Source organism: Peribacillus alkalitolerans, assembly GCF_010882125.1.
GTDB classification, from domain to species: domain Bacteria; phylum Bacillota; class Bacilli; order Bacillales; family DSM-1321; genus Bacillus_BN; species Bacillus_BN alkalitolerans.
The window spans coordinates 1-57,671 of the sequence record NZ_JAAGVZ010000011.1; the positions used below are offsets into that span (position 1 = coordinate 1).

53 protein-coding genes and 1 riboswitch (1 of these 54 running past the window's edge) are annotated in these 57,671 nt (G+C 39.4%); of the genes, 36 read left to right on the top strand and 17 right to left on the bottom strand.

The window, feature by feature from the left end:
* Positions 1 to 119: 119 nt before the first annotated feature.
* Positions 120 to 1,085, bottom strand: coding sequence for a nuclease-related domain-containing protein (locus tag G3O09_RS13780; protein WP_163102068.1), 966 nt, complete (start codon positions 1,083 to 1,085; stop codon positions 120 to 122).
* 716 nt (positions 1,086 to 1,801) lie between these two features.
* Here G3O09_RS13780 and G3O09_RS13785 point away from each other — a divergent pair.
* The 7 genes from G3O09_RS13785 to G3O09_RS13810 all read left to right on the top strand — a co-directional run bounded on the left by G3O09_RS13785 (position 1,802) and on the right by G3O09_RS13810 (position 7,884).
* Entirely contained in the window at positions 1,802 to 2,644 is an 843-nt protein-coding gene (locus G3O09_RS13785; RefSeq protein WP_240338438.1) for a CAP domain-containing protein, read from the top strand.
* Between the two features lie 201 nt (positions 2,645 to 2,845).
* Positions 2,846 to 4,201, top strand: a complete 1,356-nt coding sequence (locus G3O09_RS13790) for a cytochrome ubiquinol oxidase subunit I (protein WP_163102069.1) — start codon at positions 2,846 to 2,848, stop codon at positions 4,199 to 4,201.
* Positions 4,202 to 4,219: 18 nt separating this feature from the next.
* Positions 4,220 to 5,263, top strand: coding sequence for a cytochrome d ubiquinol oxidase subunit II (locus G3O09_RS13795; RefSeq protein ID WP_163102070.1), 1,044 nt, complete (start codon positions 4,220 to 4,222; stop codon positions 5,261 to 5,263).
* A gap of 79 nt (positions 5,264 to 5,342) precedes the next feature.
* Positions 5,343 to 5,765 carry a DUF4064 domain-containing protein gene (locus G3O09_RS13800; protein ID WP_163102071.1) on the top strand — a complete coding sequence of 141 codons (423 nt, stop codon included), beginning with the start codon at positions 5,343 to 5,345 and terminating at the stop codon, positions 5,763 to 5,765.
* Between the two features lie 87 nt (positions 5,766 to 5,852).
* Entirely contained in the window at positions 5,853 to 6,323 is a 471-nt protein-coding gene (locus G3O09_RS13805) for a hypothetical protein (RefSeq protein WP_163102072.1), read from the top strand.
* A 71-nt stretch (positions 6,324 to 6,394) separates the two neighbouring features.
* The gene (locus G3O09_RS22205; protein WP_205439662.1) at positions 6,395 to 6,550 is read left to right on the top strand and encodes a hypothetical protein; all 156 of its coding nucleotides are present in this window, start codon (positions 6,395 to 6,397) and stop codon (positions 6,548 to 6,550) included.
* Between the two features lie 62 nt (positions 6,551 to 6,612).
* Positions 6,613 to 7,884 (top strand): molybdopterin molybdotransferase MoeA, encoded by a 1,272-nt coding sequence (locus G3O09_RS13810; RefSeq protein ID WP_163102073.1) that lies wholly within the window; start codon positions 6,613 to 6,615, stop codon positions 7,882 to 7,884.
* A gap of 41 nt (positions 7,885 to 7,925) precedes the next feature.
* Here the strand turns inward: G3O09_RS13810 and G3O09_RS13815 are convergent, their stop codons facing one another.
* A complete protein-coding gene (locus tag G3O09_RS13815) occupies positions 7,926 to 9,113 on the bottom strand; it encodes a chromate transporter (protein ID WP_420850342.1) in 1,188 nt (395 codons plus the stop codon).
* Between the two features lie 147 nt (positions 9,114 to 9,260).
* Positions 9,261 to 9,635: a nuclear transport factor 2 family protein gene (locus tag G3O09_RS13820; protein WP_163102075.1), complete on the bottom strand. Its 375-nt coding sequence runs from the start codon at positions 9,633 to 9,635 to the stop codon at positions 9,261 to 9,263.
* Positions 9,636 to 9,871: 236 nt separating this feature from the next.
* Here G3O09_RS13820 and modB point away from each other — a divergent pair, with 236 nt between their 5' ends.
* Complete coding sequence (modB, locus tag G3O09_RS13825; RefSeq protein ID WP_163102076.1) at positions 9,872 to 10,531, top strand: molybdate ABC transporter permease subunit; 660 nt, start codon at positions 9,872 to 9,874, stop codon at positions 10,529 to 10,531.
* A complete protein-coding gene (locus G3O09_RS23010; RefSeq protein ID WP_420850343.1) occupies positions 10,453 to 10,659 on the top strand; it encodes a molybdopterin-guanine dinucleotide biosynthesis protein MobB in 207 nt (68 codons plus the stop codon). Before modB ends, G3O09_RS23010 begins: the two co-directional genes overlap by 79 nt.
* Before the next feature lie 149 nt (positions 10,660 to 10,808).
* Here G3O09_RS23010 and G3O09_RS13835 read toward each other — a convergent pair whose 3' ends face one another.
* Both G3O09_RS13835 and G3O09_RS13840 read right to left on the bottom strand, forming a co-directional pair.
* Positions 10,809 to 11,753: a Gfo/Idh/MocA family protein gene (locus G3O09_RS13835; RefSeq protein WP_163102078.1), complete on the bottom strand. Its 945-nt coding sequence runs from the start codon at positions 11,751 to 11,753 to the stop codon at positions 10,809 to 10,811.
* A gap of 196 nt (positions 11,754 to 11,949) precedes the next feature.
* Positions 11,950 to 12,846 (bottom strand): helix-turn-helix domain-containing protein, encoded by an 897-nt coding sequence (locus G3O09_RS13840; RefSeq protein WP_163102079.1) that lies wholly within the window; start codon positions 12,844 to 12,846, stop codon positions 11,950 to 11,952.
* Positions 12,847 to 13,038: 192 nt separating this feature from the next.
* Here G3O09_RS13840 and G3O09_RS22765 point away from each other — a divergent pair, with 192 nt between their 5' ends.
* The 5 genes from G3O09_RS22765 (at position 13,039) to G3O09_RS13860 (ending at position 18,037) form a co-directional block, all read left to right on the top strand.
* On the top strand, positions 13,039 to 13,167 hold the full coding sequence (locus G3O09_RS22765; protein ID WP_275898316.1) for a hypothetical protein: 129 nt from the start codon (positions 13,039 to 13,041) through the stop codon (positions 13,165 to 13,167).
* Positions 13,168 to 13,587: 420 nt separating this feature from the next.
* Positions 13,588 to 13,869 carry a hypothetical protein gene (locus G3O09_RS13845; protein WP_163102080.1) on the top strand — a complete coding sequence of 94 codons (282 nt, stop codon included), beginning with the start codon at positions 13,588 to 13,590 and terminating at the stop codon, positions 13,867 to 13,869.
* A gap of 25 nt (positions 13,870 to 13,894) precedes the next feature.
* Entirely contained in the window at positions 13,895 to 14,452 is a 558-nt protein-coding gene (locus tag G3O09_RS13850) for a glycerol-3-phosphate responsive antiterminator (RefSeq protein ID WP_163102081.1), read from the top strand.
* Positions 14,453 to 14,642: 190 nt separating this feature from the next.
* Positions 14,643 to 16,133, top strand: coding sequence for a glycerol kinase GlpK (gene glpK, locus G3O09_RS13855; RefSeq protein WP_163102082.1), 1,491 nt, complete (start codon positions 14,643 to 14,645; stop codon positions 16,131 to 16,133).
* 233 nt (positions 16,134 to 16,366) lie between these two features.
* Positions 16,367 to 18,037, top strand: a complete 1,671-nt coding sequence (locus tag G3O09_RS13860; RefSeq protein WP_163102083.1) for a glycerol-3-phosphate dehydrogenase/oxidase — start codon at positions 16,367 to 16,369, stop codon at positions 18,035 to 18,037.
* A 157-nt stretch (positions 18,038 to 18,194) separates the two neighbouring features.
* Here the strand turns inward: G3O09_RS13860 and G3O09_RS13865 are convergent, their stop codons facing one another.
* The gene (locus tag G3O09_RS13865) at positions 18,195 to 20,021 is read right to left on the bottom strand and encodes an APC family permease (RefSeq protein ID WP_163102084.1); all 1,827 of its coding nucleotides are present in this window, start codon (positions 20,019 to 20,021) and stop codon (positions 18,195 to 18,197) included.
* A gap of 168 nt (positions 20,022 to 20,189) precedes the next feature.
* Positions 20,190 to 20,341, bottom strand: a riboswitch (cyclic di-AMP (ydaO/yuaA leader).
* Between the two features lie 72 nt (positions 20,342 to 20,413).
* Here G3O09_RS13865 and G3O09_RS13870 point away from each other — a divergent pair.
* Complete coding sequence (locus G3O09_RS13870) at positions 20,414 to 20,542, top strand: hypothetical protein (protein ID WP_163102085.1); 129 nt, start codon at positions 20,414 to 20,416, stop codon at positions 20,540 to 20,542.
* A 169-nt stretch (positions 20,543 to 20,711) separates the two neighbouring features.
* On the opposite strand, the gene G3O09_RS13875 is transcribed toward G3O09_RS13870, so the two are convergent.
* The gene (locus G3O09_RS13875) at positions 20,712 to 22,196 is read right to left on the bottom strand and encodes an aldehyde dehydrogenase family protein (RefSeq protein ID WP_163102086.1); all 1,485 of its coding nucleotides are present in this window, start codon (positions 22,194 to 22,196) and stop codon (positions 20,712 to 20,714) included.
* 375 nt (positions 22,197 to 22,571) lie between these two features.
* On the opposite strand from G3O09_RS13875, the gene G3O09_RS13880 reads away from it, so the two are divergent.
* From G3O09_RS13880 to G3O09_RS13920, 9 genes are all read left to right on the top strand, one after another.
* The gene (locus G3O09_RS13880) at positions 22,572 to 23,396 is read left to right on the top strand and encodes a M55 family metallopeptidase (RefSeq protein ID WP_163102087.1); all 825 of its coding nucleotides are present in this window, start codon (positions 22,572 to 22,574) and stop codon (positions 23,394 to 23,396) included.
* 45 nt (positions 23,397 to 23,441) lie between these two features.
* Positions 23,442 to 24,374, top strand: coding sequence for an ABC transporter permease (locus G3O09_RS13885; RefSeq protein WP_163102088.1), 933 nt, complete (start codon positions 23,442 to 23,444; stop codon positions 24,372 to 24,374).
* Positions 24,374 to 25,330 (top strand): ABC transporter permease, encoded by a 957-nt coding sequence (locus tag G3O09_RS13890; protein WP_163102089.1) that lies wholly within the window; start codon positions 24,374 to 24,376, stop codon positions 25,328 to 25,330. The genes G3O09_RS13885 and G3O09_RS13890 overlap by 1 nt, the downstream gene beginning before the upstream one ends.
* Before the next feature lie 4 nt (positions 25,331 to 25,334).
* Positions 25,335 to 26,330 carry an ABC transporter ATP-binding protein gene (locus tag G3O09_RS13895; protein WP_163102090.1) on the top strand — a complete coding sequence of 332 codons (996 nt, stop codon included), beginning with the start codon at positions 25,335 to 25,337 and terminating at the stop codon, positions 26,328 to 26,330.
* 59 nt (positions 26,331 to 26,389) lie between these two features.
* On the top strand, positions 26,390 to 28,015 hold the full coding sequence (locus tag G3O09_RS13900) for a peptide ABC transporter substrate-binding protein (RefSeq protein WP_163102091.1): 1,626 nt from the start codon (positions 26,390 to 26,392) through the stop codon (positions 28,013 to 28,015).
* A 154-nt stretch (positions 28,016 to 28,169) separates the two neighbouring features.
* A complete protein-coding gene (locus tag G3O09_RS13905) occupies positions 28,170 to 29,093 on the top strand; it encodes a S66 peptidase family protein (RefSeq protein ID WP_163102092.1) in 924 nt (307 codons plus the stop codon).
* A gap of 16 nt (positions 29,094 to 29,109) precedes the next feature.
* On the top strand, positions 29,110 to 30,195 hold the full coding sequence (locus G3O09_RS13910) for a mandelate racemase/muconate lactonizing enzyme family protein (RefSeq protein ID WP_163102093.1): 1,086 nt from the start codon (positions 29,110 to 29,112) through the stop codon (positions 30,193 to 30,195).
* Between the two features lie 14 nt (positions 30,196 to 30,209).
* On the top strand, positions 30,210 to 31,130 hold the full coding sequence (locus tag G3O09_RS13915; RefSeq protein ID WP_163102094.1) for a C40 family peptidase: 921 nt from the start codon (positions 30,210 to 30,212) through the stop codon (positions 31,128 to 31,130).
* A 2-nt stretch (positions 31,131 to 31,132) separates the two neighbouring features.
* The gene (locus tag G3O09_RS13920; RefSeq protein ID WP_163102095.1) at positions 31,133 to 32,143 is read left to right on the top strand and encodes an ABC transporter ATP-binding protein; all 1,011 of its coding nucleotides are present in this window, start codon (positions 31,133 to 31,135) and stop codon (positions 32,141 to 32,143) included.
* 369 nt (positions 32,144 to 32,512) lie between these two features.
* Here the strand turns inward: G3O09_RS13920 and G3O09_RS13925 are convergent, their stop codons facing one another.
* Both G3O09_RS13925 and G3O09_RS13930 read right to left on the bottom strand, forming a co-directional pair.
* Positions 32,513 to 34,000 (bottom strand): peptide MFS transporter, encoded by a 1,488-nt coding sequence (locus G3O09_RS13925; protein WP_163102096.1) that lies wholly within the window; start codon positions 33,998 to 34,000, stop codon positions 32,513 to 32,515.
* A 308-nt stretch (positions 34,001 to 34,308) separates the two neighbouring features.
* Complete coding sequence (locus G3O09_RS13930; protein WP_420850344.1) at positions 34,309 to 34,440, bottom strand: DUF4023 domain-containing protein; 132 nt, start codon at positions 34,438 to 34,440, stop codon at positions 34,309 to 34,311.
* Between the two features lie 159 nt (positions 34,441 to 34,599).
* Here G3O09_RS13930 and G3O09_RS13935 point away from each other — a divergent pair, with 159 nt between their 5' ends.
* From G3O09_RS13935 to G3O09_RS13950, 4 genes are all read left to right on the top strand, one after another.
* Positions 34,600 to 35,328: a gamma-glutamyl-gamma-aminobutyrate hydrolase family protein gene (locus tag G3O09_RS13935; RefSeq protein ID WP_163102097.1), complete on the top strand. Its 729-nt coding sequence runs from the start codon at positions 34,600 to 34,602 to the stop codon at positions 35,326 to 35,328.
* Positions 35,329 to 35,534: 206 nt separating this feature from the next.
* Positions 35,535 to 36,314 (top strand): serine hydrolase, encoded by a 780-nt coding sequence (locus tag G3O09_RS13940; protein ID WP_163102098.1) that lies wholly within the window; start codon positions 35,535 to 35,537, stop codon positions 36,312 to 36,314.
* A 254-nt stretch (positions 36,315 to 36,568) separates the two neighbouring features.
* Positions 36,569 to 37,066 (top strand): hypothetical protein, encoded by a 498-nt coding sequence (locus G3O09_RS13945; RefSeq protein ID WP_163102099.1) that lies wholly within the window; start codon positions 36,569 to 36,571, stop codon positions 37,064 to 37,066.
* 63 nt (positions 37,067 to 37,129) lie between these two features.
* Positions 37,130 to 37,525, top strand: coding sequence for a DUF2500 domain-containing protein (locus G3O09_RS13950; RefSeq protein WP_163102100.1), 396 nt, complete (start codon positions 37,130 to 37,132; stop codon positions 37,523 to 37,525).
* 271 nt (positions 37,526 to 37,796) lie between these two features.
* Here G3O09_RS13950 and G3O09_RS13955 read toward each other — a convergent pair whose 3' ends face one another.
* Complete coding sequence (locus G3O09_RS13955) at positions 37,797 to 38,993, bottom strand: HupE/UreJ family protein (RefSeq protein WP_240338439.1); 1,197 nt, start codon at positions 38,991 to 38,993, stop codon at positions 37,797 to 37,799.
* 300 nt (positions 38,994 to 39,293) lie between these two features.
* Between G3O09_RS13955 and G3O09_RS13960 the strand changes: the two genes are divergently transcribed.
* The 7 genes from G3O09_RS13960 to G3O09_RS13990 all read left to right on the top strand — a co-directional run bounded on the left by G3O09_RS13960 (position 39,294) and on the right by G3O09_RS13990 (position 53,312).
* Positions 39,294 to 45,305, top strand: coding sequence for a DUF4350 domain-containing protein (locus G3O09_RS13960; RefSeq protein ID WP_163102101.1), 6,012 nt, complete (start codon positions 39,294 to 39,296; stop codon positions 45,303 to 45,305).
* A gap of 317 nt (positions 45,306 to 45,622) precedes the next feature.
* Complete coding sequence (locus G3O09_RS13965) at positions 45,623 to 47,191, top strand: ABC transporter substrate-binding protein (RefSeq protein ID WP_163102102.1); 1,569 nt, start codon at positions 45,623 to 45,625, stop codon at positions 47,189 to 47,191.
* Between the two features lie 305 nt (positions 47,192 to 47,496).
* Entirely contained in the window at positions 47,497 to 48,450 is a 954-nt protein-coding gene (locus G3O09_RS13970) for an ABC transporter permease (protein WP_163102103.1), read from the top strand.
* A gap of 3 nt (positions 48,451 to 48,453) precedes the next feature.
* Positions 48,454 to 49,308 (top strand): ABC transporter permease, encoded by an 855-nt coding sequence (locus G3O09_RS13975; protein ID WP_163102104.1) that lies wholly within the window; start codon positions 48,454 to 48,456, stop codon positions 49,306 to 49,308.
* Positions 49,309 to 49,320: 12 nt separating this feature from the next.
* Complete coding sequence (locus G3O09_RS13980) at positions 49,321 to 50,325, top strand: ABC transporter ATP-binding protein (RefSeq protein ID WP_163102105.1); 1,005 nt, start codon at positions 49,321 to 49,323, stop codon at positions 50,323 to 50,325.
* The gene (locus tag G3O09_RS13985) at positions 50,318 to 51,295 is read left to right on the top strand and encodes an ABC transporter ATP-binding protein (RefSeq protein ID WP_163102106.1); all 978 of its coding nucleotides are present in this window, start codon (positions 50,318 to 50,320) and stop codon (positions 51,293 to 51,295) included. Before G3O09_RS13980 ends, G3O09_RS13985 begins: the two co-directional genes overlap by 8 nt.
* Positions 51,296 to 51,587: 292 nt before the next feature.
* Complete coding sequence (locus G3O09_RS13990) at positions 51,588 to 53,312, top strand: methyl-accepting chemotaxis protein (protein ID WP_163102107.1); 1,725 nt, start codon at positions 51,588 to 51,590, stop codon at positions 53,310 to 53,312.
* A 40-nt stretch (positions 53,313 to 53,352) separates the two neighbouring features.
* Here the strand turns inward: G3O09_RS13990 and G3O09_RS13995 are convergent, their stop codons facing one another.
* The 6 genes from G3O09_RS13995 to G3O09_RS14020 form a co-directional block, all read right to left on the bottom strand.
* On the bottom strand, positions 53,353 to 53,766 hold the full coding sequence (locus G3O09_RS13995; protein ID WP_163102108.1) for a pyridoxamine 5'-phosphate oxidase family protein: 414 nt from the start codon (positions 53,764 to 53,766) through the stop codon (positions 53,353 to 53,355).
* 144 nt (positions 53,767 to 53,910) lie between these two features.
* Complete coding sequence (locus tag G3O09_RS14000) at positions 53,911 to 54,285, bottom strand: hypothetical protein (protein WP_163102109.1); 375 nt, start codon at positions 54,283 to 54,285, stop codon at positions 53,911 to 53,913.
* Positions 54,286 to 54,536: 251 nt separating this feature from the next.
* Positions 54,537 to 55,262 (bottom strand): hypothetical protein, encoded by a 726-nt coding sequence (locus G3O09_RS14005; protein ID WP_163102110.1) that lies wholly within the window; start codon positions 55,260 to 55,262, stop codon positions 54,537 to 54,539.
* Between the two features lie 141 nt (positions 55,263 to 55,403).
* Positions 55,404 to 55,790 carry a VOC family protein gene (locus tag G3O09_RS14010; RefSeq protein WP_163102111.1) on the bottom strand — a complete coding sequence of 129 codons (387 nt, stop codon included), beginning with the start codon at positions 55,788 to 55,790 and terminating at the stop codon, positions 55,404 to 55,406.
* Positions 55,791 to 55,902: 112 nt separating this feature from the next.
* Positions 55,903 to 56,337 carry a ferritin-like domain-containing protein gene (locus G3O09_RS14015; protein ID WP_163102112.1) on the bottom strand — a complete coding sequence of 145 codons (435 nt, stop codon included), beginning with the start codon at positions 56,335 to 56,337 and terminating at the stop codon, positions 55,903 to 55,905.
* A 47-nt stretch (positions 56,338 to 56,384) separates the two neighbouring features.
* Positions 56,385 to 56,735 (bottom strand): hypothetical protein, encoded by a 351-nt coding sequence (locus tag G3O09_RS14020; protein WP_163102113.1) that lies wholly within the window; start codon positions 56,733 to 56,735, stop codon positions 56,385 to 56,387.
* 153 nt (positions 56,736 to 56,888) lie between these two features.
* Between G3O09_RS14020 and G3O09_RS14025 the strand changes: the two genes are divergently transcribed.
* Positions 56,889 to 57,260, top strand: coding sequence for a DUF2871 family protein (locus G3O09_RS14025; protein WP_163102114.1), 372 nt, complete (start codon positions 56,889 to 56,891; stop codon positions 57,258 to 57,260).
* A 40-nt stretch (positions 57,261 to 57,300) separates the two neighbouring features.
* Here the strand turns inward: G3O09_RS14025 and G3O09_RS14030 are convergent, their stop codons facing one another.
* A protein-coding gene (locus tag G3O09_RS14030) for a nucleotidyltransferase domain-containing protein (RefSeq protein ID WP_163102115.1) crosses the window boundary here: on the bottom strand, positions 57,301 to 57,671 show its 3' portion. 343 nt of this gene lie beyond the right edge of the window; the window shows 371 of its 714 coding nt (coding positions 344-714); the start codon falls outside the window, past its right edge — the gene reads right to left on this strand; the stop codon is at positions 57,301 to 57,303.

Consider the following 57,671-nt stretch of genomic DNA (forward strand, 5'->3'; position numbering starts at 1 on the left):
ATTGATATCTTTAGTATAAAGCAAAAAGGGAGTCAATCGCTCGATTAAAATCGAGCGATTGACTCCCTAATTGTTAAAGCGGACTTTTTCAGTGCCCTCGAGGAATTCGGGCGGTTTTTTTATTCTTTAGAAAGATAATACACCTTATTTTTGTATGTACCTGTTTGAGGTAGGTTTAACGAGTGAAGAAGTCTTGAAGCTGCTGAAGGGGAGTTTATTAGTAAAAAATCTCTTAATTGGCCATTTGAAATGGTAAGACCTATCAATAGATAATAATCATTCAATGCGTGAATATGGGCATCTCTATGTTTTGATCTGCATTGCGGGCAAAACCAGGTAGCGTGATGTCTGAGTATTGGTATATAGCTGCATACTGGGCAATAGACACCTTTTACAAGATCACTCTTTTTTATTTGATATTGGTCGATAATTGAAGATTCGCCTTCAGTATGTTGTTTTTTGAGTAGCCGAATGGTCTTTTTAAGGTCTTTTTCAGAAATTGAGGGTTTAGAGGTGGCTTTTTCAATTTGATTTATTTTTAAGGGCAATAAATCACGGTGAAGCACTTTTTTAGAAATGGCATGATTGTCAGGAGATGTACGAATAATGGTTCGGGGGTTACTAATGATAACTAGAGAATAGATTGGCATTTGGGGAAAACCATGGGTAGCAAACCACTTTTTTAATTGAAATTCATGGCGATGTACTTGAATGAGTGGATTAGAGTATGCAATCTCCTTTCCATCTTTAGTTTGGATAAGTTGATTGAATACCGGGTCAAAATATAGGGTGCCACCGTAGTTTTTCACTTCCATGATGAGAACAAAATTTGTTGATAATAGTAAAATGTCCATCTGGAAATGGTAAGTTCCATCTAACAAGCGAATTCCGCGGAATATGTGATATTTTTTCGGATCTAGAAAACTTAGAGGGAAAGTCATAGCCGTTTCACCGTAAAATCCGGCTTGCCGGTTTTTGAGCTCATCTTTAATTTGAGGGATTTTCGGATGTTGGAAAGGGAGTCGTCGTAGTAAAGCCTCCAATTTTTGAAGAGAAATAGGAACTTTTAGGTCTTTTTGTATCATGTGATCACTCCAATATAGATTTAGTTTTTATATTTCTATACATGAGCCTATTTTCCTTCAAATGAATAAAACAATTTTTGGAACGGGACATTAATTTACTTTCGAAAGTAGTTGTTTTACTTTCGAAATGCCAAAAATACATTCGAAAAGTAAAAAATACTTTCGATACGTCAAAAATACTTTCGAAAATGGAAAAATACCTATTTTTCGACAAAACGATGCAAAAAAAGAAGGGCCAAACAACAAAACGAGCTGGACCCCAGGAATTGATTTGTTTTAAAAGGACTGTTCGGAATCATCACTTCTATTTGTATTTGAACATTTAGGCAGGAAATGACTCCAACACATATGATTGGGAGAATCAGCGAAATTACAGGATCAATTTTGAAGCTGGGAATGCCATTCGCTATCTTTGTGCGGGCTGGCTTGCAGATTGGTTTATGCCAAGCCTTGTTTTCCTAATGGCAAAGGTTTTGAATATAAGCTTTTTCATTTTTTATTGAAAATCCTCTTTATGGAAGATTTGAAGCCTTGTACTCAGTACCTGGCCTTATTTGTTTAGGATTTTAAATGCGTAGGTGTTTCTTAAAAATATCCTGTTTATTTCCAATAATAATATTGAAAATACCACTAATAATAAAGTAGTAACCTAATGAGTGAAGGGGATATGGCCTTCATCATTCCTTTAAATTGTGAGTACAAGGAGGCATTTCAATTTGAAAAAGAACAAGTTAGCTTTAGTATTGTCAGCTGTCTCAATAATAGGTCTCGCGGCTTGTAATAACCAAGATAGAAATGAAATGGATAATAATAATAATGGGGAAATATCAAATATCAGTACGAACCTTTCGAGTCAAAATTATCCTCATACTAGGGCTATTTTAACTCAAGATGCCAAGTATAGATCTATGGCTGTTGAACCTTATGGAAATAGAACTGGGTATAGGTTTCCTCAAGCAAGCGAAATCCCACGCTATGATCAAATACAACCAGGACAAGCATTAGTTCCACAGCAGGTACCAGCCGAACAAAGGACACCAGTACCACAGCAAGCTCCAACCGAACAAGTAGTACCAGCACCACAGCAGGCTCCAACGAATCAGGCGCCGGCACCACAGCAAGCTCCAACGAATCAGGCACCGACACAGCAACCTAGATCAACCCAGCAAGCACCTACAAATATAAGCCAAGCAGTACAACAAGTTATTGATCTAACAAATGCTGAACGGAGTAGAAATGGTTTGCCGGGATTAACAATGGATAATCAATTATGCGGTGTTGCCCAAAAAAAATCAGTGGATATGCAACAAAATAATTACTTTTCTCATACTAGCCCAACATATGGTTCTCCATTCGATATGATGAGAGACTTAGGTGTAACATACAATTCTGCAGGTGAAAACATTGCTCAGGGACAACAAACCCCTCAAGAAGTTGTTCAAGCATGGATGAATAGTGAAGGGCATCGTAAAAACATTCTAGATAATAGTTTTACTCATATCGGAGTGGGGTATGAGCAAAATGGCAATCACTGGACTCAAATGTTTATCGGAAAATAGTATGAATATCACTGGTTCTAATATTTACTCTGTAGTGGTGTCGAACCCTACAGAGTTTTGTTTTTGTATTACAATTCAATTTTCTCCCGTATCATCGGTTGGAAATTAAAGTTTATTCTCAGTACCTCTCTTGGAACGAAAGTATATTTTTTCCTTTTCTGTTTAAAATATCTTTGAAAGTTTATGAGAGGGGTTAGTGTGTTGACGGATATTGTAATCGCTAGATCGATGTTTGGAACGACGATGGCATTTCATATAATATTTGCTACGTTAGGTGTAGGCATTCCTTTTATGATTTTGCTGGCTGAAATCATGTTTTTGAAAACGAAGGATAGCGACTATTCCATCATGGCTAAAAGATGGACGAAAGCAAAAGCCGTCTTGCTAGGAATTGCTATTCCTTCAGGTACCATCGCGGGTGTACAGTTGTCCCTGTTGTGGCCTGGATTTATGGAGGTAGTGGGTCGAGTGATGGCTCTACCATTCCAAATTGAAATCTATGCATTTTTTATAGAGGCTCTTTTTTTATCTATTTATGTGTATGCGTATGATCGCATTTCTTCCAAAGCGCGGGTAATCAGTTTAATTCTTGTGACATTCGGGGCACTTGCATCCGCGATTTTGATATCCAACGTACATGCCTTTGAAGGCACACCTGCGGGCTTTAATATCGTAAATGGAAAAATTGTCGATGTTGATCCCTGGGCAGCTTTTTTTAACCCGAGCTTCTTTGTAACTGCGGGACATGTGGCGTTAACGGCACTGATGACAGGAGCGTTTGTTACGGCATCTGTAGCTGCATTTAAGTTATTGAAGCTTCCTTTTGAAAGTCGGCTGTATCAGCATCATTTTAAAGCACTAATGTTGAGCTTGATTGTAGGGGGAATTTTTTCTTTACTTAGTGCCATTAATGGCCATGCGTCGGCTCAATATCTGCACGAGTACCAACCGGAAAAATTAGCGGCGGCGGAAGGTCTGTTTGAAACACAATCCCATGCTCCTCTTGCCATTGGTGGATTTACGAACCGTGATACACAGGAAGTGGATTGGGCGATTGAGATTCCATGGGCCCTTAGTTTTTTAGCTGGAAACAGTTTTGATACGGTCGTCAAAGGATTGAATGATTATCCAGAGGAATTTTGGCCGCCATTGTTTGTCCATACTCTGTTTAATGGGATGGTCGCTATCGGAAGCTTTACCATTCTTCTATCGATGATTGGGTTTGTTTGGAATAAATTTTTGAAAAAGGATCGTTTTCCAAAGTGGTTGTTATGGCTATTTTTTTCAACAGGACCACTATCGATACTATCCATTGAGTTCGGGTGGATTTTTGCCTGTACTGGAAGACAGCCTTGGACGATTTACCGAGTAATGAGTACGGCTGATTCTGCAACGACACAAACCAATTTAGGTCCGTTATTTGCCATGTTTTTGGTCGTGTATGCAATTCTTGGAGTATCGGTGGTATTAGTGCTGTATTATTACTTCAAACGCCATCCGCTTATTAATGATATTGAAGGAAATCAAGAAGAGCATAATGGGTTAACTATTCATTGATAAGAGGGTGTATGAAACATGACAGGTATCACATTTGGTGATGAATTATTAGCCATCACAGTATTGTGGGGATTTGTTTTTATATATGCAGTTATGGCTTCCATGGACTTTGGGGCGGGCTTTTGGTCAATGGTCTATATTAATAGGGATAAGACAAATGCCACGAATATAGCAAACCGATATTTGTCACCAACTTGGGAAGTGACGAATGTCTTTATCGTAGCGATCGTGGTAGCGATCTATAGCTTTTTTCCAGGAGCGGCATACATACTTGGGACCATTTTGTTGATCCCTGGAAGTTTAATTTTATTACTATTGTCGATTCGAAGTGCATTTTTGGTGTTTTCACATACCGCCGAAAAATATCGAAGATTGTTAGTGTATATCTCAGGAATTTCTGGCATCATTATTCCCGGTTTGCTGATGGCAGTTCTACCAATATCCCACGGAGATTATATCCTTTTTGAGGGCGACAGGCAGACCTTGCTGTTAGGGAAATTGTTCACCAGTCCTCACGTCTATGCATTTATTGGTTTTGCTATCTCGAGTTCTCTATTTTTGTCATCCTTACTTCTCGCGGATTATTCAAAAGCTTCTTCAGAAGACAATGCATATGATGTATATCGTAGGGATGCAATGATCCTGGGTCCGATTTCTTTACTGATGGCTTTTCTCATCATGCTGACGATGAAAGGTGAAGCGTCGTGGATTTTTGAAAAAATGATGAAGGATATTCCTCTTTTAATCGGGTCCTTGGCTGGCTTCATCGTTGCTGGAATAGCATTGGTCGTAAAGGATAAAAAAGGCATTAAAGGAATGCCGAGGATTGCTGTAATCGCAATCACCATTCAGTATTTATTAGCAAGCTACGTATATGGAAAGGCCCATTTACCGTACATAGTGTATCCACATGTGACGATTCAAACAGGATTTACCGACCCCAATTCCTTTAGGGCTGTATTCATTGTGTATATTGTTGGTTTTGCAATTCTTTTCCCGGGTTTTATTTATTTCTGGAGTCTGTTCATGCAAGACAAAAGATATTTGAAACAAAAATCATGACATTTTTTGAAACTAAATGGAGTATGATTCGTAAAAAAGGGGAAAGAAATTACAGACACTATTACACTGGAGGAAAACCATGAAACGTACAGCAGAAAAAGTTATGAGCATAATTGGAATCGTTATTAATTTATTCATGATTGGTATGGCCGTTTTGGTCAATGTAGGATTATCAGATGCAACTGTTCGGAACTCGATTGAACAGGAGCTTAACAATGATCCGGCAATGGCGAATTCAGGTGTGGACATCAATATGGTAATGGACCTGCTAGGTGGCATTGGATGGGGATTTGTGATTGTGGTCCTGATTAGCACTGTTTTGAGCATTATTGCATTAGCGGTTATGAAACGTAAATCAAAAATGGCAGGCATCCTACTGATTGTAAGTGCTTTAATTGTAGGAATTGGAACGGTTTTGCTTGGTTGGTTACCGGCCATATTATTCCTGATTGCAGGTATTATGTGCCTAGTTCGCAAGCCAAAAGAAGAAATTGTATATTAAAGGTTGATCCAAAGGAGTGTTCCCTAATGGGACACTCCTTTTTTATTTTTCAAAAAAGGCGGGAGGAGTCACAAGTGGAAAAATAGAATGTTGCCTATCGAATGGGTTTTACAGGACTGTACTAAATTGGACTTACAGCATACTTATCGGTTTATGTATATGACAGGGAACTCCTTTCAGCATTTTTTGACCAACGATTCCCAAAATGAATTGCTGCAGTCCGTTCATCACCACTTGGAAAAGGACGGGGTTTTCATTTTTGCGTCACGGTACTTGAACTTAAAAGAACTAGCAGAAAAAGAAGAAAGCTTTCATACATATATCGATCATCACGACCGTAAAATTAGAGAGACCAATTTAGAAGAATTTAACCCTCTTACACAAATCTTATATTGCAAATCACAAAGTGAGTTTGTGGATGAAGAGGACAAATTAGTAGAAACAGAGAATGAAAGGATATCACTTAGGTATGTTTACCCGATGGAGATGGAACGGTTGTTGCAGCAGCATGATTTTTTTTTGAACAAATTTACGAATCCTGGGAAAAGAGGCCGTTAAGCCATGATAGCCTTGAAATGATTTATGTTTGTAGAAAAGTTGAAAATATTTTATAAAGGGGTTATGCAGGAATGGAAAATTCCTATTTTGTTGGGTGGGGAACATTGGCATTAATCAATGCAGGGCTTGCACAAGGAAAAAATAGAACGGGCTTAAATTGGTTCCTCCTATCTCTTTTACTTGGACCTGTGGCAACTTTGATTCTATTATTTGTAGAAAAACGCTAAGATTATCTCATTAAACTATGTTATACTCCAAAAAATAGAAAAAACAAGTGGATGTGACGAAGATGTTAGAAAAAAGAACTCCCATTCCGGTAAACGAAGCTGTTACTCGAGTGATGGAATATAAAATGGAAGGTTGTACCGAGGAAGTGCTGATTGAAGAATCGTTCGGCAGGTTTCTAGGACACGATTTGATTGCCACTCATGATGTACCAAATTTTGATCGTTCACCATATGATGGATTCGCGATCAGAGCGGTGGATACAAAATCGGCCTCCATAGAACATCCCGTTACATTGGAAGTGGTAGGAGAGATTGGAGCTGGGAGTGTCTTCAAAGATGAGGTACAAGCCTGCCAAGCGGTGAGAATCATGACTGGGGCGCAAATCCCAGCTGGATGCAATGCAGTCATTATGCTCGAGCATGTCAAGGAAAGTTCAATTAATGACCTATCATACATAACGATCAATCGAAAAGTACAAAGCGGTGAGAATATCTCCTTCAAAGGGGAAGACACGAATGAAGGGGATGTACTCGTTTCTAAAGGCTCAATCATTAATCCAGGAATTGTGGCACTATTAGCGACTTTTGGGTATAAAAATGTAACGGTGGCTTCAAAACCTAGGATTGGTGTACTGGCAACAGGAAGTGAGCTACTTGATTTGGATGAGCCTATGGTGGCTGGAAAAATCCGCAACAGCAATGCATATATGGTGTTATCCCAAATTCAACGAGTCGGGGCAAATCCAGTTCATTTCGGCCAATCGAGTGATGACTTGGAGCTGGCGATGGAACGGATGTTAGAAGCAATTAAAGAAGTAGATTTTTTAATCACCACAGGTGGCGTGTCAGTCGGTGATTATGACCATTTGCCTGCCATTTATGAAAAAATGGGTGCAACCGTCCTTTTTAACAAAATTAGGATGAGACCAGGTAGTGTGACAACAGTCGCGCATTGGAATGGGAAGCTTCTATTTGGACTTTCCGGTAATCCATCTGCTTGCTACGTCGGCTTTGAACTATTTGTAAGACCAATTGTTCGTAATTGGATGGGTTCGGAGAAACCATACTTACAAAGAACAATGGCAACATTGGGAGCGGACTTCTTATATCCTAATCCATTCGACAGGTTTGTGAGGGGGACGGTATCATTTAAAGAGGGCTCACTATTGGCGATACCTTCAGGGACAGATAAATCCAATATGGTATCCTCATTGGCTGGCGCAAATGCTCTAATTGTACTACCGGGTGGGACACATAGTTTTGAAACAGGGATGGAAGTAGAAGTTTTATTATTGGATGACCAAGTGGGAGCTGAAAGGTTCGATTTGGCATGAAAAAAGGGCTGAATTCCAGGATTGGAGTTCAGCCTTTTGGTTTAAATTAATGCCATTAATGTACCACCTACAGCACCCGTTACTACAATCACCCAAGGTGGTAACTTCCAAAAGACCAACATACTAAATAAAATAGCAGCAAACGCAAAGTCTATTGGTACCAAGATGGAGCTCGTCCAAATCGGTTGGTAAAAAGCCGAAATCAAGATACCTACAACGGCAGCGTTCACTCCCATTAATGCTCCTTTTACTTTAGGATTGCGCCGTAATAAGTCCCAAAAAGGTAGTGTTCCTGCTATCAATAGAAACGCAGGCAAGAAGATGGCGAAGGTTGCCAACAATCCACCTTGCCACCCATTCACAGCAGCTCCGATATACGCGGCAAACGTAAATAATGGACCAGGAACAGCTTGTGCCACACCATAACCCGCCAAGAATGCTTCTTCACTCAGCCAACCAGTAGGTACAAATTCGCGTTCAAGTAGAGGTAAAACAACATGACCTCCACCAAAAACTAATGAGCCAGAACGATAAAAACTATCAAACATTGCCACCCATTTTAACTCTGTGATTTCTCGTAAAATGGGCAATCCTATCAATAAGCCGAAGAATATAACAAGGCAAATGATTGCAAATCTCTTAGAAATAAGGAAGAGCATTTTGGAATGAGCAACTTCTTGATGGTTTTTATAAAGAAGGAAGCCAACGATTGCTGAAATCAGGATGATGCCCACTTGTGTAAAGGCAGTCTGCCACAATAGAGTGCCGACCAAAGCAAATAAGGCAATAGCTTTTCTTTTTAAATCAGGTGTTAGTTTTTCGGCCATCCCAATTATCGCATGGGCTACAACGGCGACCGCAACAATTTTTAAACCATGAATCCATCCTGCGTCCGCAATATCCAAGCCTTGTAGGATTAAAGCAAACAAAATGAGGGCAAGGACTGAAGGAAGAGTGAATCCAAGAAACGATACAATTCCCCCGAGGACTCCAGCCCTCATAATCCCAATCCCAATCCCAACTTGGCTACTGGCAGGCCCAGGCAAGAACTGACACAGTGCCACTAAATCAGCATAGCTCTTTTCATCCATCCATTGTCTTTTCCGTATATACTCCTCATGGAAATACCCTAAATGGGCGACTGGTCCCCCGAATGAAGTTAAACCTAACTTTGTGGAGACTAATAGAATTTCTATCAGAGTCGAAAGACCTCTTTTACTGTTATTCAAATTTATCACCTTCTTTGTTTCGTACCAAAATTTTAGCATCTAAATCAGGTAGATAAAGCGAGTGATTCCGATAATTTACATAATCTTAACATTTATAATGAAAAACAAAAAACAACAGATTTTCTCTGTTGTCCAATTACTCCAGTTTCAAATAAATTCCGTAGGTGTCCCCTGGTGAAAGTACATTTGCCATTGATCTCCATTTAACTTCCAAATGGAACTGCGTAACGAATTCTGGTTGTCTGAATGTCGGTAGATATGAAATGTGGTCAACGCTACTCCCGGGGCCAAGAGCTTGGCATCGAAATTGGAAAGTGTCATGGGTATATTACGCGTGGTGCGTTCTGTTTTTGTTAGGCCTTCAATGATTGATTCTTTGTTAAATGTCCGCCCTGAACTTCCAAATTCTTTAAATTCATCTGAAAGTAATTGATCAAGCTCTGAAGCGGATTCTCGAACTTCAGGCTGTAGCAATTTCTCTTCTAATGATCGCAGGTGTTCTATTAATGAAATTTCAGTCATTCCTATCCATCCTTCCAAGTTGTTTGATTAATATTTTAACATTATCTTCCTCAATAGAATCAATGAATGATAGGATAGAAAAAAAGATTTTTTTGTACTTTAAGAAAAATTAATTGGCAGCAAGGAGGTAAGGCGACGTCGTGGCCAATTTTAGGATTAAAGTATAAGTGCAACTAGGCAATCGCCAGCTCTTAGGCTTGGCGCTAGCCAAGTTTTCTAATACGAGGAGTTACTCTATGATATTTACTTGGCAACCGGTTCAGTTATCACTATTTGTGGCTGTAATGGCTACAGCGCTTACATTAATCATGGCAGTCCCAGTGGCATATTGGCTATTAAAAGGGAAGTGGAAAGGGAAATCCATTTTGGAAACGATAATGATCCTTCCACTCGTCCTCCCACCATCTGTCATTGGCTTTATGTTGATTATTATGTTTGGGAATAATAGTTTCATTGGAAGTGGGATACAACAGTTTTTTGGACAAGGGATTATGTTCACGCCATTTGCAGCGGTATTGGCAGCAGCAGTCGTTGCATTTCCTCTTATGTATCAAACTGCAAAGGCGGGATTCCAATCCCTTCCTCCTGATGTAGAGGGTGCTGCAAAGGTAGATGGAGCCACTGAAGTAAAGGTGTTCTTTTTTATTAGCTTGCCACTTGCTACAAGAGCTTTGGTGAGTGGTATGATTCTATCATTTACACGGGCATTAGGGGAATTTGGGGCTACGCTCATGTTTGCGGGCAATATTCCTGGAAAAACCCAAACCATTCCCACCAGCATTTATTTAGCCATTGAATCAGGACAAACCAATGTGGCATGGGTGTATGTTTCTATCAGTATCGGGATATCAGTGCTTTTTTTATTGCTGGTTCAAAAAATAAGTCGAGATTCCTAGGTAGGGATTTGAGGGAGTCTCTTCAAATTTTAGGATTTAAAAATAGTGGAAAAACCACCTTGATCCAAAAGTTGATCAAAGAATCGGTCGCTAGGGGATATCAAGTGGGTATTGGGTTTTGGATGTAGTGAATAGGGAGTTTGGTAATATCATGGTGCCATTCGGTAATATCAGTCGGCGTTTCGGTAAAATCTCTGTTCAGTTCGGTAAAAAATGACCACAGTCCGGTAAAATCATAAAAAATGCTCAAAAGGTGATTCTTTTGAGCATTTTTCTACTATTCAGAACGTAACTGTTCTAGGATCACTTGTGCATCATATCCCGCTTTAAAATCAATGATGGTCGCAGGCTTTCCTTTTAATTTTTTTACAACGTTGTTAAGAAGGGTGTCTGTTAAATTCGCATCACTTTCGATGCTAGTGATTTCCTCACCAACCTTGCCACCTTCTAGAGATCCCCAATTTAATAGAGAGAGAGTCCCTTTCGTTCCGTAAGCGGATAGTCGAATTTCTTCCTTTCCTGCAATCCCACTCAAACCATCGACCACTAATGGAGTTCCATCCTCCAATTGTAGATATGCCATAATGCCAATTTCACATGATGCTGGATCTTGCGGGAATTGGATGGAGCGATGAACAAGCTTGACTGGTCCGAAAATCTTTTGGATCTGCTGGATGAAATGAATCCCTACTTCAAGCACGAAACCACCTTGTTCGCGACTAGCGACCCAAGCGTTTTGTTGCCATGCGCGTGGCCATTGTGGAAAATGCATTTTGAGTTCAAGTCTTCGAAGTCCACCAACATAACCTTCACCAATTAGCTTGGCAAATGTCTTGCTGCCAGCGCTATAGTTCAGAGGAAAGTTCATGCTATGTATAATGCCTTTTTCTTCAGCCTTTTTATAAAGACTTTCGGCTTCTTCAATCGAGTTGGCCAATGGCTTTTCACAAAGCACATGGATACCTTTTTCCATCACATCTGAAACGACAGCATGATGGAATTTAGGAGGGACCGCCACATAAACCAAATCTAGGTCAACTTGTTCAAGCATTTCCTTATGGTCATTGAAGGCTTGAATATCACCAAGGCTCTTTGCTGTTTGATCCGCATGATCTTTCATAGTGTCACAAACAGCGACAATATTTGTTTCTGGATGACTTGAAAAATCTTTAATGAGGCGTTGACCGATAGCCCCTAATCCAATAATAGCCACTTTGAACATTAGAATTCCCCTTTTTTGCAGTTTTCTAAGTTACTATATCACAAAATGTGGGAATAGTCTGATTTTTAGTGATTTTAAGTGAAGTATCCAAAACGACTGTATTTTAGGGTTTGGTTCCTCCAAAACAACCAAGTATACAATTCTGTAAACTAATAAAAAACATCCCTTCCGAGGAAATGCGAAGGGATGTACGTTTTTAAATACTAATGCGGTGATTTTGTTGCCAATCCAACAATTTTTTCTCAATAAACGAGGTGAAATTCTTTTCGTTTTGTAGTTCAAATATCAGTTTTGCTTTATTCATGTATTTATAGGCTTCTTGAATCTTCCCTTTGAGTTCATAGTTATAGCCTAAGTGGTAGTGAAGTTCCCCAAGTAAAAGCATATTATCCTTCTGCAGGCACCATCTTATTGCTTCTTCACAGTGCTTTATGGAATCCTGGTACTTTTTCAACCTAGTTTCCGTCCAGGCTATACTATAGAGGATGCGGGTTTTAATGGAATGATCATTCAGAAATGGAAGTGCCTTGAGATGGACATGGGCATTTTCATAGACAGAAAGAGCTTGATTCAATTGATTATCTTCTGAATAAATAACCCCGATACTTAAGAGTATTTCTAATTCACGTTCACTATATATTTTTTCGGTGGTATGGGTTAAATTTATAGCTTCATTTAGTATTTTAATAGAACCCTCTAAGTTCTTATACAACTCGTATTCACAAATTCCTTTATTCCATAAGAGGACCTGGTAGTTTCTCTTGTTTTGGATGAAAAGGGGGTTTTTCCCTTCCATTATGATAATTTCTTCTATTTCTTTGTAATTACGAGTTTTACGAGCCATTTTTAATTGGTTCATAACTTCTTGGACATAATCCAATCGTGGTGTCATGCCTATATCAAAAAAGTAGTTAACGTCAACACCTAGACGGTCAGAAATCAAATACAGTGTTGAGGCATAAGGGTACACATCGCCTTTTTCAATTTTGCTAATTTGGGCTTGAGTACAGATTCCTTCTGCTAATTCAACTTGTGATAATCCAGATTGTTTTCTTAATTCTTTTATTTTTTGACCAATCGCAGAGAAATCCATTTAAAAACCCCTTAAATATGCTTAGAGTTATATTTTTATTATAAAACCTTGAAAAATTGAGATTGAATGTTTTTACATGGTGTTGACGGATGGAGAAATGAAATACAAGAATATACAAACTGTGATTATATATTACTATAAGGTTTAAATACGGTAAATCAAGAAGTTGTAAAAAAAGAGGAGGATTTTCCTGTGAAAAAGAAACTATTCGGCTTCCTTTTAACATTAACATTAGTTGCAGGTTTCGTTGCTGTTGCTCCTATCTCCAATGATACAAATAATGGTGGAGATACGACATTAGAATTACCACTTATGCATTAATTTTTCGCAAAGTTAGACAAAAGTGGTTTGATAAATTCCATGGGTCGGATGAGACTGCCACCCATGTTCAAATTATTACCCCTATTATGTTGCATCTCAGATTCCCTCTGAGATGCCTTTTTTATTTTCATTTATCTATGGACTACCAAATGTAAAATGATCGGGGTACACAAGTAGGAGCTTATATTAGTGAAACTTGACAAGCACTAGCGAGAAAATGACACAGTTAGTTAAATAATCTAATTTGCTGGGTCCATATTCTTCTAAGCATATTCCTAAAGTTATAATTCCTTTTGGTAAGAGGGCATAAAGGAAAAAAAAAGGGCGTTTTTTATTTAATTCGGCTTATTTTAAGAGATTCTTCTATTTTTTAAGTTTGGTATGTTACATACAAAGGTATTGAGAGAGGAGTAAGTGATTATGATGGATATAAGTATGCAAGTTAATCCTTCCTTTTTTGATGAAGAATGTGCCATCGTGTTTTCCTTTTACTTCAAGAAGGATTTTATGAAGATCGGGGAAGCTGTCATTTACACCTGTGCGGAAGATGGGGCTTATGTAGAAGAACGTAACGAAAAACGGGAATGCTATGAAAAAGTTGCCTATTTAAAAGAGTTTACGATTATTAAAGAATATGAAGAGCATTCGATTAACAAGATTGAACATTTTTTACATATACTTGGAATTAAGAAATGTTTTTAAAATAAAGCTTGAAGGAGGGAAGGATATGCAAAGAATTATCCCGACTTCGCGTAATATGAAGGAATTTGAACGTTTCCTTGATTCTTCCTATGAAAAAGGGGTTTTTCTAGATACACATGTTTCCCAATTGCGCCATGTTCATCAAATGGCCAAACAGCATAGGAAAAAGATATTTTTTCATATGGATTTGATTCATGGCTTGAAAAATGATGAGTTCGCTACTGAATTTGTTTGCCAAGAACTCAAGCCTGAGGGAATCATCTCAACAAAAGGTAGCGTCATCATAAAGGCAAAGCAAAAAGGGATTGTTGCTGTTCAACGTGTTTTTTTAATAGATACTCAGGCGTTAGAGAAAAATTTGAATATCATTGAGAAAACCCAACCTGATTACATTGAAGTGATGCCTGGTTCGATGCCATGGATCATAAAAGAGATAAAGGAGCGTATAGATATCCCTATTTTCGCAGGTGGATTCATTAGGACGCGTGAAGAAGTAAGTGCAGCAATAGAGGCTGGTGCAACTGCGATTACCACGTCTAATGAGAAGCTATGGAAGCAATTTGAGTATTCAAGCTTTATATGATTTAGATTAGAGATACCCAGAAATGGCCAGGATGAGGTTGGCTCTTTTTGCGTATCTTTTTTCACTGTCAGAATTTTTTCATGTGACGTTAACTCATGATAGGAGTTACAAGGGGACGGATAGAATAAGTTCAATTAGGAAATTAGATTGCTTACAAAGTATACTAATCATTTTTTTGAGGAGGGTTTACATGGAAAAGTTTATTCTTTCCTTGGACCAAGGGACCACTAGCTCGCGTGCGATGCTTTTTAATAAAAAAGGGGAAGTGGTACATACCGCGCAGAAGGAATTTCCTCAATATTTTCCAAAACCAGGCTGGGTTGAACATAATGCGAATGAAATATGGGCAAGCATCTTGGCTGTTATAGCAACTTGCTTGACCGAATCAGGTGTCAAGCCAAGTCAAATCGCAGGCATAGGAATTACAAATCAAAGGGAAACAACCGTGGTTTGGGATAAGGAAACAGGTCGTCCAGTCTACAATGCGATTGTTTGGCAATCGAGACAAACCACTGATATTTGCAATGATTTGAAGGATCAAGGACATAGTGAGCTTTTCAGAAATAAAACGGGCTTATTGATAGATGCGTACTTTTCAGGGACGAAGGTGAAATGGATATTAGATTGTGTGGAGGGTGCACGCGAAAGGGCTGAAAAAGGGGAGTTATTGTTTGGAACGATTGATACGTGGCTCATTTGGAAGTTATCAGGCGGAAAAGCCCATGTGACAGATTACTCCAATGCCTCACGAACGCTCATGTATAACATTTACGAATTGAAGTGGGATGAAGAAATTCTAGAAATTCTAGGTGTGCCGAGGGCTATGCTTCCAGAAGTAAAAGCGTCCTCTGAGGTTTATGCCAAGACTGTTGACTATCATTTCTTTGGTGCGGAAATCCCGATTGCGGGTACAGCAGGTGATCAGCAGGCTGCTTTGTTCGGTCAGGCATGCTTTGAAAGCGGTATGGCAAAAAACACCTATGGAACAGGATGTTTCATGCTAATGAATACAGGGGAAAAAGCTGTGAAATCCCAAAACGGACTATTGACGACAATCGCTTGGGGAATCGATGGAAAGGTCCATTATGCACTTGAAGGAAGTATCTTTGTAGCTGGTTCTGCCATTCAGTGGCTGAGAGACGGAATGCGGATGATTAAAAACGCAAAGGATACAGAAACCTATGCCGAGCGAGTAACGTCCACAGATGGAGTATATGTAGTCCCTGCGTTTGTAGGACTAGGAACCCCTTATTGGGATAGTGAGGTTAGAGGGGCTGTGTTTGGACTGACCCGTGGGACGACGAAAGAGCATTTTATCCGGGCTACACTGGAATCCCTAGCGTATCAGACGAAGGATGTGCTTGATGCAATGGAGGCAGATTCAGGGATTGGATTAAAAACCTTGCGTGTTGATGGTGGCGTGGTCAAAAATAATTTCCTGATGCAGTTCCAAAGTGATTTGTTGAAGGTATCTGTTGAGCGTCCAGTTGTAAATGAAACCACAGCATTAGGGGCTGCCTATTTGGCAGGTCTGGCAGTTGGATATTGGAATGGCAAAGAAGAAGTGTTATCTCAGTGGAATTTAGACAAAGTATTTTCACCAACCCTGGAAGATGAACAGAGTAACGAACTTTATTCAGGCTGGAAAAAGGCTGTACAGGCAGCAATTATGTTTAAATGATTCACGAATTGGAAAATTTTTGATATACTATTGATAAGTTAATAAATGGTCGGAGAACAGGAGAGACCACAAATATATGTTTCGCTAAGGGGAGACGTGTGTTTGTGGTCTCTTTTTAATTGACCTGATTTAGATAATACACATTGAATTTTGCAAGATTACGCTTGTGTTAAAGGGCTATTTTCCCATAGAAAAGGGAAAAAGAAACATACAGGAGTATTAAGGAGGACGACATGGCTTTTTCTAATTTGAATCGCAAACAAGATTTACTGAGTATGCAGCAGAAGGAATATGATCTGTTCATTATAGGTGGCGGCATAACAGGAACCGGAATTGCTTTAGATGCTGTTACGAGAGGGATGAAGGTTGGGTTGGCTGACATGCAGGATTTTGCAGCTGGGACATCCAGTCGATCTACGAAGCTTGTCCATGGTGGATTGCGTTACTTAAAGCAATTCCAAGTGGCAATGGTTGCAGAGGTCGGAAAAGAGCGTACGATTGTATACGAAAATGGCCCTCATGTAACAACTCCTGAATGGATGTTATTGCCGTTTCACATAGGTGGTACTTTTGGAAGACTCAGCACTTCACTTGGCCTTCAGGCTTACGATTTCTTGGCAGGAGTGAAGAGGAATGAGCGTAGAACGATGCTTAGCAGAGAAGAAGTACTTCAAAAAGAACCACTCGTCAAAAAAGAAGGATTGGTAGGGGGTGGATATTATGTGGAATATCGGACGGATGACTCCCGGTTGACGATAGAGGTGGCCAAAAAAGCGGTCGAGTTTGGAGCAGACTTGGTTAATTATTTGAAAGTAACAGGTTTTATATATGAAAATGATAAAGTGGCAGGAGTTTATCTCGAAGACACTTTATCCGGTGAAACCTTCAAAATAAAAGCGAAAAAAGTCATCAATGCCACTGGTCCTTGGGTAGACTTCCTCAGGGAAATGGACCATTCCAAATATGGAAAATCGTTAAAGTTGACCAAGGGTGTCCACCTCGTCATCGATCAATCCAAATTCCCGTTAAAACAATCTGTGTACTTCGATACTCCGGATGGACGAATGGTTTTTGCCATACCGAGAAACGGAAAAACGTATGTAGGCACGACCGATACATTTTATAACGAAGATCCGAAGTACCCTACCATGACAAATAATGATCGCACTTATATTTTAGAGTGCATTCACTACATGTTTCCGAATGTAACCATAACAGAAAGGGATGTAGAATCCAGTTGGGCAGGTGTTCGTCCTCTCATTCTTGAAGATGGAAAGAACCCTTCAGAAATTTCTCGAAAAGATGAAATTTGGGTGTCGGATTCTGGATTGATCACAATTGCTGGAGGGAAATTGACGGGGTATCGAAAAATGGCTGAAACGGTCGTGAATCAAGTGGTTGACGATTTGAAAAGGGAAGAGTACAAATTATTCGGTTCATGCCAGACTAAGAAACTACCGATTTCAGGTGGAGAAGTGGGTGGGGCTAAGAACTTGCAAAATTATATAAAAAAACAAGCAAAACTAGGGATGGAAGTTGGACTATCATCCAAAGAGTCAAAGGAAATGGCCCATACGTACGGCTCGAATGTAGGTAGAGTATTTGAACTAATAAATAACCAGCGGCATGTTGCAGAAAAATACGGACTGCCTCTAGAGGTCTTTGGAAAGTTGGAATACAGCATCCTTGAAGAGCGGATTGGAACACCTATAGATTTCTTCCTTCGCCGCACGGGTACACTACTTTTTGATATTATTTGGGTATTAACTTGGAAAGATAAAGTAGTTGAATATATGGCAGATGTCTTTGGTTGGAACACTGAACAAAAACAGCATTATCAAGAAGATCTCGAACGTGAAATCCAAAATGCGCAAATTCCGATTGATTTACAGATAGACAATTGATTTATTTAAATCTAAATATGAATTTTCTAATAACAGGGCTATGTTAATGCATATTGTTGATTTTATGTCTATGTTGAATGGAGCGGAATTCAAAAGGATAGTTAATAACAAAAGAGTGTCCCAAAAATATTTATTGGGACACTCTTTTCGTTTAGGTTTATTCCTTTAAATGATAAGGAACTGTCGTCAATATTACATTTCTTCGATAAAGTAAGAATGCACGGATTAGTAAACTGGACTGGTTATGTAGAGCATTATGCCAGCTTTTCTTTGGGATAAATTGCGGTATTAAAACCGTTACTCGATAATTCGATTCGCTTGCCTTATGTTCAACCGTGTCAATAAATTTAGTTAATGGTTGAATAATGCTTCTATATTGAGAATGTAAAGTTACAAGACGTACATCAGGCTGCCAATTATTCCATTTTTCCTCAAACGCTTTTTCATGTTCTCTTTCGAAAGAAACGTAAACGGCAATGATTTGATCTGCATTTAATGATTTTGCATAGTTTAATGAATTCTCAACGACATGTGTTATTCCTGCTACCGGAACGATAAAAACATTTCCTTCAATTGGTATAGCAGGTTCACAGCTTGTTAGTCTAAGTTGGTCTCCAACTGCCTCATAATGTTTCTTAATTCTGTGAAAGCCGAATACAATTAAAGGTAAGAAAATTAAAATCGACCACACTTGGGTAAATTTAGTGATGAAGAAAATCATCATTACGGTAAAGCTAATTAACGCACCAATAAAATTGATGGTCAGTTTAACTATCCATCCTTTAGGCTTTTCACGTATCCATTTCACGAGCATCCCAGTCTGAGATAATGTAAATGGAATGAAAACCCCTACTGCATAGAGTGGAATGAGTTGTTCGGTTTGTCCTTTGAATGCCACAATTAGAATAATGGAAGTGATTCCTAAAATAATAATTCCATTGGAATATCCTAATCGATCACCTCTCATTGTAAACATTCGAGCAATAAATTTATCCTTCGCCAAGTTAACCGCTAGTAAAGGAAAAGCTGAATAACCTGTATTTGCTGCAAGAACAAGAATCATTGCAGTGGTCCCTTGAATAAAATAATACCAGATGTTTCTTCCAAAGGTTTCAGCGGCAATTTGGGAAACCACTGTTTCCTCATGCTTTGGAGTTATACCATAATAGTAGGCTAAATAAACAATCCCTGAAAATAATAATGCAAGCAAAGCACCCATAGCCATTAATGTTTTAGATGCATTATTAGGAGCAGGGTCTTTAAAATTTGGTATAGCATTCGAAATAGCTTCAACTCCAGTTAAGGCAGAACTACCTGATGCGAAAGCTTTTAGTAATAAGAACAAGCTAATTCCGGCAACTGGTGTACCGATAGAGGGATGTAGGTTTGGAGGTACTTCACCAGTCATGATATTAAACAACCCTACACCAATTAAGATAAATAATGCCAAAACAAACAAATAGACAGGGTAGGCTAATATGGATGCTGACTCGGTAATTCCTCTTAAATTTAATATTGTAAGGAAAATAACAAGTACAGATGCTATTGCTACATTATGTGAATGTAAAGTAGGGAATGCAGATGTAATGGCATCTGTACCCGCTGAAACACTAACAGCCACGGTTAGGATATAATCTACTAATAAGGAACCACCTGCGATCAACCCTGGGTTAACACCGAGATTTTCCTTTGATACCACATAAGCTCCTCCACCATGTGGATAAGCAAATATGATTTGTCTATATGACAATATGAGTGCGACTAAGAGGAATAATACGCCAATCGCTATTGGTATCGAATACCAAAACGCAACAGTGCTCACTGTAACTAAAACAAGCAGGATCTGCTCTGGACCATATGCTACTGACGATAATGCGTCCGAAGAAAGTATTGCTAGTGCTTTCGTTTTATTTAGTCTCTGTTCACCTAATTCGGTCGATTTTAATGGACGACCAATTAATAATCTTTTCAATGAAGCTAACATTCTTGCACCACCAATAATAATTGTTTTTCCTTTTTATACTTTCCAAGTGGCAGAAATTAAGTCGTAAACCATATATTATCTTTGCGATAAAAAATGACAACGACAAAAAAGACCACAAGGAATGATTAATAGCCTTGTGATCTTTACGTACTAAGCCTCACAAGCTCCACTTCCTCTCTTATAACGCCTACGAGGTTAGCTGTCGGGTTCGGGACTAAAGAGTACCCCTACCTTCATGAATAGGATTCACCCCAAGTGGAAAAAATAATATCCACTAAAAATGGTTCCCCCGCTCCTATCGGATTAAGCGATCTAGAAATATGAAACTGAAAGTAATAATACTCCTAAGTTTGTGGAATGTAAATAAAAAAATTATGAATGGAGGAATTACTTTGTACAAGGAAAACAATCCCTTATTCTCAGATGAATTTCTTGATGATTTGGCAAGTGAAATCAACAAATTATATGGTGGATTATCACAAGAAAATAAGATTGTAATAGAAAATGATGAAAAAGAATAGGAAGAAAAAATCCCGTCAGATTGAAATGACGGGACTATTATATTATTCATATATATTCTCAATCACAATTAATTCTTCAGTTTAACACCATTCGCTTTGAATACAGCCTATCCAAACAAAACTCCCACCAGCTAGGGCTGGGGGAGTTCTTGTTATCTAGGTTATTTTATTATTTCAGGCTTACCCAAACACTCTTCACTTCAGTATAGTTGTCAAGAGCGTAGGAGCCCATTTCACGACCCATACCGGATTGTTTGTATCCACCGAATGGAGATGCAGCATCAAACGCGTTATAGCAATTTACCCACACAGTTCCTGCGCGAAGTTTACTAGCTACATAGTGTGCGTTTGCGATATCGCGAGTCCATAGGCCAGCTGCAAGTCCGAATTCGGAATTGTTCGCACGCTTGATAACTTCATCTAAGTCTTCATATGGCATTGCAGAGATGACCGGTCCGAAGATTTCTTCTTTCGCGATGGTCATATCATCTTGTACACCTGCAAAGATTGTAGGAGATACGAAATAACCTTCATCTTGTGGCTTGTTTCCACCAACTAAGACTTCAGCACCTTCTGCCACACCTTTTTCGATATAACCAAGTACACGTTTTTGCTGCTCATCGGAAACAAGTGGTCCGATTTGAGTAGAACGGTCTAAACCAACACCTTGTTTGATGTTTTTCGCATGAGACACCATATCCGCTACGACATTGTCATAGTGTTTCTTCTGGATAAATACGCGAGAACCTGCGCAACAAACTTGTCCTTGGTTGAACATTACACCATTTAATGCTCCAGGGATTGCTTTTGATAAATCCGCATCAGGTAGGATGATGTTAGGAGATTTACCACCTAGCTCAAGTGTCACACGCTTTAAAGTTTTGGAAGCAGAAGCCATGATCAGCTTCCCAACTTCTGTAGAGCCCGTGAACGCAATTTTATCTACTAGAGGATGGTCAACTAGTGGCTTACCAGCTGTTTCACCGAATCCAGGTACGATGTTGACAACGCCTGCTGGGAATCCAGCCTCTTGGATTAGTTCAGCTAAATATAAAGCAGAAAGTGGAGTCTGCTCAGCTGGCTTTAATACTACTGTACATCCAGTAGCTAAAGCAGCACCGAGCTTCCACATTGCCATTAATAGAGGGAAGTTCCAAGGGATGATTTGTCCTACGACTCCAACCGCTTCATGGCGAGTATAGTTTAAGAAAGGTCCGCTGACAGGAATCGTCTGACCAACGATTTTCGTAGCCCAACCAGCATAATATCTCATATGTTCAATCGCAAGCGGAACATCTGCATTTGTCGTTTCGTTGATAGGTTTACCATTATCTAGCGTTTCTAATTGAGCAAGCTCTTCTTTATGCTCTTCCATTAAATCGGCTAGTTTGTACATCAGGCGGCTTCTTGAAGCTGCGCTCATTTTAGACCATTTACCTTCGTCAAAAGCTTTACGTGCAGCACGAACAGCTAAATCAATGTCAGCCGCTCCACCTTCGAACACCTCTGCCAATACTTCTCCTGTAGCAGGGTTTGGAGTCTTAAAGGTCTTTTGGGAGGCACTTTCTACAAACTCACCGTTAATAAATATCTTTTTAGGACCTTGTAGGAACTTTTGTAGTTTTGGACTAATTTCAAGCGTAAGATTTACCATTCAATATCCTCCTTTGATTGGGGAACCCATTTAATAGATTATGTAAGCGTTTGCAACCAATCTACCATTCTATAATAGACTAAATAAATTTAATCTTCAAATTATTTAATTCCTTTTTTTTCGACATCGACATGCAGTTGGAAATGTATTGTTTATAAATAGGTATTATTTATTATTTTATAAAAATGATTATTTCGATTATAAAAATATTTTTCCTTTTAAAATCATTGATATATCAATGGTATTGGTATTCTACAGTTATGGAATTTATTCATTTGAATGAATTTATATATAATAAAGCAATTGATAATTAATAGTTTTTCTTTTATTATAAATTTTAAGAAAATTTACATAAGTATGCACAGGAGGGAAAATATGAAACTCTATATGTCCGTGGATATGGAAGGGATCACAGGATTGGTAGATGCCACTCACGTTGATTCTTCCAGGCACAACTACGAACGTGGACGTCAAATCATGACTGAAGAAGCGAACTATATCATTTCGGAAGCGTTCGAGAAAGGTTGTGTTGAGGTAGTCGTCAATGATAGCCACTCAAAGATGAATAATCTATTAATTGAAAAGCTCCATCCTGAAACTCAGTTGATTACTGGTGATGTTAAACCTTTTTCTATGGTGCAAGGGTTAGATGATAGTTTCACAGGTGCCATTTTTGCAGGCTATCATGCACGCGCTTGCATGAAGGGCGTAATGTCACACACTATGATTTTTGGTGTTCGAAATATATACATTAATGATGTTGTGATTGGCGAGCTTGGTTTTAATGCATATGTAGCAGGCTATTACGGTGTTCCAGTGCTCATGGTTGCTGGCGACGATGGAGCTGCTAGAGAAGCGACAGCGCTAATTCCAAATGTAACGACTGCGGTCGTGAAGGAATCTATTTCCCGGTCAGCTGCGAAAACGCTTACACCTGCTAAGGCGGGAGAACTATTAAAGGAAAAGACTGCACAGGCAATAGCCAATAAAGATTTAGTCAAACCACTTGTTCCACCTCAAAACCCATTAATGCGTATTGAGTTTGCCAATTATGGTCAAGCCGAATGGGCTAGCTTAATGCCAGGTACAGAAATAGAAGAAGGTACGACAATCGTCCGTTATCAGGCAAAAGATATACTAGAAGCTTACAAAGCCATGCTGGTCATGACGGAGCTAGCTATGAGAACGACCTTTTGCTAATTCAATAGATACATAGAACACAATCTTGTTAGAAAGTGTGATTGCATGAATTCATATTTTATTAAACGAATTATGTCCATGCTTGTGACCCTATGGTTGATTGTGACGCTGACCTTTTTCTTGATGCATTCTGTTCCAGGTTCTCCTTTCAATGAGGAAAGGAATACAAGTGAATCGGTGCAAAAGAATCTAGAAGCCTATTATAATCTCGATGAACCATTATTGGTCCAGTATGGAGAGTACTTAAAGAAACTTGTAACGTTGGATTTTGGTCCATCAATAAAAAAATCATCACAAACGGTTAACGACATGCTTGGTAGAGGGTTTCCAGTTTCGTTTGAACTTGGTATGGTCACTCTTACCGTGTCAGTCATATCTGGAATTTTACTAGGTATAGTGGCAGCCCTTAGGCATAACGGGATTATCGATTACTTGGCCATGACGTTTGCGGTAGTCGGTATTTCAGTGCCAAGCTTTGTCATGGCAACCCTTTTGATCCAAAAATTCGCTGTGGATTGGCAACTACTACCTGTTGCTACTTGGGCTAGCCCGATGCATATGATTCTACCGACTCTTGCTTTGGCGACAGGTCCAATGGCGATCATTGCCCGATTGACAAGAACGAGCATGTTGGAAGTTCTGACACAGGATTATATCCGGACCGCGGAAGCGAAAGGGCTTTCCCCGGTAAAAATCGTATTCAAACACGCACTAAGAAATGCGTTATTACCAGTTATTACTGTTCTTGGGTCTCTTGCAGCAAGCATTTTGACCGGGACATTTGTTATCGAAAAGATCTTCGCTATACCTGGAATGGGTAAGTACTTCGTGGAAAGTATCAACAGCCGTGATTATCCTGTCATTATGGGAACGACGGTGTTTTATGGTGCCGTCTTGATTTTGATGCTATTTTTGGTCGATCTGGCATATGGCATACTTGACCCACGCATCAAGTTGCATAAGAAGGAGGGAAGATAATGGAACTTCGAAAATTGAAACAAGAAGAACCTGTAGCTTCCAATATTCCAGACGAATGGTTTACGCCTAAAGGAAAGGATTTGTCTGTTGCAGAAGCGGTCGTTCGTCCGAGTCTTTCTTATTGGAAAGACACTTGGCGTAGACTGGTAAAAAATAAACTCGCTATGATTGGCTTGTTTTTCTTGATTCTATTGACAGTCATGGCGATTTTTGGTCCGCTGATTTCACATTATGATGTAGGCGACCAAAAATTAATGGATCAAAACCTACCTCCTTCCAAAGAGCATTGGTTTGGGACGGATGATTTAGGTAGAGATGTATTTACACGAACTTGGTATGGTGCGCGCGTTTCCTTATTCGTAGGGGTAGTTGCTGCATTAATAGATTTCCTTATCGGTGTCATTTACGGAGGAATCGCCGGCTATAAAGGTGGGCGAGTTGACCACTATATGATGAGGGTCATTGAAGTATTATACGGTCTTCCTTATTTACTCATTGTCATTTTAATGTCGGTCGTTCTTGGTCCGGGACTTTTAACCATAATCGTGGCATTGACTGTCACAGGGTGGATTGGGATGGCACGTATCGTAAGGGGGCAAGTATTACAAATCAAAAACTATGAATTTGTATTGGCTTCTAAATCATTTGGTACAAAAACAGCACGAATCATACGGAAAAATTTATTGCCAAATACAATGGGGCCAATCATTGTCCAAATGACTTTGACCGTGCCTTCCGCTATCTTCGCTGAGGCATTCCTAAGCTTCCTGGGATTAGGGATTCAAGCTCCATTCGCGAGCTGGGGTGTGATGGCAAGTGATGGATTATCTACCATTCTATCAGGGCATTGGTGGCGCCTCTTTTTCCCGGCATTCTTCATTTCATTGACGATGTTTGCGTTTAACGTGCTGGGAGACGGACTTCAGGATGCGCTCGATCCGAAGTTAAGGAGGTAATGTAATGGAAAAGGTGTTACGAGTAAAAGACTTACATGTGGAATTCAGTACATACGGTGGCTCGGTAAAGGCTGTGCGTGGTGTGACATTTGATTTGCATAAAGGAGAGACGCTGGCAATTGTCGGTGAATCTGGTTGTGGGAAAAGTGTGACATCACAAAGCATCATGCGTTTAATACCGAATCCTCCTGGAAAAATCACTAGCGGCTCCATCATGTTTAAAGGGAAAGATCTAACGACGCTAAAGGATACTGAGATGAGATCGATTCGTGGTGCTGATATATCAATGATTTTCCAGGATCCGATGACGGCACTGAATCCAACTTTGACCGTTGGCGATCAAATCATGGAAGGGATCATTCAACATAAAAAAGTCTCAAAGGAAGAAGCGAAAAAAATGGCTCTTTCTATGCTTGACCTAGTTGGGATTCCCAGTCCATTAACACGATTAAAACAATACCCTCATCAGTTCAGCGGTGGGATGAGACAGCGTATTGTCATCGCGATGGCACTGGTTTGTCAACCAGAGGTGCTGATTGCTGATGAACCAACGACTGCACTGGATGTTACCATACAAGCCCAAATCTTGGACTTGTTCAAGGATATTCAAAAGAAGACAGGGGTCTCGATCATTTTGATCACTCATGACCTTGGAGTAGTCGCCCAGGTGGCTGACCGGATAGCCGTCATGTACGCCGGAAAAATCGTTGAAACAGGTACAAGAAGAGAAATATTTTATAATCCACAGCACCCATATACTCGTGGACTATTGAATTCTGTGCCCCGACTAGATTTAGAAGAGTCAGAGCTCGTTCCAATCGTCGGTTCTCCACCGGACCTATTCGCACCTCCAGTAGGGTGTGCATTCGCTGCCCGTTGCTCCTATGCCATGGAAGTGTGTGAAAGGGTTTATCCGTATAAGACACAACTGAGCCAAGAGCATCAAGTGGATTGCTGGCTTCAGGATGAACGAGCCACAAAAATGTTGGCGAAAGTATAAGTTGATTACAGCACCACAGCAATACCAAATAGATTTAAAAATGGAGATGGGGGAAAAACATGAAAAAATTTGTAGCGCTGTTTATGTCAGTCATGATGCTTTTTGTAGCAGCTGCATGTACAGCAAACAAGGATGCAGGTACTGAACCAAAAAAAGATGGTAAAGAAACTGCAAAGGTAGAAAAAGTATTGAAGTTGAACAATGGAAGTGAACCAACTTCATTCGATCCAGTTATCGGGTTTGACTCCGTATCATGGAACGCATTGAACAACTTGATGGAAGGTTTAACTCGTTTAGGGGAAAACCATGAACCAGAAGCTGCTACAGCGGCAGATTGGAAAGTTTCAGAAGATGGAAAGACTTATACATTCAATATCCGTGAAGACGCTAAATGGTCTAACGGTGACGATGTTACTGCTGGCGATTTCGTTTTCGCTTGGAAACGCCTTCTTGATCCTGCAGTAGGATCTCCTGCGGCATTCCTTGCTTTCTTCATTGAAGGAGCGGAAGCATTCAATACTAATAAGGGTACTGCTGATGATGTAAAAATTAAGGCTGTTGATGAAAAGACTTTTGAAGTTACTCTAACAAGTCCTCAAGCTTATTTCTTAAGTGTTATCGCAAACCCAGCATTCTTCCCAGTCAACGAAAAAGTTGCTACAGAAAATGCACAATGGTTTGCAGAAGCAGAAACATTCGTTGGAAATGGACCATTCAACTTAGCTGTATGGGAGCATGATAGCCATTTCGAAATGGAAAAGAATAAGAACTACTGGGATGCCAAAAATGTAAAGCTTGATAAAGTTCATTGGGCAATCGTAGATGATACTAATACAGAATACCAAATGTACCAAAGTGGAGAGCTTGATTCGTCTGATGTTCCTGCAGATGTAGCAGAGCAATTATTCAAGGATGGAAAAGCTCAAGTAGGCGACCAAGCTGGTACATATTTCTACCGCTTTAACGTAACAAAGGAACCATTCCAAAACAAGAATATCCGAAAAGCATTCGCTCTTGCAGTAGATCAACAAAAAATGGTTGATTTCGTAACGAAAAACCAAGAAAAACCTGCATATGGATTCGTTTCATATGGTTTCAATGATGCTGATGGCACAGATTTCCGTGAAACTAGCGGAGAACTACTGAAAACAAATCTAGAAGAAGCTAAAGCTCTTTTAGCAAAAGGTATGCAAGAGGAAGGCTATGACAAGCTTCCAGAAGTAACTTTAACGTACAGCACAAGCGACACTCATAAGAAGATTGCAGAAGCTCTACAACAAATGTTCAAGGAAAACCTTGGTGTAGACGTAAAGCTAGCAAACATGGAATGGAACGTTTTTGCTGAAGAGCAAACGGCATTGAAATTCCAATTGTCTCGTAGCTCATTCTTAGCGGATTATGCAGATCCAATCAACTTCCTAGAAAACTTCCAAACAGGACTTTCTATGAACCGTACTGGTTGGAGCAACCCTACTTATGACAAATTAATTAAAGATGCTAAAAACGAAGCTGATGAAAAGAAACGCTTCGACCTTATGTATCAAGCTGAAAAAATTCTATTGGAAGAAGCTCCTATCTTCCCGATCCACTTCTACAACCATGTTTATCTTCAAAATGAAGATGTTACAGGAATTGTTCGTCATCCTGTAGGTTACATGGAATTGAAATGGGCAGATAAGAAGTAATTTTGACTATGCTTGCTCTTTCCTGGCTTTAGCTGGGGAAGGGCAAGTCCATTATGAATCCCCTAATACATTTTCCTCTGCATTCATCAAAAAGCGAATGATATGATTCCCCAGTAATAAGTATGAAGTATAAAACTGTAAAGAGGTGTCGCAAATGACTGTAAGACCTAGAGGATTAATAAAAGGTGATACGGTTGGGATCATTGCACCCGCAAGCCCGCCGAATCAAGAACAATTACAAAGTGCAATGGCATTTTTTGAAGAACTAGGCTTAAAAGTGAAGTTTGGAAAATACGTACATGAAATCAATGGCTATCTTGCTGGTAAGGATCATGAGCGTGTGGATGATTTACATTCCATGTTCACTGATACAGATGTAAAAGCGATATTTTGCGCATGTGGAGGATATGGGACACCACGTATCGCCTCCTATATCAATTATGAATTAATTCGAATGAATCCTAAAATTTTCTGGGGCTACAGTGATATTACTTTTTTACATAATAGCATCCATCAGGAAACTGGATTGGTCACGTTCCATGGTCCGATGCCTGCTTCAGATATTGGAAAGCCGGATTGCCACCAAGATTCAAAGGACAGATTCCAACAACTATTTTCATCCCACCCTTTCCGTTATGATGAAAAAATTGCACCTATTGAGGTGTTGGTGGAAGGGGAAGCAGAAGGGGATATCGTTGGAGGCAATCTTACTTTATTAGTTAGTTCCTTAGGGACTAAGTTTGAAATGGATACGAAAAACAAGATTTTATTAATTGAAGATGTGAATGAAGAACCTCGCCAAGTGGATCGGTACTTGAACCAGCTGTATATGGCAGGGAAGCTTTCGGATGCAGCAGCGATACTTTTCGGGGATTTCGCGAATTGTGTACCGGAACGTGAATTGTCTTTGACACTTGATGAAGTGTTAGATCAATATGCAAAGCTTGCCGGAAAGCCAACATTGAAAGGACTTAGAATCGGGCACTGTAACCCTCATTACAGTATTCCACTAGGTGTAAGGGCAATAGTTGATACCAATCAAAAGACCGTCATCATTGAGTCTGGAATTCAGTCATAGTTAGGAGAGAAAGAACTTGATAATCACATCCATTGAAACCTATAAAGTGGCCGTCCCACTTACTAAGCCTTTTAAAACTGCGCTACGCACTGTCGAAACAGCCGAGGCAGTAGTTGTAAAAGTCATCTGCGACAATGGCATCACTGGGTGGGGAGAAGCCCCGCCAACCCATGTAATCACGGGTGATAGTCTGAACAGTGTGGAGTATGCGGTGCAAAATATCTTTAAACCCTATTTATTACATAAAAATCTACTAAACTATGAAGCAATATTCCAAGGGCTACAGACCATTTTGGTAGGAAACAGCAGTGCAAAAGCCGCTATGGATATGGCGCTTTATGATTGTATTGCACAAAATTGCAAGCTGCCATTGTATCAATTCCTTGGTGGTTACCGTAATGAATTGGAGACGGATTTTACTGTTAGTGTGAATTCACCACAGGAAATGGGAGATGACGCAGTAGAATACGTGAAGCAAGGATTCACGGTCTTGAAGGTCAAGGTCGGGAAGGACGAAGCTTCACTGGATTTTGATCGGATTAAACAGATTCGAGATAAAGTGGGCTATGATATTAAAATCCGCTTGGATGCGAATCAAGGCTGGAATCCAAAGGAATCCATTAGAGTCATTCGTAAGATGGAGGATGCTGGACTGGACATTGAATTGGTAGAACAACCTGTTCTTGCAGCAGATATTGAAGGGTTGAAGCAGGTCACCGATCACGTTGATACACCAATCATGGCAGATGAAAGCATATTTACTCCTCTTCAGGCAATGCAGGTGTTAAAAACGAGAAGTGCAGATTTGATTAATATCAAGCTGATGAAGGCAGGGGGAATCTATCAGGCTCAAATTATTAATAGTTTGGCAGAAACGTGCGGAGTGGAGTGTATGGTCGGAAGCATGATTGAAACTCGACTAGGAATAACCGCAGCAGCACATTTTGCGGCCAGTAAGAAAAATATCACCCGCTTTGACTTTGATGCCCCTTTAATGCTGGCAAAAGACATAGTAATCGGTGGAATAATCTACGAAGGTAAACGCATTACCTTCCCGGATGCACCAGGTTTAGGAATATCTGAAATGACAAATTTACAATAGAGGAGGAATGGAAAATGGAAAAGAGAATGGTAGTCAATGTACCAGTAGCGACTGTATGGACATCTTTTGATTCAAGTAGAGCTCTTGATGAAAAGGCTGTTTCTAATCCAGTCGACTTGGATGGCTGGATTAAAGGATTAGAATATGAAACATTACTAGATTTATGTAACTGTAACTTAGTTCAGACCCAGCTTCTTTTTGGGGAGGAAGTGATTGTTGTTGATGAGCATGGTGAATGGTCGTCAATCATCTGTCTCGATCAACCTTCCTCAAAGGATGACAGAGGCTATCCAGGATGGGTTCCCACTTCACAATTAGTAGATATAAAAGAACAGGCTTCACCTCCCAAGCTCATTTCGATTACATCTAAAAAAGCTACATTATTTAATGAGCACCACGAGCCATTATTGGAGCTTAGCTATGCTACTAGACTACCAGTCGTAAACATAGAATCTGATAGGGTGGAAGTAATGATACCGACTGGTATTGGATTTCTTTCTGCTACGGATGTCGAGGTTTTCGATTCCTTGGAGAATTTTGAGCAACGAGACGGGGCAAGCATTGTCCAATCAGGTGAGCAGTTTTTAGGATTACCTTATTTATGGGGTGGAATGAGTAGCTATGGTTATGATTGCTCTGGTTTCAGCTATAACATGTGTAAAGCAAATGGATATATCATTCCTCGTGACGCACATGACCAAGCCGCGGCAGGTACTGAGGTTGAATTAGATGTTTTACAGCCTGGAGATTTATTATTCTTTGCTTATGAAGAAGGTAAAGGTAGCATTCACCATGTCGGCATTTATTATGGTGAGGGCAAATTACTTCACTCTCCAAAAACTGGAAAGACCATTGAAATCATCGATCTTGCAGGAACCATTTACGAAAAAGAACTTTGTGCAGCGAGAAGGTATTGGCAAGTTACGGAGGGATGAACATGGAGAAAAAGGTATTACTTGAAGTTGAAGCCTTACAAAAATATTTTTTCCTCGGGAAAAATGAAATATTAAAAGCAGTGGATAACGTTTCTTTTCAAATCTATCAAGGTGAGACATTCGGATTGGTAGGTGAATCTGGCTGCGGTAAATCCACCATCGGCAGAACCATCATAGGATTGTATGATCGGACAAAGGGTTCTGCAGTTTATGATGGAAAGGACATTCATTCGATGAAGGAGAAAGAGAGGTTCGCTTTCCATCGTCAAATGCAAATGATCTTCCAGGATCCATACGCTTCCTTGAATCCTCGTTCTACTGTCGCGGAAATTATTTCTGAACCGATGGAAGTCCACGGGCTTTTTAAGGATAAGAAAGATCGCTTAGAACGAGTCTACCAATTATTGGAGGATGTCGGATTAAATCGAGATCACGCCAATCGTTATCCTCATGAATTCAGTGGTGGACAACGTCAACGAATTGGGATTGCTCGAGCATTGGCATTGGACCCAGAGTTTATTATCGCTGATGAGCCCATCTCTGCTCTAGATGTTTCTGTGCAGGCCCAAGTAGTTAATTTGCTTAAAAGGCTTCAAAAGGAAAAAGGGTTGACGTACTTATTTATCGCTCATGACCTTTCCATGGTAAAAGCAATCAGTGACCGGATTGGTGTCATGTATTTGGGGAATATGGTTGAACTTACGACGAGTAAGCAGCTATATAAAAAGCCACTACATCCATATACTCAAGCACTACTTTCTGCAATACCTATTCCTGACCCGGATGTGGAGGACCAGAGAGAGCGCATTATTTTGCAAGGGGAGTTACCAAGTCCCATCAATCCACCAAGCGGTTGCGTGTTCCGTACAAGGTGCCCGCACGCGATGCCGGCTTGTTCGGAACTGAAACCAGAATGGCAGGAAATTGACGAAAACCATTTTGTTGCCTGCCATTTATATAATGAAAAAATAATGGCTGGCGGGGATTACGCCGAAACAGCAGCAACGAAATAAAGCAAAAGACTCCTTCTTATGATTAAGAGGAGTCTTGGTGGTCGCTATTAAATATGGTCGATACGGCAATAAATGAGTTGAGTTCGGTAATATATGGACTGACTTCGGTAAAAAACTTGATCAATTCGGTAATATTTGGACTTCGCCAACAATAAAAGCGTACAAGCTCAGCTTGTACGCTTTTTTAAATGTAGAATTTATTTTAGATTTTAGATCAGTGTCTAGCTACATCGCCCAGCGACTAGTGTGCTTCGGCCTCCTCCTTACGATAAGTCAACATCGAATCACTATCGTTCTTCGTGTTTCCTTTATCTCATGCGGATTCCTCCAGCCCATACGTCGCTAAGCAGGGCGATTCCGCTTTTCTAATTATCTTACACCTTTCATAAATCCTTGAATTTTACCGGAGATTGCTAATAGGAATAGACCTAATAGAATTGAAACTGCACCGATAGAACCAAAGTACATCATTTCTGTATCTGCATTATATAGCTTAACGATTTGTGCATTCAATGCTTGTGCAGCAGCGTTTGACAAGAACCATAAGCTCATAGTTTGTGCAGAGAATGCTTTTGGAGCAAGCTTAGTTGTAGCAGAAAGACCTACTGGTGAAAGTAGAAGTTCCCCGACTACACATAAGAAGAAGCTTAATACTAACCAAAGTGGGTTAACAAGTGCTTCAGCTCCGTAAAGCATTGCAGGTACTAACATAACTAAGAAAGAAATCCCTGAGAAAATGATCGCAAGAGAGAATTTCTTAGTTGTAGAAGGTTGACGGTCACCTAATTTAACCCATAACCAAGCTGCAACAGGTGCTAATGTAATGATGAACAACGGATTCAACGACTGGAACCATGAAGCTTTTAGCGCTAGACCAGCATAGTTAAGATCCGTACGAGTATCAGCATACATAGCTAGTAAGTTAGAACCTTGTTCTTGGATTGCCCAGAACATAACTGACGCAATGAACAAAGGAACATAAGCAAGCAATCTAGAGCGCTCATCAGATGTAGTCTTAGGACTGCGATACATGAATACAAAATATAAAGTTGGAATAACGATACCAAGAATACTCACGATCCAAGTGAATACGTCAATTGTTAAGATACCGTTTACAATAGCGAATGTTGCGACAATTCCGATTAAAATAATAGCAATACCAAAAGTAGTAAATAATTTCTTTTTCTCTTCAGGCTTTAATGGGTTTGGAACAGCTGTTCCAGCTAAGCCTAAATTCTTTCCCTTCGTAAATACAAAGACAATTAAACCAAGTAGCATACCTACAGCTGCGATACCGAAACCAAGGTGGAAGCTATAAGTTTCACCAACTGTACCAACTATAAGTGGTGATAAGAAAGCACCCATGTTGATCCCCATATAGAAGATCGTGAAACCTGAATCGCGGCGATTATCTTTTTCACTGTACATATCACCAACAACATTGGAAATATTTGGTTTTAATAAACCTGTACCTATTACGATTAACACCATGGAAACGAATAAAGCCGTTAATCCAGAAGGGAATGATAAAGCGATATGACCGAGCATGATTAATACTCCACCATATAGGACGGCTCTAGAGCTTCCAAATACTCTGTCTGCTAACCAACCACCAATAATACCTGACATGTATACTAATGAACCATAAACAGATGCGATGGAAAGGGCAGTAGTTTGGTCAATGCCTAATCCGCCTTTAGAAACCTCATAGTACATATATAATACTAAGATAGCTTTCATTCCATAGTAAGAGAAACGCTCCCAGAACTCAGTGAAGAATAGGGTGAACAATCCTTTTGGATGTCCGAAAAATCCTTTCTGTGGCACACTTTCAACAATTTTCTGTTTGTCTATCAATGTATAAACCTCCTTTTGTACCGTATTATAATACTATTGAAAAGCTGACTAGTCAAAACCTTATCGTTATTTTAAAATAATTAATATATTTATAATATTCGTAAGATTTTTGTTGGAAAAGTGGTTTTTGGAAATGATAATGGTCACTATTCCCATTACATTTAGAATTATCATTCGGTAATTTCCAATCCATTTTGACGATGGTCAATATTTTTAAGAAAAAATTGGTAAATCCAGTTCCAAGTATTTTATTCCCGAATAACAAAAACTTAAACAAGCATCGGATAATGACCGATGCTTTAATTTTATTACTGATTGTGTGTTTTGCTAGGTAGTTTATTGTCTGGATCGCCATTACCTTGATGCTGCTTGTTTTTTTCTTGTTTCTTTTCATTCTCCTGCAATTTCTTAACGAATTCGCCAGTGCTATTGTCCAGCATAAAAACTCCTCCTTCCCTTCAATCATCCTAGTTAACTTTTCCATATATCATTAAAATCATGCAATAAGTCCCTTCATTTAATACCCAACAATACCCAGCTGTTTCAATCCCCAAAAGTGGGTATATACAAGAAAACTTATTTTAAGTGGGGGATGCTGGATGAAAAATTCAAAGCCTATGATAGGTCTTACAGCAAATATTGAAGTGGTAAGAGGGAATATTTCAATCAATGTTCATCTCAGTTATTCAGAAGCAATAAAAAAGGCAGGGGGCATCCCGGTTATTCTGCCACTTGGAAATCTGGAATGTACGGAAAAATGGATGAAAATGGTTGATGGATTATTTCTAACGGGAGGAAATGATGTAGACCCTCGATACTTTTATGAAGAGCCCCATCCTTACTTAGGTCCTACCATCCCTCAACTTGATCATTCGGATATGGAATTGTTGAAAAGAGCAAGATTGCAAAATAAACCGATATTTGGGATTTGTAGAGGCTCTCATTTAATTAACATTGCATTAGGTGGATCTATGATTCAACATATTGAAGAAGATATTGATAAAGGTATAGTTCATTTGACAGAGGTAGAGCGGACCATCACTTCACATCCGGTCAAGATTCAAAAGGATAGTAGATTATATGAACTTTTACGGGAAGAGGTAGTGCAGGTAAACAGTTTTCACCATCAAGCGATAGGAAGACTAGCAGATGGCCTCCGTGCTGTTGCAAAGGCTGATGATGGAGTGATTGAAGCGTATGAAAGCCAAGATACCCTCATAATGGGGACACAATTTCACCCTGAGGAACTCGGGAAAAATGATGATCGAATGCAACGAATTCTTGTGCACTTTGTAGAACAGTGTAGAGTAAGGAAACTAAAAAATTAACTTTCACTTGGTAAATTTATTTCACAAATGATGGTACTATTAAAATAGGGGAAAGGCATGGGGTAACGGAGTAGGTTTACTATGCTCCACACCTCCGATGCTAATAACAAATATTGGGCTCAAGCGGATTTAGATTGGATAAAGGTTTAACCTCTTCCTATCCATCGCTACTGTGTCCCTTTTTCATGAAAAAGGATGAAAACACAATGAATTTTTCTGAATTAAGTACGGGATTGACCGAGGAAATTAAAAAATGCCCAGGACAAATGAGTATAATGTTGGAAGTTGATAACCATACCTTCGAGTGGGAATCGGATCGGAAGATTACGTCTGCAAGCCTCATTAAGCTCCCGATATTGTTGGAAGGCTTCAAACAAATAGAGTTGGGGAAATGGAACCTTTCTGAAGCAATTCAAATTCTAGAGAGTCAGAAGGTGGAAGGGGCAGGTGTCATCCAGGCATTATCCACTGCAGAGCTTTCCGTTCACGATTTATTGACCCTTATGATCATCGTCTCCGACAATACTGCTACAAATATCTTAATAGATTTATTTGATATGGAACAAATAAATGCTTTCATTAAAGACAGTGGTTGTGTATCAACCGAACTTAATCGAAAAATGATGGATTTTAAGGCTATTGAAAAAGGGATCAATAATTGGACCACTTCACGTGAAATGATGCTAATGCTTCAAGAAATCGACAATGGATCAAGGTTTTCCTCAAAAAGTAGGGATTACATGAAGGGAATTTTACATAACCAACAACTGTTGGACAAATTACCACTATTCATTGATACAGAAAAAGGGTGGATTGGCAATAAAACAGGAGAGCTTCCTGGCATTGAACATGATTGTGCAATAATGAAGGTAGGGGGGCGAACTGCCTATATTTCTGTATTATGTGATGATTTGCCATCAAAAGGTAAAGGGAAAATAGCCATTGCAAACATTGGGGAATTGGTGTGGAAGTATATGTTAAACTGAATATCTTATTAAGCGGCTAGTGGGTTTTCTACATGAAGACTTACTGGCCGCTTTTACTATTTTATCTAATATTTTCCCTGGAAATTATTTTAAAAAAGTAAAAAGATGTTTTCAAACCTTAAGTCGGGTATTGACCAAGAACGGTTATTTCCTCTTTTTCTATTGGATAAGGAACCGTTTTTGCCCATTTGCAATATACATATAAAAATAGTGACGTATGCCTATTTAGAAAACAGATTTAAGAGGTGACTTTTATGAATGGAACATGGTTTGGAAAACTACAACCGAGAATGATTGAATTGAAAAACAAAGGTGAAGTGTTATTCGGGGAAACAAAAAAGAAAATGGAGAATTTTAATGTTTCAGTACCTTTAACCGAGTCAATGATTCTGTATTTGTTAAAAAAGTCTAGTCTTGAAGGGGTTAGTAATCTTGAAGTAAAAATGCATGATGAAATTCTTGTGATCAGTGGAATCATGAAGAAAACGATGTTAGCAATTCCCTTTGAAGTAGGCTTGAAGCCTGTATCAGCAAATGGCAGGATCTTAACATTCCTTATCGAGAGCTTCCGTCCGTTAAATAGTACATGGATCAAGAAAAAGATTTTTGATAAAGAGCCTTTTGCTTCCTATAACGAAGGGAAGTTTAGTCTTGATTTAAACGGTTTGGAAAAAATAAAAGCCATCCCATTTGGTTCAATAGTAAAATTTAACATAAAGGATCAAAAACTATGGATTGGGATTGGGAAATAATTGAAACCGTATTCCCCTTCAATTCGTATATGTGAATAGAAGAATAAAAAGGGGGAGAATTTCATGAATGATCCATTTATGGATGATGGATTCTTTTTCGGGGATTTTATGTTTACGATTTTCCCGATCATATTCGGTATTATTTTCGTTATAGTAATAGGAACCATACTATTTACTATTTTTAAAAGTGTTGGGCAATGGAATAAAAATAATAAAGCTCCACGTTTATCGGTTCCAGCAGTGGTCAAAACGAAACGATCTGATGTAAGAGGACATAGTCATTCAGCAAATGACCATGCCACCCATCATACAAGTACAAGTTATTTTGTCACTTTTGAAGTAGAAAGCGGCGATCGTATTGAACTAATACTGGATGGATCACAATACGGGATGATTGCAGAAGGCGATGCTGGAATACTTTCCTTCCAGGGAACTCGCTTCCTAGGTTTTGAACGATAAGTAGAAACAAAAAGGGTGCTCCGGAAATGGTAAAGGGTTCCGGGTGCTTTCTTAATAAATGACACAAGAAATGACGTATGAAATTGTCATACGTCATTTTCTTTATTTATCAAGAATTGATCCACTTATACTTTTCAAGTTTAATTTTCTTTTCTCCTTATATCAAATCCTCTAGCATCTGGTAATCCTTTGAGCTTTACTGGCCGTCTGTGGTGAAATAAACACCTCAAAAAAGAGGATGTCCCACCTTTGGACATCCTCCTGTCTCTAATTAGAAAAACAGCCGTTCAACAAGCCATACCGCACCCAAGACAATAATAACAACAGAGATTCCTTTTGTAATTTTCTCCGAGTTCTTCAGCTTAAAGATATAAGCAAGGAGTGGGAGCACCAGCAACACCAGCAGCAATTGGATGAACTCAATTCCTAAATTGAAATTAACTAACCCAACTGCTAAATGGCTTTTGGAAATCGCCATTTCTTTTAGAATAGACGCAAATCCGAGGCCATGGATCAGCCCGAATAAGAATGTAAGAATCCATCGTCCGCGGACTTCTTTCCGGAAAAGATTCTCTGCAGCTACATAGCAAATACTGAAGGCAATGACAGCTTCAACCAAAACAGAGGGAAGGTTGATCCAGCCCAGCACTGATAAGCTCAAGGTAATGGAATGAGCTAACGTAAATGACGTTATTATAGCGGCATACTGCTTGAAGGTTTGTTTTCTAAGCAAAAGCGCGAGCAAGAATAACAGGTGATCGTAGCCTGTTAAAATATGAAACATTCCGAGCTTGAAAAAGGATAACCAGGAAGAAGGTGCTTTATCTGCTTCTGGATTCTTTAACTGCTTGTTCTCCTGCTCCTGAACCGGCTGTTCAACTTGTCCCTGCTCCTGCTGTACATCTGTAAGCAGCATCGTCCAGTTGCGATTGTCTCCCTCAAGGACCGCCTCGCTCTTTTCACCTCTATTTGAAACCGATAAGAGATTAATATAGTTTGTATCAGCATCATTTACGTAAAAACCATCTATAAAAGTAAAAGTTTCTCCTGATGAAAAAGCAGGGAAGTTTAATGTAAAGGTTAAGAATTCTTTCGTATCTTTCCTTTCTATCTTAATCTTTGATACTTCCGCTGTTTGCTCTTCGGTACCTTTATCGACCCCAAGAAATTCTGTTACCAATTCCTCGATGTGTGGGCGTTCCGCTTTTAATTCGCTTTTTTCTAAAACACCATTTTGATTTTCATCTGCATCTTCCATGAGTTCGATAATTGAAAGCGTATCTATGGAAAAAATTATTTCTGTATTTTTATCAGTAAAGTTTATTTTAGTATAACTTGCACTATACGCATGTGCCTCTGCAAAGGACGGAAGAGCTGATAGAAGGATGATAAGCAGGGCTATGAATGTTAATTGGATTTTTTTGTAATTTATTGTCGTGCTCGTCATTACTTTCTGTTGGCTGGACACAAGTAAGCCTCCTAAATTTATAGTTCATTAATACTATCTTAATATACCGTGCTAATAATCAAATTGTCATTACTCGATAAAGGTAACAAGTTTGAACAAAAAAGGAAACCATTTTTAAGTCAAAAAAAATAATATTTGTGTAAAAAGGAATATTTTTAATAGAGTTTACTATCAAAATTATCTATCTTTTTGATGTCGAACTTTGTAGAATTATAGGGAGTACGACTTTTTTAATAGAGAAAAGAAGTACTTACGGCTATTCTCTTATATTTTAAAAATATACCGAAGGAAGGTTAATGTATGAAGAGGGCACATAAGAAAGAATTTAGGCGCTGGAACAGTATGACGCTTACAGCGCTATTATTGCTGGGTACCTTGCTGCCGAGCAGCATGATAGGCAAGGCAGATGCAGCATTAGCTGATCATGTTGTGATCAGCCAGGTATATGGCGGCGGGGGAAACAGTGGAGCCCCTTATAATAAGGATTTCATTGAACTATACAACCCTACAGATCAGCCTGTTACATTAGATGGATGGTCTGTGCAGTATGCCTCAAAAACTGGAACAGGAGTCTGGGGAGTAACTAATCTAAGCGGAACGATTCCTGCTTATGGTTATTACCTAATTGAAGAGGGAGGCGGCACAAATGGTGGTGTAGCATTGCCAGTGCCAGATGCAACGGGCAGTTTGGCTATGGCTGGCGGTGATGGGAAAGTAGCTTTGGTAAACACCACTACTCCTATATCAGGCGCTGCACCAGCCAACGCCATTGACTTTGTTGGTTACGGAGCAGGGACTACTGCTTTTGAAGGAAGCGGTCCGACTAAGCCTTCATTGACAAATTCAACTAGTGCTCAACGCCGTCCATATGCGAATGTAACCCCTGCAGCAGGAAAAGGGAACGCATGGGACAGCAATGACAATACAGCAGATTTTGTAGCTGGAGCGCCTGTTCCGAGAAATACAGCAAGTACTCCTGAAGCCCCTATGGTTTCAAACACAAGCTTGCAGGCAGTGGGGAACAATATCCAATTCGTTAAAAATGAGACTTCTTCTAAATTAACAGGTACTGCTGGTGCAGCCTCGGCCGGCTCTGTTATTAAAGTATATGAAGAAGCTGCTAAAACTACTGCGATTGGATCTGGAACAGCAGCGGAAACAGGTTCTTTTGAAGTAACCCTAACGACTGATAAAGCTTTACCTTCTGTGTTCGTTTCTGCTATACAGGAAGGTAAAGATGAAAGTGATGCTATTGAAATTAATCTGGCTCAGCCTAGTACGGGTGTAGTACCTGAAAAACTAAGCTACGTGATTAATGAGAACGGCACAGGTACTTTAATAGGTAACTCAGGTGCTGCAGCTGCTAAGGCTAAAATTAATATTTATTCTGTCTCTTCAGCAGACGCTTCTCAAAAATTAAACAGCCAGGATATTGAAGCATTGGGAACAGGTGGTTTTACTGCTGTTAACTTTGAAAATGCTCCTGATACCATCTATGTTACACAGCAATCAAGCAGCAGCAAAGGAATCATGTTAGAGAGCGTGCCAGTTGCTGTAACGAAAACGGCCACAGACATAGTTACACCTATTAAGGATGTTAAAGTAACAAACTCAAGCGGGATTTTAACAAACTTAAACAAATTTTTTGCTATTGAGGGCGTAGTAACGATTGAAAATAATATTCTTGGTGCACAGAAGAACAATTTCTATATTCAGGACGCAACTGGCGGTATAAACGTCTTTGGTAGCTTTGATTCCGGTTTAACGATTCAACGCGGCGATAAGCTGAGAATCACTGGCAAAGTTATTGTTTTTAACGGCATGACGGAATTCGAACCAACAACTATTACAAAAGTGGATGAAGGCAATGCCCTTCCGGCAGAAAAGGATATAGCTATTCTTAACCTTACTTCCTTTGCAACGGCAGAGCCGCTTGAAGGCAGCCTTGTGCGCCTTAACGGGAAAATCTCTGCTGTTGTAGCCACTGGCACAAATTACAACGTAACGATTGTGGATGAAAATAATAAAGCAACAACTCTAAGAGTTATGGAGAAGACGGGAATTAAGCCGGATACCGACTTAGTTACTGGAAAAAGCTACTCTGTAACAGGAATTGTAGGACAATATACAACTAGTACAACTGCTCACACAAGCGGATATCAAGTATTCCCGCGTGATGTAAAGGATATTTCAGCACAGCTGAGCATTGAGCATACACCGATAACACAAACATACGAGGATACAGCTATTGAGTTCGTAGCGAATGCCAGCGGGGCTGAATCTGTTTCTGTTTATTACAAAGCGGCTGATGCAGCTGATTTTATCAATCTTCCAATGACAGCTGGAAGCGAAGGCAGATACACTGCTGTTCTAGAAGCTGCTCAAGTTCCATCTGCTGGTTTTGTCTATTATATTGAGGCAAAATCCGGGGGAAAGGTACAAACTTCAGGAACTAGCGGAGCACCTCATGTGGTAGCTTTAATTGCTGACACTGAAGGACCGGCTTACTATGGAGAAACTCCTGTTGGAGGAACAAAAGTAGAAAGCCCTCGTCCGGAAATCTCTATTCTTCTTAAAGATCCTAGCGGAATAGATGAAAATACGATCCGAGTTTGGTTTGATAATCAAGAAATTGATTATACAAAAGCAACCGTTAACAAAAGTCAGGTGAAATTCACTCCTGCTGCTGATCTTGTTTTAGGCAGCCATACAGTGAGAGTTTCGTCTAAGGACTCTAAAAATAATTCCAGTGAGTATGAATGGACGTTTGAATCGGTAGCTCGTTTCACGGGCGGACAGCATTTCCGCGGAACCACTCACAACCATACGAACATCTCGCACGATGGTGCTGGAACACCTGAAGACGCATTAAAAGCAGGTCAAAGATACAATTATGACTGGTTCGCCTTCTCTGATCACTCCCATGATATTGATCCAACCCTTTTGGGACAGGACACAGTTGACCGAAATGGGATGCCGGAGCGTAAAGGCGGACAGGATTGGCAATTAACGAAGGATCTTGCTGCACAATATACTAAAAACGGTGAATATGTTGTTTTCCCTGCATTTGAAATGACTTCAACTACCTGGGGACATTCTAATATTTTTGGTACAGAAAACTTCATTGACCGTAATATCAATGGAAAGCAGTATCAGGATTTAAACAAGTATTATGCATGGGTTATGACATACGATGATGTCGTTGGACAATTCAACCATCCGGATATGTCTAAGGATGCTTTTAACAACTTTAAGCCTTACAACAAAGACGTGGATAAACTATTCACAATGTTAGAAGTGGGTAACGGATCAGGCCACTACGGTTACGCAAATGCTGAGAAGAAATTCTTCTCTGTACTTGATTTAGGTTGGCATGTTGCTCCTACTTACGGTGAAGACAATCATGAAGGTACATGGGGCCAAACCAGAGCACGTACGGTAATCGTTGCGGATGATCTCTCTCAGGAATCATTGATCCACTCTATGCGTAACATGCGAGTGTATATGGAAGAAGATCCAAACTTTAAATTGGATGTTCTGGCAAATGGCTACTATATGGGTTCAACAGTAGACAGCAAAAACCTTACATTTAACATCAGCGGAAGTGATGCAGTTGCCGAATCGCGTGCTGACAGTGACTATAGTTATCTTCCAGCAGATTACAAGTCTGATGACAGAGTTGCTAAAGTAGAATTGATTTCAAATGGTGGAAGTATAGTAGATTCTATTACACCTATGACAAATGAATTTACTTGGAATCCGTCTTACACTGTTACTGGCGGCCAGCAATGGTTCGTGGTAAAAGTAACACAGGCTGATGGCGAGCAGATTTATTCTTCACCAATCTGGTCAAAAGAAGAAGCTGTGGACGTAAAGGTAAATAGTATCGATGTTGTAGGCGATGTTATGATCGAAGGCAACCCGGCGGCATTAAAAGCAAACATCAGCAACAATGGAACACAGGAAGTAAAGAACATCAAAGTAGATTTATATTTTGACGAAGTAAAAGAAACCAATCTGATTGGTACACAAACGTTATCTTCTATTCTATCTAAAGGTGTAGGAACAGCGTCCTTTAACTGGGCAAGCCCGATCAAGGGAGACCACACCATCATTGCGGTCGTTACTTCCCTGGATGGGTTGGATTTAGGAAGCGGACAATTCACCCTTCCTGTAAAAATCAAAGAGCCTCTTGGAATTAAGGTTATGATTGATGCCAAACACGGAAATGAAAACACCAGCACGGACGGTGGAACTTATAAAGATAATTTAAAGGCTTTCACGATTCTCCTTCAAAAAGAAGGATATAAAGTTGATGAGACTACCGCCGTTATTACTGATGCCGTGTTAAGTGATGTAAATGTATTCGTCATCACTCACCCTCGTACTGCTTATACAGCAGAGGAAAGAGCAGCAGTGGCTAAGTTTGTGCAAAATGGTGGATCCGTCTTAATGGCAGGCAAGAGCAATAACAGCACAGATCCTACAGTAAATAACGCGATGTTAAGCGAAATTGGAACTGAGATTAGAATTGGAAACGACGGAGTATTCGACCTTAGCAAAAGCGGTAACTTCTGGAGCGATCCGAAGGTAAGTCCGTATGCTGTTAGAGTGCATCCTGGATTAGTGTCCAACTATATTACTGACCGTGTGTCGTTCCTTGATTATTATAGTGGTGTAAGTTTAGCTGGTGCGGATAACACGGCCCTTACCGAGAGCGGCAAGGTTGTTATATTAGCAAAAGGGAATGAAACCACGTATCAGGGCAATATCAAAGGGGGATACACCTATGATGCAGTTTCCGATGAAACGGGCGGATCTGCAATCCCGTTGATTGCTTCTGAGGAAATTGGGGATAAGGGAAGAATCGTTGTATCAGGAATGAACATTTTCAATGACAAGCAAATTGATGAGTCATATGAGCCTAAAGGCAACGATGAGTTCACGTTAAACGCAATCAACTGGCTGGCACACCGTGAAACGAAGGTTTCTACTATTAGTGATGCACGTAAGCTTCCTGAAGATTCTCATGTAGTCCTGGAAGGTACAGTTACAACAGCTGCGGGAGTATTCTTTGATGCATTCTACGTGCAGGATGAAACTGGTGGTATCATGGCGTTCAATGAAGTTCCTGCAGATTCATTGAAACAGGGCGACAAAGTACGCATTTACGGACATATAATAACGTTTGACAATAACAAAGAAATTGAATTTAGCAAGTTCGATACGGATGTAATTAAAATTGGAACCGGCCCTATCGTGCAGCCTAAACAAGTTCCTTCTGGAGAAGCTACTTCTGCAGCTAACCAGGGTCTGCTAGTGAAGGTAAAAGGTAAAGTGGTTTCCAAGTTTGATGACAATTCTTATGTGATCAATGATGGCTCAGGAGACGTTTTAGTATTCACTGACGGATACATCGTCAACCAAAGCGGTCCTGTCCCTGTTTTAAAAACCGGGGATGTCTTGGAAGCAGTTGGTTTATCAGGTGAATTCGCTCAAGGCACGCGTATCCGTGTCAGAGATACAAAAGAATTAATCGGGACTACCGTGCCTGCTTCTCCAGGAGTGGATGCGGTAACGGAGAACGATCTTAAGTTAACCGGAACAGCTGAAGGAAGTTCTACAGTTGTGGCAAAGGTGAATGGCCAGGAAATCGGCCGTGCTACCGCAACTGTAGAAGGAACTTTTGAAATCACTATCGCCAAACAAGCGGCAGGCACTCTCATTGCTGTGACAGCTTCAAATGCTGCTGGCAATGAGAGTGAAGCAACTGAAGTAACCGTAAGCGATGCTACAGCACCAGCTGTCCCAGTCGTGAATGCTGTCTCCGATAAAGATGTGAAGCTGACCGGAACAGTAGAAGCAAACGCTACTGTAGTGGCAAAGGTGAACGGGCAGGAAATTGGCCGTTCGGCAGCCTCTGCACAGGGAAGTTTTGAAATCACCATTGCGAAGCAAGCAGCAGGCACGAAAATTACAGTATCTGCTGCTGATGCTGCAGGCAATGTGAGTGGTGAAGCAGAAGTAACCGTACGCGATGCTACAGCACCAGCTGTCCCAGTCGTGAATGCTGTCACCGATAAAGATGTGAAGCTGACCGGAACAGCAGAAGCAAACGGAATTGTAGTGGCAAAGGTGAACGGGCAGGAAATTGGCCGTTCGGCAGCCTCTGCACAGGGAAGTTTTGAAATTACCATTGCGAAGCAAGCAAGAGGCACGAAGATTGTTGTTACAGCAATAGATGCTGAGGGCAATGTGAGCAGTGGAGTAGAAGTAACGGTAGCGAAAAAGGCTCCTGATAAAAAGAAATAAGATTAGAAAGAGCAGAATACTCAGGTATTCTGCTCTTTTTTGTTCACAATTGGCGGACGAGAAAAACATCTTCTATAGAATTCCTCCATAGAAAGTAGTAGTTATTTTTGTTGATAAAAGAAAAAGGTTTTCCTGAAATTATAAGTACGCTGGAGGCTTTGAAACAGTTTTGTATTCATGAAATTTGGACAACTAACATATATATTGACCAACTAGATAAAATTGGCTAAAATGTAAAACATTAATCCTTATCGGTTTACTATGGATTGATGTTTTTTTATTAACAATAGATACATACATAACAAGGGGGAAAACAAATGAAGAGTTGGCGTATTGTCTCAGTGCTACTACTAAGCTTAATGGTGTTTTTGGCAGCATGTTCTTCTGATACAAAGGTATCTAAGGACGCAGATAAAGACTCAAGTAAAAAACAAGATACATTAGTTTACGGCATTGATGGTGATCCTGGTAATGCGGTGAACGTAATTACAACGGGAGATCGCTATGGGTTAATGACTGTTAAAGCCATTTATTCACCACTTTATATGTACAATAGTGCAGACGATGTGGAATATTTCCTGGCTGAAAGCATGACACCCTCAGAAGACTTTTTGACCTATACTGCTAAGTTGAGAAAAGATGTGAAATGGCATGATGGTCAGCCATTTACAGCAGATGATGTAGTTTTCACATTTGAGCAAATGCTGAACGAAGCAAATGGAGGTTGGGCAAGAGGACAGTTAGTGTTCAATGGTACTCCGCTAAAAGTGAAAAAAGTGGACGATTTTACTGTGAAATTTACTCTTCCAAATGTAAGTATGAGTGCCATGGAAGCTCTTGGTGGAATCTTTATCATGCCTAAACACGTGTATGAAGGTGAAGCAAATATCGGAACTAGCCCTAAAAATGCGAATCCAATTGGTACGGGTCCTTACAAATTCAAAGAATATAAAGCAGGAGAAAGCCTAACATTTGAAAAGAACGGTGATTATTTCTTAGGTGCACCTTCTATTAATAAAGTTGTATTCAGAATCATAGCTGATCCGAATACTGCTGGTATCGCACTTCAAAAGGGTGAATTAGATGCACTTGCTGTATCTCCATTTGATGTAAAAAAATACGAGTCTGATAGTAAACTAGCTATTAAGCCATATGAAGAAGGACGCGTAGGGTACATGGCGTTCAATTTGAATTCCAAAACGGTTCAAGATAAAGCGGTCCGTGAAGCGATTTCTTATGCACTTAACCGAGATGAAATGATTCAAGCTAGTTATATATCAAACGAGTATGCTGAACCTGCTTACTCTTTCCTTCCTAGAAAAGCTACTTATTATACAGAAGATGTAAATAAACATGACTTCAACATAGATCAAGCAAAGGGACTTCTTGGAGACAAAAAAGTGAATTTGAAACTTGCTTATGTTTCTAATAATCCTTTCTATCAGAAGCAGGCTGCTGTCATGCAACAGAACTTAAAAGCAGCTGGAATCAACCTTGAACTAGTTGGCATGGATGCAGCGGCAATGTTCCAAAAACTTGAAACAAAGCATAGCGATTTTGACATGTTCTTAAATGGTTATATCATGGGTATTGATCCAGATTCATTCAACTCCTTATTTGTGACGGGTAGTCCAGCGAACTATATGCATTATAGCAATGCAAAAGTTGATGAATTGTTTAACCAAGGTCGCGTGGAAACAGATGAAGCAAAAAGACAACAGATTTATGAAGTGTTACAAAAAACCATCTTAGAAGATGCTGTATTCTATCCAATCACAGAAAACAAGCGTATTCTTGCTGTAGATGCAAATCTTACTGGAATTGATGGAGCGGGATTAGTACCAGTTTATACATTCGGTGATATGTCTAAGCTTTTATTTAAGTAATTGCTAGAATTCCGACCTTGTCACTTTTTTTAGTGGCAAGGTTTTTTCCGTAATATGTATATAAGTAGATTTTGAGAAATATCTTCTACACACTCGAAACTTTATACATGGTAAGAAATTTTTGAAGTTAGAGTAGTGTCTAGCTCCATCGCCCAGCGACTAGTGTACTTCGCCCACCTCCCTACGATAAGTCAACATCGAATCACTAACGTTCTTCGTGTTTCCTTTATCTCAGTCGGAGTGCTCCAGTCCATACGTCGCTAAACGGGCGCTTGCGCTTTTCTTATTATGAAGGGGGGACTATCATGCTTCGATACATAGGTAAAAGGTTGTTGCAGGCGATTCCATTGCTTGTACTTATTTCTGTCATTTGTTTCACTTTGATTCAATTGGCACCTTATGATGCAGTGGATGCAATGACGACACCGAACATGACTGAGGAAACGATCCAATTGATTAAAGAAAAATATGGATTGGACAAACCAGCATATGAGCAATATTTCTATTGGATGGCTGGATTATTAAAAGGGGAGCTTGGTTATTCAATTGTTACTCATGAGTCAATATCTAACGATTTAATATCAAGGATTCCTAATACGGTAATGCTTGTACTTCCAGCTTATTTGTTGGCACTTCTATTAGCCATTGTCCTTGGATTAGTGGCAGGTACGAAAAAGGGGAAGTGGGCTGATAAACTGATTGATGGATTTTGTTCTATTGGTATATCGATTCCTAGCTTCTGGCTTGCCATGATATTAATCTTTTTCTTCGGTTATAAATTGAATTTACTACCTATTTTAGGTATGCACACTATAGGAATGGAGGATTCATTCAACGATTTACTATTACATTTAATTTTGCCAGTAACTGTGTTGACTCTTGCTTTCTTACCTGAACTGACAAGATACGTCCGTTCATCTACGATTGGGCAATTGACGGAAGACTATGTGATGGTTCAAACCGCATATGGTGAATCTCGATTTGCCATTCTCCTTAAGCATGTATTACGGAATGTATTGCTGCCGATTGTGACCATTGTAGGTATGAGCTTGCCAATCCTAGTGACGGGGGCTTTTGTTACGGAGACCGTTTTCGGGTGGCCGGGGATTGGACCTTACTTCGTAAAAGCGATACAAGGTTTTGATTATCCTGTCGTAATGGCAGTCATGTTATTGTCTTCCTCGCTAGTCATCATCGGCAACCTACTTTCAGATATTCTATATGTCATCATTGATCCTCGGATAAAGGAGATGTCTTAATCGATGGCTAGAAAAAGAAATCGGAGATTAATAGGTATTAAACAGGAGCTTGTTTCGAATAAAACAGCCTTAGTTTCATTTGTATTTTTAGTGTTTATCATATTGGTATCTTTATTTTCCTTCCTATCTCCTTTTGAACCAGATCAAGTGGATGTCACTAATGTGTTAATGCCACCGAGTAATGAGCATCTCTTTGGAACAGATGAATTAGGACGTGACTATTTGACAAGGGCGCTCTATGGAGGCAGGGTTTCATTGACTGTTGGAATACTTGCCATGTTGATATCAACTTGCATAGGAGTATTGGTGGGTACGATAAGCGGATATTTTGGTGGGAAAATAGATAGCTTGTTAATGAGATTAGTAGATGTTATTTCCTCCATTCCATGGATGATTCTGGTGACGGTTGTCAGTATTTATCTAACACCAGGCTTAAAAGCGATCATACTGGTAATAGGACTTTTCACTTGGATGGGGACAGCGAGACTAGTCCGTGCTGAAACATTGACTGTAAAAGAGAGGGAATATGTATTGTATGCGAAGGTTTCTGGACAATCTACAGTATCCATCATTACTAAGCACATCATTCCTGCAGTATTTCCAACATTCATCGTTGCTTCAACGGTCAGCATAGCGAATGCCATCATGATGGAGTCAGCGTTAAGCTTCTTGGGATTAGGGGTACAGCAGCCAGTCTCATCTTGGGGAAGTATGCTTCAAAATGCACAAGGAAATTTAGGAATTGCACCTTATATGGCCATTCTTCCAGGAATGCTCATTGTATTGACTGTATTTTCATTTAATAAATTAGGCGATGTACTCCGAGCAGGTGTCGAACCTAAAACAAAAAGCAAATAGGGGGTGAGCTAGATGAATGGAACGGTATTATTTAAAGAGCTACTGAGTATAAGAGATTTGCGAACCTCATTTTATGAAGGGAATACAAAAAAAGAAGCAGTCCGTGGAGTCAGCTTTTCGATTGAAAAAGGGGAAGTCCTTGGGATTGTAGGAGAATCGGGCAGCGGTAAAAGCATCATGATGAAATCAATTCTAGGTTTATTGCCTCAAAATGCCAAGGTCGATGAAGGTGAGATTATCCTGAATGGAAAGCACGTCGATGGAATGTCAAAAAAAGACCTGCAAAAAATTAGAGGCAGAGAAATCGCGATGATTTTTCAAGATCCTATGACCGCTTTAAATCCTTTAAAAAAAGTCGGCGATCATATCATTGACTTACTCGTTCGAATAAGGGGCTTAAATAAGAAGCAGGCAAGAATAGAAGCAGTTGAGGTTATTCGTTCTGTTGGCATTCCGTCTCCTGAACAAAGATTGAACCAGTATCCACATGAGTTCAGTGGAGGAATGAGGCAGCGTGTACTTGTTGCGATGGCACTTGCCTGTCAACCTGAATTATTAATTGCAGATGAGCCAACAACTGCTTTAGATGTAACGATTCAAGCTCAAATTCTTCAATTACTAAAATCTCTAAGACAAAACAACGATATGGCAATCGCTCTTATCACTCACGATTTGGGGGTAGTGGCTAGCCTTTGTAGTCGCATCATTGTTATGTACGCAGGCCAAATCATGGAAGAAGGAACTGCGGAGGAAATATTCTATGATTCGAAACATCCCTATACGAAAGCTTTACTAAATTCTATCCCAAAATTGAATGAAGTAGAGAAGCAAAGGTTGAGACCGATAAAAGGTACTGCACCATCGTTGACTGATCAGCCAAAAGGATGTCCATTTGCAAGTCGCTGTGAGTTTTCATTTAATAAATGCTTTTCCGAAGATCCATCCTATCAAGCATTTTCATCCACACAACGTTCTAAATGCTGGATTGCAAATGAGGTAGGTGAGACCAATGAATGAGAATACATTAATTGAAGTGAAAAATGTAAAAAAATATTTTTCGGTCAAGCCCTCCATATTCTCAAGACAAAGGAAGATTGTGAAAGCGGTAGACGACGTAAGTTTCACGATTAATCGTGGAGAGACGTTTGGATTGGTTGGAGAATCCGGTTGCGGAAAATCAACACTAGGAAGAACCATTACAAGGCTTTATGACCCAACTGATGGAAGTATTTTGTTTCGAAACGTAGATATTTCAAGCCTTCATTCAAAGGAAATGCAAGCCTATCGAAAAAAGATGCAAATGATATTCCAAGATCCATACTCATCCCTCAATCCGTATATGAACGTGGAAGAAATCATAGGAGAACCTATGGATATCCATATGAAATTAGGGAAAAAAGAAAAGCTAGATAAGATGATTGAAATACTTGGTAAGGTTGGCTTGAAGAAAGAGGATCTGGAGAAATTCCCGTATGAATTTAGTGGTGGCCAACGACAAAGGATTGGAATTGCCAGGGCACTATCTGTGAATCCGGAATTCATCTTGGCTGATGAAGCCATTTCAGCTTTGGATGTTTCGATTCAAGCACAAGTTATTAATCTATTAGAAGATTTACAGGAAGAAATGGGATTGACCTATTTGTTCGTAGCCCACGACCTATCCATGGTAAAGCATATATCCGATCGGATAGGGGTTATGTATCTTGGAAAAATAGTGGAGGTTTCACCAAGTACTGAACTGTATAAAAAACCTTTACACCCATATACTCAGGCTTTACTATCGGCCATTCCAATTCCAGATCCAAGACTAGCAAAAGAAGCTGTTCATGAACCAATAACTGGAGAATTGCCAAGTCCCCTTGATTTACCAAGTGGCTGTCGTTTTAGAACTAGATGTCCATTTGCCACTGCAACATGTGCTGAAGTAGAACCAGAACTAAAAAAAGTAGCAAAAGATCAATATGTCGCTTGCCATCTATATGAATAAAGTAAAGTCTCAAAAGAATATTCTTTTGAGACTTTTTTGTAACAAAGGAATCGATTTTGATGACGAAAGGGATACCGGGAAAATTCATAAAAATTGAATTTACATCTATAAGAATAGTAATCTGAAAAATAATATACAATAGCAGAGGCTTTGATCTTCCCTATTTAAGGCCTCTACTTTTTTATTCTATAATAGTTGATATAGTCCTTATTTATCATTGTAAGAAGGAATAGTTTCCATTAAAATAGGTCTATATTTACAGAAATAGTTTGTCATCCAGGGGGATTGCACTATGAGGAAATTTTTAAAAGTAGGACCTAAGCTTGCAGGTTCATTCGCTATTATAATGGTGATAATGCTATTGATGGGACTTATTGGATTGTTCAACATGAACAAAATGAACAAAAAGTCCGAAGAGATGACGGAAGAATGGCTTCCAAGAGTAGAAGAAATCAATAATATCAACTATTTGACTGAACATATGGTAGCTCTTGAATTGAAATACATAACAGAATCAGATGTAAATAAAAAAACGCGTCTAGATAGTGATATTCGTATTACATCAGCATTGATGAATCGAGCTTTGAAAAAATATAGTGATTCTACCACTTCAAAAAGTGAACAAAATTCGATTGCAGACTTAACTAAGGCTTGGCATGATTATTTGAAATTCCATCAGGATTTCCTTACGATAGCATTGACTAGGGACTTATTGGCTCCTGAGAATCGATCGGAGCTATCCAAGCAATATACAAAATCTGAAGCTATCTTCAATGAAATGGATGAACAAATCCAGGAACTTATTATTATCAACAAAAAGGGTGCTCTAAAAGCGGCTAAAGATAGTAAGCAGTTATATGAAGCCACTAGATTGAACACAATCATCATGCTATCGGTGGCGACATTGCTTGGAATAATTTTAGCAACGTATTTAACTAGGAATATTCGTCGTCCGTTACAAGAGTTGAATAAAAATGTTCGTATCGTAGCAGAGGGTGATTTTACGATTGATCCGATTGAAGTGAAAAATAGGGATGAAATTGGGGAGTTGGCTGAATCATTTAACACGATGGGGTTTAATTTAGCACGCTTGATTCGTGAAGTTAGCTTAACGTCGGAACAAGTCGCCGCTTCAGCTGAACAATTGATGGCAAGTTCTGAGCAGACAAGTTTAGCTACCCAACATATCGCCTCTACGATACAGGAGGTCGCATCTACAACAGATATGCAGTTGCAAAGTGTCGAGGAGAGTTCCAAGGCTGTAACTTCATTATCTGATGAGGTATTCCAAGTGGCCCAAAGTGCGCAAACTGTATCAGAAATATCTGAAAATGCTTCTGGACTTGCAAAAGAAGGGGAATTGTCCATCAAACAAGCGGTTACCCAAATGAATTCCATTTATAAAACAATCGATGATCTTGCAGCAGTGATTCAAAATTTAGGAAAACACTCCCAAGAGATTGGACAAATCAGTGATGTCATTACAGGGATCGCGGATCAAACGAATCTTTTAGCCCTTAACGCAGCAATTGAAGCAGCACGTGCAGGAGAGCAAGGCAGGGGATTTGCGGTGGTAGCAGATGAAGTCCGAAAACTAGCAGAACAATCCTCATTATCCGCTCAAAAAATAGGAGCCTTGATAAAAACGATACAAGTAGAATCTCAAAATGCAGAAAGTGCTATGAGAATAGGTACAGAAGAAGTTAATGAAGGAATACAGGTAGTCAACAAAACCGGTAACACCTTTAACGATATTATCAAAGCTGTCGAGCAAGTTACTGAACGGATCCAGGGAGTATCAGAGGCATCCCAGCACATGTCAACAGGTGCAGCGGAAGTGGATGCATCCATTAAAGAAATCGCTGGTACCGTTGCCAACACCGCATCAGGTACAGAAGCTGTTTCAGCTTCAACTGAAGAACAACTTGCATCCATGGAAGAAATATCAGCTTCGGCATCGTCATTGTCTCAAATGGCAGAAAACATGCAAGACTTAATCAAAAAGTTTAAGGTTTAACCCTAAACATCCGACAGGAACAATACCTGTCGGATGTTTTTTAAAACCGTAATTCTTCTGGGTCTCCTCCAATATTCATCAATCGAATATATTCAGGTTGGATTTCAAGGATCATTAAATTTGGATCATCTTTTCCTTCAAACCATTTTTCCAATTCCCCACCCCAAATTTTGTCTATGATATCTTTGGAATCAGTAAGCTTGGCTTTCCCTTCATATTCAATATAAGAATCACTAAGTCCTTCTCCGGTATAACCTAACAAAATATGGACGTAAGAATTCTTTTCAAGTTCTTCGATTTTATGAGTCTTCTTGCTCGTTGCTGTGTATAATGTCAATCCATCATGAAAAAACGTCATATACCGTGAGTGTGGTTTATTGTTCTGGATTGTTGCTAAAGTTCCAACTTTATTTCCTTCTAGAATTTTCAATACTCTTTCATTTGTATTTGTCATTCAAAGGCCTCCTCTATAATTTTACATATCCTTACTTTTCCTTTAATTTATAAAAGTAAACCTCTCATTTTGTAATTTATAGGGGATGGAGCAAACCCAAGAAAATATAAAAACCAATCCAAAAGCTGGATTGGTCAGGATTTCTTAATATTCTTCATCTTCTTCATCATCTTCCGGTTCAACCGCATATACAATCAAGAATTCATGCTCTTCTTCTTCTAATTTGTTCAATTCATTTTCATTTCCGCGTTGAAGGGCATCGTGTACTTTTTTGCAAATATAATGGACAGTTCCATCAACCTTCGCAAGTTCAACCGTTTCCTTGTCATCGAATTGAAGGACAAGTGGATTGTTACAAACTCCACAACTGCCAATGTCATAATGTCCGAATCCGGTTTTCACTCCTTCAATGAAACATGAGGAACAATATGATTTCACACCAGCCTCATCTTTAAATTCATCTGTTAAAATTAATTCATTATTATCAAAAGTGTTATTACATTTTGCACAAACAGCCATAAAAATCACCTCGTTTTAAATCGTACAACTAGAATACCACAATTGAGTGCCAATCAAGAAATGATAGGTATGTAGATTTTTTGATATTTTGATTTGTTCGGTAAGAAAGGATCGTAAGGTTGTTGAACGATCCTCTTGAATGTCGAATCCATAGCATGATCAGTGCAATGACCATCAATCAAAATAAAACCGCAACGATTCCACAGATTACATGAAAAACCCTGAATCGCCAAGCGCTTCAGGGTCTGAGATTATTTTTTGTTTTGAATACTTTCTAGCATAGCCCAGATATTTGGCCCCAAACCTTCCGCTGCTTCTTTTGAAGGGAGGAATATAGTCAATACATATGGGTGTCCATTAAATTTCTTTCCTACATAAATAACTGATGTTGGTACATCTTTATCTTCTTTAGTTGTAATGTAAAATTCTGCGTCATGGAAAGACTTTAGGTATAGTTTGGTAGGGTCTTCTTCAATAGCTTTCTCCTTATAGGAGTCAAGCAGGTTTTTCTTCACTTCATTCAAGTCCGAATCGGATGATAGTTTCTCAATTCTAGCAAAGAATGATTCATCATAAGTAGATGAAAGAATATCCTTGTTTGGTTCTTCCGCTTCTAGCTTAAACTTCTCCAAAACATAAATATAGTATCCAAGCTCACTTTCCTGTAAGGTGGCTGGTCGTTTTTCTACCTGACCCTCAACGTGCACATCAAGCTCTTTTTTCGTTGGTAAAGTAGTCTCTGAACCAGAGTCAGTGCTACCCTCTGCATCTGAACCTTCACCAGTTTCTCCATTAGTGCTGTCATCAGTATTGTTGTCTTCGGTAGTGCTTTCGTCATCGGTTGTATTCGAACCTGCTGGCTCCGTAGTTACCGTTTCATCTGAAGCTGCTTCTTTTTTAGTTTCTTCTGTTGAGCCGCAAGCAGTCAACATTAAAATTGCCAATATACTAATAGACCATTTATATAAATCTTTCATTTTCAGTAACACTCCTTAAAGGTATTCTTTCTTTTTTCCGGAAAAAGAAGATGGTATTTGCATTCAAGAGGTTAGACGGACCGTTACTTGGAATTGTTTCTTTTTTTCATAATATTTTTCTTGAAAACAAAAAATAGGAAATTAGGAAGGTGCAACAATTTCAACTTTCATTCGATCTGGGTCTTCAAAATACACCGCATAGTGGGAAGGGCCACCAGCATATGGATGCTTGTCTGTATATAGAATGGTAATGTTTTGTTGTTTTAATTTTTCTGTAAATATATCTACCTCCTCGCGGCTTTTTGCCCAAAAGGCAAGGTGGTTTAAACCGGGTCTGCATCTATGATAGGGAATATCCAAAAATCGATTCTCTGCTTGTACAAAAACGAGATAGGTACCCTCCATTTTATAGCTAAAGCCTTGGTCCCAATCTTGATATAAACTGTATCCTAATTCTTCTAGCAGCCATCCCCAGAATCTTCTTGAATCAGAGAGTGATCGTACATAGAGCTCTACATGATGAAGCATAATACCCCTCCTTAATTTGTTATATACCCATATTACCATGAAAAATTCGTCTTATTGATAGAAGTATTAGTATCAAAAATATAAGGACCCGAAATCTTCCAGGTCCTTGGTTTCAATGCAATAATGAATTAAGTGTCGTTAAGTGCCTATAATCACGGTCTATAATCTCCTGAACCATCCTGTTGCTTTCAGGATCCAAATCACCTAGTGCCATTTTCTCTGACAAGCTGATTCCATAGTATCCCTCACCAACTATCGCTTTTTTAATTAAGTCATTTCGATTTGAAGGAGTGATGAATTTATTGATGAAATCGGAGACTGTGCCTACGATTCCTTCATCGGTAACAGGAGTCCCACCAAGATTCTGTATGCGCTCCGCAACCCTCATCGTATGAAATTTATGTTCTTGTTGAATCTTTTGGAATGCTCTTTTTAAATCATGTTCGTCTGTATTTTGGATGAAGTGTTCATAGGCATGTATCCCCATATATTGACCTTTTAAAAAGCCATTCAGCTCATCAATGATAGTTTGATTTTCATTTTGCATAACCAACACTTCCTTTTTTCTAATTATTATCTTTTCCTTTTTGGAAGTTATCCAAGTTGTTCAATGGATGCATCTTCAATTTCAATAACTTCCTGGAAGTATTGGCGGATTTGTTCCCATCTCTCAGGGTAGAGTTGTTTAAAAGAAGCGGTTGCATTGGATGAGTAGGTAATCAGATAATCATAGGTTTGGTCTTTTTTATGAAGGTCATGATGTAGGGCATGAAGAAGGGTATAATGGCTATGAATCTGGTACGGATTGATAGTGACCTGTTCGATTCCAAATACATCTATATATTTCTGAATCGAGTTTAACTGGATTTGGACACTTTTATCACCTAATTCACCATCGATATTCAATTTTCCGTTAATATAAGTAATCCCATTCATTTTTCTCACCTCAACCTCCATTGTTGACGGAGTAAGGCTTGAATATACCGTAATGTAAATCGCGATATATGATTATTGTCGCTAATTCTTTTTTACTATTACCTTGGTCTTTATTCGTGTTCACCTATATATACTTGAAATAAGCAAAAAGGAGGTGGGAAAATGGGTGTCAAGTTAATCAAAATATCATGTTTGTATTTTGTGATTGGTGTTTCGCTTGGATATTATATGTCTATTGCACATAACTATGAATTAGCGGGAGTGCATGTCCATATAAATTTGCTAGGATGGACGGCACTAACATTAGCAGGACTCATTTATCATACGTTCCCTAACCTTGCAAAAAGTAAATTAGCTAAGTGGCATTTCTGGCTTCACAATATTGGTTTACCTATTATGATGGTAGCGCTTGCTTCATTAATCCTTACAGGGAATTCAGCATTGACAGCGGCCATTGCTATAGGAGCTACCCTTACCGTTTTGGGTATTTATGTATTCGCTTACAATGTATGGTCGAATTTAAAAGGGGAGTAAAAAAACGAAAGGAGATGCATGTGCATCTCCTTTTGTGCATTTAATTATTTTTACCTGATGTGAACCCATGAAATAATCTTCCACCGTGAGGTTGTAAAACTTTATCAACTAATTCGATGATTAGTTGTTTATTTCCTGTTCGATAAAATACATCAAAGGTTTCTACGAAAACACCGGCAAAATCTGGATCGAATTGCTTCAAAGCACGGTATATCCATTTTGAGGATCCAATCCATTGCTTATTCGATCTTAACACAAATTCTTGTAAGAGTTCAGCGAGGGTGTTCGCTATAAAAATCTCTTCTTCTCTTTTATTACTCCCAATTAAATCGTCCAGGGTATCGGTAATGAAATACCTTTTTACTCGAATGGTTTCTTCAGACCAAACTTCAGGTCCTTCATTTAACAATT

Bases quoted from the DNA above. Each gene is read 5' to 3' on its own strand.
- G3O09_RS13875 (WP_163102086.1), bottom strand. From the start codon at position 22,196: ATGGTAAATCTTACGCTTGAAATTAGTCCAAAACTACAAAAGTTCCTA.
- G3O09_RS13800 (WP_163102071.1), top strand. From the start codon at position 5,343: ATGAAACGTACAGCAGAAAAAGTTATGAGCATAATTGGAATCGTTATT.
- G3O09_RS13835 (WP_163102078.1), bottom strand. From the start codon at position 11,753: ATGTTCAAAGTGGCTATTATTGGATTAGGGGCTATCGGTCAACGCCTC.
- G3O09_RS23010 (WP_420850343.1), top strand. From the start codon at position 10,453: ATGGGTGTATGTTTCTATCAGTATCGGGATATCAGTGCTTTTTTTATT.
- G3O09_RS13960 (WP_163102101.1), top strand. From the start codon at position 39,294: ATGAAGAGGGCACATAAGAAAGAATTTAGGCGCTGGAACAGTATGACG.
- G3O09_RS13975 (WP_163102104.1), top strand. From the start codon at position 48,454: ATGGCTAGAAAAAGAAATCGGAGATTAATAGGTATTAAACAGGAGCTT.
- G3O09_RS13895 (WP_163102090.1), top strand. From the start codon at position 25,335: ATGGAAAAGGTGTTACGAGTAAAAGACTTACATGTGGAATTCAGTACA.
- modB (WP_163102076.1), top strand. From the start codon at position 9,872: ATGATATTTACTTGGCAACCGGTTCAGTTATCACTATTTGTGGCTGTA.
- G3O09_RS14010 (WP_163102111.1), bottom strand. From the start codon at position 55,790: ATGCTTCATCATGTAGAGCTCTATGTACGATCACTCTCTGATTCAAGA.
- G3O09_RS13820 (WP_163102075.1), bottom strand. From the start codon at position 9,635: ATGACTGAAATTTCATTAATAGAACACCTGCGATCATTAGAAGAGAAA.
- G3O09_RS13865 (WP_163102084.1), bottom strand. From the start codon at position 20,021: ATGTTAGCTTCATTGAAAAGATTATTAATTGGTCGTCCATTAAAATCG.
- G3O09_RS13860 (WP_163102083.1), top strand. From the start codon at position 16,367: ATGGCTTTTTCTAATTTGAATCGCAAACAAGATTTACTGAGTATGCAG.
- G3O09_RS13805 (WP_163102072.1), top strand. From the start codon at position 5,853: ATGTTGCCTATCGAATGGGTTTTACAGGACTGTACTAAATTGGACTTA.
- G3O09_RS13885 (WP_163102088.1), top strand. From the start codon at position 23,442: ATGAATTCATATTTTATTAAACGAATTATGTCCATGCTTGTGACCCTA.
- G3O09_RS14005 (WP_163102110.1), bottom strand. From the start codon at position 55,262: ATGAAAGATTTATATAAATGGTCTATTAGTATATTGGCAATTTTAATG.
- G3O09_RS13880 (WP_163102087.1), top strand. From the start codon at position 22,572: ATGAAACTCTATATGTCCGTGGATATGGAAGGGATCACAGGATTGGTA.
- G3O09_RS13945 (WP_163102099.1), top strand. From the start codon at position 36,569: ATGAATGGAACATGGTTTGGAAAACTACAACCGAGAATGATTGAATTG.
- G3O09_RS13905 (WP_163102092.1), top strand. From the start codon at position 28,170: ATGACTGTAAGACCTAGAGGATTAATAAAAGGTGATACGGTTGGGATC.
- G3O09_RS13795 (WP_163102070.1), top strand. From the start codon at position 4,220: ATGACAGGTATCACATTTGGTGATGAATTATTAGCCATCACAGTATTG.
- G3O09_RS13900 (WP_163102091.1), top strand. From the start codon at position 26,390: ATGAAAAAATTTGTAGCGCTGTTTATGTCAGTCATGATGCTTTTTGTA.
- G3O09_RS14015 (WP_163102112.1), bottom strand. From the start codon at position 56,337: ATGCAAAATGAAAATCAAACTATCATTGATGAGCTGAATGGCTTTTTA.
- G3O09_RS14025 (WP_163102114.1), top strand. From the start codon at position 56,889: ATGGGTGTCAAGTTAATCAAAATATCATGTTTGTATTTTGTGATTGGT.
- G3O09_RS13810 (WP_163102073.1), top strand. From the start codon at position 6,613: ATGTTAGAAAAAAGAACTCCCATTCCGGTAAACGAAGCTGTTACTCGA.
- G3O09_RS13920 (WP_163102095.1), top strand. From the start codon at position 31,133: ATGGAGAAAAAGGTATTACTTGAAGTTGAAGCCTTACAAAAATATTTT.
- G3O09_RS14000 (WP_163102109.1), bottom strand. From the start codon at position 54,285: ATGGCTGTTTGTGCAAAATGTAATAACACTTTTGATAATAATGAATTA.
- G3O09_RS13990 (WP_163102107.1), top strand. From the start codon at position 51,588: ATGAGGAAATTTTTAAAAGTAGGACCTAAGCTTGCAGGTTCATTCGCT.
- G3O09_RS13935 (WP_163102097.1), top strand. From the start codon at position 34,600: ATGAAAAATTCAAAGCCTATGATAGGTCTTACAGCAAATATTGAAGTG.
- G3O09_RS22205 (WP_205439662.1), top strand. From the start codon at position 6,395: ATGGAAAATTCCTATTTTGTTGGGTGGGGAACATTGGCATTAATCAAT.
- G3O09_RS13930 (WP_420850344.1), bottom strand. From the start codon at position 34,440: ATGCTGGACAATAGCACTGGCGAATTCGTTAAGAAATTGCAGGAGAAT.
- G3O09_RS13965 (WP_163102102.1), top strand. From the start codon at position 45,623: ATGAAGAGTTGGCGTATTGTCTCAGTGCTACTACTAAGCTTAATGGTG.
- glpK (WP_163102082.1), top strand. From the start codon at position 14,643: ATGGAAAAGTTTATTCTTTCCTTGGACCAAGGGACCACTAGCTCGCGT.
- G3O09_RS13845 (WP_163102080.1), top strand. From the start codon at position 13,588: ATGATGGATATAAGTATGCAAGTTAATCCTTCCTTTTTTGATGAAGAA.
- G3O09_RS13890 (WP_163102089.1), top strand. From the start codon at position 24,374: ATGGAACTTCGAAAATTGAAACAAGAAGAACCTGTAGCTTCCAATATT.
- G3O09_RS13780 (WP_163102068.1), bottom strand. From the start codon at position 1,085: ATGATACAAAAAGACCTAAAAGTTCCTATTTCTCTTCAAAAATTGGAG.
- G3O09_RS13985 (WP_163102106.1), top strand. From the start codon at position 50,318: ATGAATGAGAATACATTAATTGAAGTGAAAAATGTAAAAAAATATTTT.
- G3O09_RS13850 (WP_163102081.1), top strand. From the start codon at position 13,895: ATGCAAAGAATTATCCCGACTTCGCGTAATATGAAGGAATTTGAACGT.
- G3O09_RS13980 (WP_163102105.1), top strand. From the start codon at position 49,321: ATGAATGGAACGGTATTATTTAAAGAGCTACTGAGTATAAGAGATTTG.
- G3O09_RS13970 (WP_163102103.1), top strand. From the start codon at position 47,497: ATGCTTCGATACATAGGTAAAAGGTTGTTGCAGGCGATTCCATTGCTT.
- G3O09_RS13915 (WP_163102094.1), top strand. From the start codon at position 30,210: ATGGAAAAGAGAATGGTAGTCAATGTACCAGTAGCGACTGTATGGACA.
- G3O09_RS13995 (WP_163102108.1), bottom strand. From the start codon at position 53,766: ATGACAAATACAAATGAAAGAGTATTGAAAATTCTAGAAGGAAATAAA.
- G3O09_RS13950 (WP_163102100.1), top strand. From the start codon at position 37,130: ATGAATGATCCATTTATGGATGATGGATTCTTTTTCGGGGATTTTATG.
- G3O09_RS13840 (WP_163102079.1), bottom strand. From the start codon at position 12,846: ATGGATTTCTCTGCGATTGGTCAAAAAATAAAAGAATTAAGAAAACAA.
- G3O09_RS13940 (WP_163102098.1), top strand. From the start codon at position 35,535: ATGAATTTTTCTGAATTAAGTACGGGATTGACCGAGGAAATTAAAAAA.